General features: G+C 49.0%; 53 protein-coding genes (2 of these 53 cut by a window edge). 42 read left to right on the forward strand and 11 right to left on the reverse strand.

Translation table 11 applies throughout. The annotated features are described in order from the left end of the window. From AC0YN3_RS25585 to AC0YN3_RS25605, 5 genes are all read right to left on the reverse strand, one after another. A protein-coding gene (locus AC0YN3_RS25585) for a sensor histidine kinase (RefSeq protein ID WP_475777749.1) crosses the window boundary here: on the reverse strand, positions 1-881 show its start. 883 nt of this gene lie to the left of the window's left edge; 881 of the gene's 1764 nt are visible here — the first part of the coding sequence; the start codon lies at positions 879-881; its stop codon lies beyond the left edge, outside the window. A gap of 237 nt (positions 882-1118) precedes the next feature. Further along, positions 1119-2624, reverse strand: a complete 1506-nt coding sequence (locus AC0YN3_RS25590) for an ABC transporter substrate-binding protein (protein WP_475777750.1) — start codon at positions 2622-2624, stop codon at positions 1119-1121. Positions 2625-2711: 87 nt separating this feature from the next. Next, positions 2712-3641 carry a carbohydrate ABC transporter permease gene (locus tag AC0YN3_RS25595; protein ID WP_475777751.1) on the reverse strand — a complete coding sequence of 310 codons (930 nt, stop codon included), beginning with the start codon at positions 3639-3641 and terminating at the stop codon, positions 2712-2714. A 12-nt stretch (positions 3642-3653) separates the two neighbouring features. Beyond that, complete coding sequence (locus tag AC0YN3_RS25600; RefSeq protein ID WP_475777752.1) at positions 3654-4610, reverse strand: ABC transporter permease; 957 nt, start codon at positions 4608-4610, stop codon at positions 3654-3656. Positions 4611-5455: 845 nt separating this feature from the next. Continuing rightward, a complete protein-coding gene (locus AC0YN3_RS25605; protein ID WP_475777753.1) occupies positions 5456-6037 on the reverse strand; it encodes a CGNR zinc finger domain-containing protein in 582 nt (193 codons plus the stop codon). A 409-nt stretch (positions 6038-6446) separates the two neighbouring features. Between AC0YN3_RS25605 and AC0YN3_RS25610 the strand changes: the two genes are divergently transcribed. The 20 genes from AC0YN3_RS25610 (at position 6447) to AC0YN3_RS25705 (ending at position 24452) form a co-directional block, all read left to right on the forward strand. Further along, positions 6447-7640 carry an epoxide hydrolase family protein gene (locus tag AC0YN3_RS25610; RefSeq protein ID WP_475777754.1) on the forward strand — a complete coding sequence of 398 codons (1194 nt, stop codon included), beginning with the start codon at positions 6447-6449 and terminating at the stop codon, positions 7638-7640. A gap of 359 nt (positions 7641-7999) precedes the next feature. Further along, complete coding sequence (locus AC0YN3_RS25615; RefSeq protein ID WP_475777755.1) at positions 8000-9217, forward strand: sensor histidine kinase; 1218 nt, start codon at positions 8000-8002, stop codon at positions 9215-9217. Further along, positions 9214-9876: a response regulator gene (locus AC0YN3_RS25620; protein WP_475777756.1), complete on the forward strand. Its 663-nt coding sequence runs from the start codon at positions 9214-9216 to the stop codon at positions 9874-9876. Before AC0YN3_RS25615 ends, AC0YN3_RS25620 begins: the two co-directional genes overlap by 4 nt. Positions 9877-10144: 268 nt before the next feature. Then, positions 10145-10561 carry a hypothetical protein gene (locus AC0YN3_RS25625; RefSeq protein ID WP_475777757.1) on the forward strand — a complete coding sequence of 139 codons (417 nt, stop codon included), beginning with the start codon at positions 10145-10147 and terminating at the stop codon, positions 10559-10561. Between the two features lie 238 nt (positions 10562-10799). After that, positions 10800-10970 (forward strand): aquaporin, encoded by a 171-nt coding sequence (locus AC0YN3_RS25630; RefSeq protein WP_475777758.1) that lies wholly within the window; start codon positions 10800-10802, stop codon positions 10968-10970. Between the two features lie 55 nt (positions 10971-11025). Further along, the gene (locus AC0YN3_RS25635; protein ID WP_475777759.1) at positions 11026-11370 is read left to right on the forward strand and encodes a hypothetical protein; all 345 of its coding nucleotides are present in this window, start codon (positions 11026-11028) and stop codon (positions 11368-11370) included. 123 nt (positions 11371-11493) lie between these two features. Then, a complete protein-coding gene (msrA, locus tag AC0YN3_RS25640; protein WP_475777855.1) occupies positions 11494-12552 on the forward strand; it encodes a peptide-methionine (S)-S-oxide reductase MsrA in 1059 nt (352 codons plus the stop codon). A 21-nt stretch (positions 12553-12573) separates the two neighbouring features. Continuing rightward, a complete protein-coding gene (msrB, locus tag AC0YN3_RS25645; protein WP_475777760.1) occupies positions 12574-13035 on the forward strand; it encodes a peptide-methionine (R)-S-oxide reductase MsrB in 462 nt (153 codons plus the stop codon). Further along, positions 13001-13669, forward strand: a complete 669-nt coding sequence (locus tag AC0YN3_RS25650) for a TVP38/TMEM64 family protein (RefSeq protein ID WP_475777761.1) — start codon at positions 13001-13003, stop codon at positions 13667-13669. The genes msrB and AC0YN3_RS25650 overlap by 35 nt, the downstream gene beginning before the upstream one ends. An 18-nt stretch (positions 13670-13687) precedes the next feature. Beyond that, a complete protein-coding gene (locus tag AC0YN3_RS25655; protein WP_475777762.1) occupies positions 13688-15121 on the forward strand; it encodes a dihydrolipoyl dehydrogenase family protein in 1434 nt (477 codons plus the stop codon). A 16-nt stretch (positions 15122-15137) separates the two neighbouring features. Beyond that, the gene (locus tag AC0YN3_RS25660; protein WP_475777763.1) at positions 15138-16415 is read left to right on the forward strand and encodes an ABC transporter substrate-binding protein; all 1278 of its coding nucleotides are present in this window, start codon (positions 15138-15140) and stop codon (positions 16413-16415) included. Then, positions 16396-17319 (forward strand): ABC transporter permease, encoded by a 924-nt coding sequence (locus tag AC0YN3_RS25665; protein ID WP_475777764.1) that lies wholly within the window; start codon positions 16396-16398, stop codon positions 17317-17319. The genes AC0YN3_RS25660 and AC0YN3_RS25665 overlap by 20 nt, the downstream gene beginning before the upstream one ends. After that, positions 17262-18089: an ABC transporter permease gene (locus tag AC0YN3_RS25670; RefSeq protein ID WP_475777765.1), complete on the forward strand. Its 828-nt coding sequence runs from the start codon at positions 17262-17264 to the stop codon at positions 18087-18089. Before AC0YN3_RS25665 ends, AC0YN3_RS25670 begins: the two co-directional genes overlap by 58 nt. Next, the gene (locus tag AC0YN3_RS25675; RefSeq protein WP_475777766.1) at positions 18070-19131 is read left to right on the forward strand and encodes an ABC transporter ATP-binding protein; all 1062 of its coding nucleotides are present in this window, start codon (positions 18070-18072) and stop codon (positions 19129-19131) included. The genes AC0YN3_RS25670 and AC0YN3_RS25675 overlap by 20 nt, the downstream gene beginning before the upstream one ends. 3 nt (positions 19132-19134) lie before the next feature. Then, positions 19135-19731: a CDP-alcohol phosphatidyltransferase family protein gene (locus AC0YN3_RS25680; RefSeq protein ID WP_475777767.1), complete on the forward strand. Its 597-nt coding sequence runs from the start codon at positions 19135-19137 to the stop codon at positions 19729-19731. A 41-nt stretch (positions 19732-19772) separates the two neighbouring features. Then, the gene (locus AC0YN3_RS25685; protein WP_475777768.1) at positions 19773-19985 is read left to right on the forward strand and encodes a DUF6366 family protein; all 213 of its coding nucleotides are present in this window, start codon (positions 19773-19775) and stop codon (positions 19983-19985) included. 163 nt (positions 19986-20148) lie between these two features. Continuing rightward, positions 20149-21639, forward strand: a complete 1491-nt coding sequence (locus AC0YN3_RS25690) for a spore germination protein (RefSeq protein ID WP_475777769.1) — start codon at positions 20149-20151, stop codon at positions 21637-21639. Between the two features lie 17 nt (positions 21640-21656). Then, complete coding sequence (locus AC0YN3_RS25695; RefSeq protein ID WP_475777770.1) at positions 21657-22763, forward strand: GerAB/ArcD/ProY family transporter; 1107 nt, start codon at positions 21657-21659, stop codon at positions 22761-22763. Continuing rightward, positions 22760-23908 (forward strand): Ger(x)C family spore germination protein, encoded by a 1149-nt coding sequence (locus AC0YN3_RS25700; protein WP_475777771.1) that lies wholly within the window; start codon positions 22760-22762, stop codon positions 23906-23908. The genes AC0YN3_RS25695 and AC0YN3_RS25700 overlap by 4 nt, the downstream gene beginning before the upstream one ends. A gap of 256 nt (positions 23909-24164) precedes the next feature. Beyond that, a complete protein-coding gene (locus AC0YN3_RS25705; RefSeq protein WP_475777772.1) occupies positions 24165-24452 on the forward strand; it encodes a hypothetical protein in 288 nt (95 codons plus the stop codon). Between the two features lie 113 nt (positions 24453-24565). Here AC0YN3_RS25705 and AC0YN3_RS25710 read toward each other — a convergent pair whose 3' ends face one another. Next, positions 24566-25852 carry a galactokinase gene (locus AC0YN3_RS25710; protein WP_475777773.1) on the reverse strand — a complete coding sequence of 429 codons (1287 nt, stop codon included), beginning with the start codon at positions 25850-25852 and terminating at the stop codon, positions 24566-24568. A 143-nt stretch (positions 25853-25995) separates the two neighbouring features. Between AC0YN3_RS25710 and AC0YN3_RS25715 the strand changes: the two genes are divergently transcribed. Beyond that, complete coding sequence (locus tag AC0YN3_RS25715) at positions 25996-26424, forward strand: SRPBCC family protein (protein WP_475777774.1); 429 nt, start codon at positions 25996-25998, stop codon at positions 26422-26424. 101 nt (positions 26425-26525) lie between these two features. Here AC0YN3_RS25715 and AC0YN3_RS25720 read toward each other — a convergent pair whose 3' ends face one another. After that, positions 26526-26765, reverse strand: coding sequence for a hypothetical protein (locus tag AC0YN3_RS25720; protein WP_475777775.1), 240 nt, complete (start codon positions 26763-26765; stop codon positions 26526-26528). Between the two features lie 476 nt (positions 26766-27241). Here AC0YN3_RS25720 and AC0YN3_RS25725 point away from each other — a divergent pair, with 476 nt between their 5' ends. From AC0YN3_RS25725 to AC0YN3_RS25745, 5 genes are all read left to right on the forward strand, one after another. Then, positions 27242-28102, forward strand: coding sequence for a protein phosphatase 2C domain-containing protein (locus AC0YN3_RS25725; protein WP_475777776.1), 861 nt, complete (start codon positions 27242-27244; stop codon positions 28100-28102). Positions 28103-28237: 135 nt separating this feature from the next. Next, positions 28238-28975: a phytanoyl-CoA dioxygenase family protein gene (locus tag AC0YN3_RS25730; protein WP_475777777.1), complete on the forward strand. Its 738-nt coding sequence runs from the start codon at positions 28238-28240 to the stop codon at positions 28973-28975. A gap of 98 nt (positions 28976-29073) precedes the next feature. Beyond that, a complete protein-coding gene (locus AC0YN3_RS25735; protein ID WP_475777778.1) occupies positions 29074-29922 on the forward strand; it encodes a helix-turn-helix transcriptional regulator in 849 nt (282 codons plus the stop codon). Between the two features lie 275 nt (positions 29923-30197). Next, a complete protein-coding gene (locus tag AC0YN3_RS25740; RefSeq protein ID WP_475777779.1) occupies positions 30198-30548 on the forward strand; it encodes an MmcQ/YjbR family DNA-binding protein in 351 nt (116 codons plus the stop codon). Between the two features lie 35 nt (positions 30549-30583). Then, the gene (locus tag AC0YN3_RS25745; protein ID WP_475777780.1) at positions 30584-30823 is read left to right on the forward strand and encodes a hypothetical protein; all 240 of its coding nucleotides are present in this window, start codon (positions 30584-30586) and stop codon (positions 30821-30823) included. Between the two features lie 240 nt (positions 30824-31063). On the opposite strand, the gene AC0YN3_RS25750 is transcribed toward AC0YN3_RS25745, so the two are convergent. The 3 genes from AC0YN3_RS25750 to AC0YN3_RS25760 form a co-directional block, all read right to left on the reverse strand. Further along, positions 31064-31468 (reverse strand): CBS domain-containing protein, encoded by a 405-nt coding sequence (locus AC0YN3_RS25750; RefSeq protein ID WP_475777781.1) that lies wholly within the window; start codon positions 31466-31468, stop codon positions 31064-31066. Positions 31469-31915: 447 nt separating this feature from the next. After that, entirely contained in the window at positions 31916-33238 is a 1323-nt protein-coding gene (locus tag AC0YN3_RS25755) for a glutamate-1-semialdehyde 2,1-aminomutase (protein ID WP_475777782.1), read from the reverse strand. Positions 33239-33325: 87 nt separating this feature from the next. Next, the gene (locus tag AC0YN3_RS25760; protein ID WP_475777783.1) at positions 33326-34390 is read right to left on the reverse strand and encodes an LCP family protein; all 1065 of its coding nucleotides are present in this window, start codon (positions 34388-34390) and stop codon (positions 33326-33328) included. A gap of 374 nt (positions 34391-34764) precedes the next feature. Between AC0YN3_RS25760 and AC0YN3_RS25765 the strand changes: the two genes are divergently transcribed. From AC0YN3_RS25765 to AC0YN3_RS25830, 14 genes are all read left to right on the forward strand, one after another. Beyond that, complete coding sequence (locus AC0YN3_RS25765; protein ID WP_475777784.1) at positions 34765-35784, forward strand: ABC transporter ATP-binding protein; 1020 nt, start codon at positions 34765-34767, stop codon at positions 35782-35784. 2 nt (positions 35785-35786) lie between these two features. Further along, complete coding sequence (locus AC0YN3_RS25770; protein ID WP_475777785.1) at positions 35787-36581, forward strand: ABC transporter permease; 795 nt, start codon at positions 35787-35789, stop codon at positions 36579-36581. A gap of 5 nt (positions 36582-36586) precedes the next feature. Further along, positions 36587-37378: an ABC transporter permease gene (locus AC0YN3_RS25775; protein ID WP_475777786.1), complete on the forward strand. Its 792-nt coding sequence runs from the start codon at positions 36587-36589 to the stop codon at positions 37376-37378. A gap of 60 nt (positions 37379-37438) precedes the next feature. Further along, positions 37439-37924, forward strand: coding sequence for a thioredoxin-dependent thiol peroxidase (bcp, locus tag AC0YN3_RS25780; protein WP_475777787.1), 486 nt, complete (start codon positions 37439-37441; stop codon positions 37922-37924). A gap of 439 nt (positions 37925-38363) precedes the next feature. Next, positions 38364-39365: a methionine ABC transporter ATP-binding protein gene (locus AC0YN3_RS25785; protein WP_475777856.1), complete on the forward strand. Its 1002-nt coding sequence runs from the start codon at positions 38364-38366 to the stop codon at positions 39363-39365. After that, on the forward strand, positions 39362-40024 hold the full coding sequence (locus tag AC0YN3_RS25790; RefSeq protein ID WP_475777788.1) for a methionine ABC transporter permease: 663 nt from the start codon (positions 39362-39364) through the stop codon (positions 40022-40024). The genes AC0YN3_RS25785 and AC0YN3_RS25790 overlap by 4 nt, the downstream gene beginning before the upstream one ends. A gap of 53 nt (positions 40025-40077) precedes the next feature. Then, complete coding sequence (locus AC0YN3_RS25795) at positions 40078-40914, forward strand: MetQ/NlpA family ABC transporter substrate-binding protein (RefSeq protein WP_475777789.1); 837 nt, start codon at positions 40078-40080, stop codon at positions 40912-40914. Between the two features lie 263 nt (positions 40915-41177). Then, on the forward strand, positions 41178-42470 hold the full coding sequence (locus tag AC0YN3_RS25800) for a polysaccharide deacetylase family protein (RefSeq protein WP_475777790.1): 1293 nt from the start codon (positions 41178-41180) through the stop codon (positions 42468-42470). An 89-nt stretch (positions 42471-42559) separates the two neighbouring features. Continuing rightward, positions 42560-43579 (forward strand): AAA family ATPase, encoded by a 1020-nt coding sequence (locus tag AC0YN3_RS25805; RefSeq protein WP_475777791.1) that lies wholly within the window; start codon positions 42560-42562, stop codon positions 43577-43579. Beyond that, complete coding sequence (locus AC0YN3_RS25810; protein ID WP_475777792.1) at positions 43576-45027, forward strand: DUF58 domain-containing protein; 1452 nt, start codon at positions 43576-43578, stop codon at positions 45025-45027. Before AC0YN3_RS25805 ends, AC0YN3_RS25810 begins: the two co-directional genes overlap by 4 nt. Continuing rightward, the gene (locus AC0YN3_RS25815; RefSeq protein WP_475777793.1) at positions 45014-47764 is read left to right on the forward strand and encodes a transglutaminase-like domain-containing protein; all 2751 of its coding nucleotides are present in this window, start codon (positions 45014-45016) and stop codon (positions 47762-47764) included. Before AC0YN3_RS25810 ends, AC0YN3_RS25815 begins: the two co-directional genes overlap by 14 nt. 468 nt (positions 47765-48232) lie before the next feature. Further along, the gene (gene guaA, locus AC0YN3_RS25820) at positions 48233-49771 is read left to right on the forward strand and encodes a glutamine-hydrolyzing GMP synthase (RefSeq protein ID WP_475777794.1); all 1539 of its coding nucleotides are present in this window, start codon (positions 48233-48235) and stop codon (positions 49769-49771) included. A gap of 290 nt (positions 49772-50061) precedes the next feature. Continuing rightward, complete coding sequence (locus AC0YN3_RS25825) at positions 50062-54954, forward strand: S-layer homology domain-containing protein (RefSeq protein WP_475777795.1); 4893 nt, start codon at positions 50062-50064, stop codon at positions 54952-54954. A gap of 269 nt (positions 54955-55223) precedes the next feature. Continuing rightward, positions 55224-55745, forward strand: a complete 522-nt coding sequence (locus tag AC0YN3_RS25830) for a GrpB family protein (RefSeq protein ID WP_475777796.1) — start codon at positions 55224-55226, stop codon at positions 55743-55745. Between the two features lie 148 nt (positions 55746-55893). Here the strand turns inward: AC0YN3_RS25830 and AC0YN3_RS25835 are convergent, their stop codons facing one another. Then, positions 55894-56547, reverse strand: a complete 654-nt coding sequence (locus tag AC0YN3_RS25835; RefSeq protein WP_475777797.1) for a TetR/AcrR family transcriptional regulator — start codon at positions 56545-56547, stop codon at positions 55894-55896. Positions 56548-56651: 104 nt separating this feature from the next. On the opposite strand from AC0YN3_RS25835, the gene AC0YN3_RS25840 reads away from it, so the two are divergent. Together AC0YN3_RS25840 and AC0YN3_RS25845 are read left to right on the forward strand one after the other, a co-directional pair. After that, entirely contained in the window at positions 56652-57503 is an 852-nt protein-coding gene (locus AC0YN3_RS25840) for a helix-turn-helix transcriptional regulator (RefSeq protein ID WP_475777798.1), read from the forward strand. 91 nt (positions 57504-57594) lie between these two features. Then, positions 57595-57671, forward strand: partial view of an N-acetylglucosamine kinase gene (locus AC0YN3_RS25845; RefSeq protein WP_475777799.1) — the beginning only. Its footprint extends 898 nt past the window's final position; the window shows 77 of its 975 coding nt (coding positions 1-77); it begins with the start codon at positions 57595-57597; its stop codon lies off the right edge, out of view.

The raw sequence follows: 57671 nt of genomic DNA on the forward strand, positions 1-57671 counted from the left end.
AATACGATCAGGAAAATAGTGATCAGCATCTTGGCATGCTGCCGGATGAGCATGGACAAATCAACGATGCTGACGAATTTGAAATTGAACTTTGTGGACGGGAAGGCGATAAAAAAGCTATGTTCAAAAAGTCCCCTGGAAATATAACCATGACTGCGTCCATTCGCTACCGCTAGACGGGATAATTCGTTCATGTCTGGGTCCTGTCCGTTACCGATCAGGTAGATCTCGCCGGAAGCGCTAACGGCAGCAGCCTCTCCCAATCGATAATTTTGTATGGATTTAAAAATTCGTTCACTGCTGACCAAGAAGCGAAGTTCCCCTAATTCCTTAGAGCCGAGCGCCAGATCCGATAGTTTCTTGCGATATACGAAGCCATTCAGAATGGTATCGTTGAAAGCTTCATCCGTATTCGGCAGGCCGAACTTGAAGCTTGCAATGCCGTTATCGTTAAAGTGCACGACATTGCCATACTGGCTGGTATGCAGGCTAACCTGCGTGATTCCGCCTTGCGCCCAGCTGTAAAGGTAGGTTTTAATATCCTCCGGGAAGGATACGAGCGGCTGCGAGAATTGGCTGTATTGCAGACTATTGGTTAAGTAGCCTTCGGCACTGCTGCTTAAAAAACTGCGAGCATCATCCATCAGACCATGATTGGAGTAAATACGCTGCATGTAAGCCTCGATTCGATCAGCATCATACTGAAGCTCATTCTCTACGCCCGCGAAAGCATTAGCAGCTTCTAAACGGGCATCGCCAACCCATTGATTCAGCAGCATGGCACAGGTCAGAATGCCAAGGGCGAGTCCAATGGCCACGACGAAGATGACATAGGCGATAAACTTGTAGCGATAAATTTTGATTTGTAAAAAAGAGCTCATTCGACACCTCAATTGCTGCAGCATGCTCTAAAGTAAGCGTTTACCTTACAACTGTAACATGATTAAGCAAAGCTTCATAGATAGCAAGAAAAAGCATCCCCTACCGAGGTATCTCAATAAGGGATGTTTATTAAACATATAGGAAAATCTTTCGTTTCGCCATGCTATCTCTAATATTTCTTGGGATGAATCGGGCAGGCGCCGCCAAAGGACGGCGATAGCCCGATTCACCTTGGCTTACTTGAAATAGCTATTAATTTGCTCTTGCGCGGCTGCCATAATCGTGTCCATGCCAGCGGACTTTAATTCAGCCGTTAGCTTCGGAATCACTTTCTCGGGATCGGAAGCGCCAGTAATGAGTTCATATTTGTATTTATCCCATACGGATTGGCAATTCGCTACTTCCGTCTGAAGATTGCTGATGTCCAGCGCGAATCCTAGCAGAGTGGAGGAAGTCGCGGCATCGTTCAGCTTCTTAACTTGATCCCATTGATCCTCTGGAGCACCTTTGGTAACGGCTAGGTTAAAGAACGTAGCTTGGGAATAAGCAGCCAGCGGCCAAGTATCGGAAGTACGCTCGATTACCTTTTCGCCATCGACGTTTTTATAGTCTACGTCCAGCTCACCAAAGGCCAGCATATTGCGCAGCTTTGGATCTGTGTTAACTAATTCAAGGTACTTCAATGCTTCATTCTTGTATTTCGAATTCGCGGAGATAGCGTTCAAGGAGCCTTGGATCGTGCTCGTTGTATAAATAGGTCCGAAGTGCTGAACCATGTCATACTTTTGAACGGCATCATTGATTTGCCAGCTTACTTCCGCGCCTGGGAATGCCTGCGCCGCAAAGAATGGCCTGCCTTTGTCGTTCTCCGTTTTAGTCGGAGCATCGGGATTGATGATGCCATCCTGATACCATTGGTGCAGGAGCTTCAGATCGGCCATAATATCAGCCTGCTCAAGAACAGAGACAACCGTGCGTGACGCATCGTCTGTTTTGACGCCAATCGGCGAGAAGCCTAGCGTTAAATCGTCATAATTGTTAAAGAAACCGTTCAAGCCTTCGCCTTGCGTCATTGGCAACGGGTAGAAGCTCTTGCCTTCGCCGGACTTTATGCTGTGCAGAGGCGCATCAAGGTCCTGCAGTGTTTTGATGTTGTTGATATCGATATTGTATTTTTGCACGTATTTATCATCGTACACCCAATATTGCGTTAACGCAGAATCCTTATAGGTAGGAACGGAATAATATTTGCCACCAATTTTCGTGCCATCCCATACCTTTTCCGGAATCAATTTGTATAAGTCAGGGGTTTCGCTTTGAACTAGGTCCGTGATATCGGCAAAAGCGCCCATTGCCACCTGTTTGCTGTATTTGCCGCTGTTCGTGAACATAATGTCGAAGGGCTCGCCCGTATTTACAATCGTGTTTATTTTGGTATCCCATTCACCCCAGCTGGCTACTTTAATGTCGATCTTCACGCCAATTTTCTCGGCTGTGTATGCATTCATGGCGTCGATAGCTTTGCTGAAGTTGTTCGGCACTTGGCCGCCGATGGTCCACCAGACGAGCGTCGGAATATCCTTGCTAGGCGTTTCCGTGTCCTTTGGTGCATCTGTAGCTTCGTTCGTTGCATTAGCAGCATTTGTTGCAGCCGGTGAATTCGAGCCGGAGCAGGCTGCTAAGGCAGCCACCAGCAGCGTGAGCGTACAGAGCATAGAGATGAGCTTCCAAGATTTCTTCATTTCATTTCCCCCTTATTGAAGTTGTATCACCGTACGATCCGTAAGGTGATCTATCATAAACCAAGCGAGCTCGGCTTATTTCGTTGGTTATCCTTTGACAGCGCCGATCGTTAGTCCGGAAATAAAATATTTCTGGAAGAACGGATAGGCGAAGGCCACAGGCAGGACGATGATAATGGCAACAGCCATACGTGCAGATTCCTTCGGCATCGTTGCGACTAGCACGGCATAGCTAACGCCCATGCTTGCAGCATTTTTGGCAAGTGCATCGACGTTGCTCATCAAGCTGTTTAGCAAAGCCTGCAGCGAGTAAAGGTTCTGGTTGTCGATGTACAGCATCGATTGGAACCAGTCATTCCAATAAGAAAAGCAGAGGAACAGCCCGATTGTGGCTATGACCGGCAAGGATATAGGCAGGATGATGGAAAAAAAGATTCTCAGCTGGCTTGCGCCATCTATTTCAGCAGATTCAATCAGCCCATCGGGAATCGTGCTTTTGAAGAAGGTTTTACAAATGATTACGTTGAACGACGAGACGGCGAGCGGTAAAATAAGTGCCCAGACGCTGTCCTTCAGTCCTAATAAATTTGTGTTAATGAAGTAGCTGGATACGAGGCCGCCATTGAATATCATCGGGATGAACACGACCCAGGTCAGGAAACCATTGAGCTTGTAGGTTGGGCGAGAAAGCACGTAGCCCATGGAGGTGGTAAGCAACACGCCGAGCACAGTACCAACCACAGTTACAAGAGCCGATACGCCGAGCGCCCGCAGAATCATCGTACCCTGCTTGATTACATAGGCGTAGGCTTCTCCTGAAATGGCTACCGGGAGCAGATGATAGCCTGTCTCCCGTATGGAATCCTCGCTGGAGAATGATATGGATAGAACAACGATTACAGGTATGACGCAGAGCAGCGCCAATACGATAAATATCAGGTTGAAAAAGATGTTTACGACTTTGCTTGTACGGTTAAATTTCTCAAGGCCTGTTTCATAAGTCGTTTTCGTTGACATGGTCATACCTCCTTACATCATCGCGCTATCGGGATCGATTTTGCGAACAATCCAATTGGCGAGTAGAATAGTTGCACAACCCAGCACAGATTGTACGAATGCGGCAGCGGCTGCCATCCCCAATGTAGCGGATTTCAGTTGCTTATATACCATGACATCGATCGTGGTAGACACGTTGAACAACGAATTGGAATCTCGCGTGACCTGATAGAACAAGCCGAAATCGGTATAGAAGATACGTCCAACCGCCAAAATGAACAGCATGACAATAACGAGCTTGAGCATGGGCAATGTGATGTATCTCGTCTGCTGCCAAATGGAAGCGCCATCAATAACAGCTGCCTCATAGTAAGTGCTGTCAAGGCTTGTGATGGTTGCCAAATAGATGACCATGCCATAGCCTAAGCCCTTCCATACATTTAACAGGATGAGAAAGTAAGGCCAGTATGCCGGCTCCATGTACCAGTTAACAGGATCGCCGCCCATATTGACGAGCATATCATTGAGAATTCCTTTATCGAAGCTCAGGAACGCCCAGCCTACCGCAGAGACGACAACCCAGGATAGGAAATAGGGGAGGAACATCATCGTCTGATAGACTTTACTCGCTTTGCGGCTGTGGAGCAGCCTGATCATAATAGCGAGCAGGACGGGCAGCACGATACCGAGGACGATAAAAATAATGTTGTATCCAATGGTGTTTCGAATAATGATCCAAGCGTCATTCGACTTGAATAAAAACTCAAAGTTTTTGAAGCCTACCCAAGGACTATTAAATACGTTGCTCAAAAAACCGCCGCTAATCCTGAAGTTTTTGAAGGCAATAATGATCCCGAACATAGGCAAAAAACAAAACAGGATGTACCATATCGTCGTAGGCAATGCCAAAAGAGTGAGTTCCGTATCCTGCTTATGCCAACGAATTCGTAAGCGCTTTCTTTTTTCTTGGAGTTCAATTGTCGATTTCATGCCTTTTGCTCCTTTCGGTGCTGTCTTGGTTGTATTGCTCTTGTTGAGTTCATTGTATAGCAGGAAGATTCGATGCTTCTAGATAACAAACTTGATACTATAGTCAACAAACGTTAGATTCGAAAGATCATTTACAGAATTGTTGTACGATTCCATTCTATTGACGCGAACACAAGGTACTCACTAGTATTTAATGGGATAAGGCATTAATATCGTGAAATAATAAAATTTCTCGATTATGGCATTTTATGTAACAAATTAAGCGTTTGAAACGTTTGGAAATAGTGTAAGGTGTGGACCGCAGATATCCCGGTGCAAGAGTTGCGGAAGTACGAATAAGTCAAAGCAAAAGCCGAGGTGACTGAGATATTACATTCAAAAAAGTATCTACTTGCGTGGTTGATAAACTTACTGCTCATACTTATGTATTTTGTCTATTATCATTTGCTTCATGCTTCAAATGTTCCGATCCAGGATAGTTTGCTTATGTTTTTTCAGTATTATGTTGTGTTCGTTCTCATATTTGGCAGTCTTATTTATTTTGTTTGCAGCAGGCTAATCAAATCAAGAGCCATAAATATCATGCTATTTTCGATTGCACATGTAGTGTTCGTAATTTTACTTATTAATGAGCTTGTTCATCTGGATACTGGTAGTTTTTTCGAAAGAGCCCCTTAAAGGAGAAGGATACGGCGTACATAATTAGAAAAAACTCGCCGGAAACGGCGAGTTTTTATGTTGATAAGTATAGCTCCTACACCATTCGGAATTAATGGGCAGGTAGAGTTAACTCCGCCATTTGCATCATAAATGGGGACAAAGCTGAAAAGATTGTTTTATGGGGATCAGGTTTCGGACGCGCCCTGTATCGGTGCTCCTCCGGTTTTGGCGGCCTTTTGGCGTGCGCGGAACCGCCGGACCTTCATTAGGTTGCCGCACACTTTATCGTCGCAGAACCGTTTGGACCGATTCCGGGTTTCGTCGTAGTAAACCACCAGGCAATTCGGATTGCCGCAAATGCGCAAACGGGAGGGCTCGCCCTCTGTGAGTATGCGGCCGAAGGAAGCAGCCACCTCCGCTCGGATACGGGACCAGCCTGCTTGTAAAGGAATGGATTCCAGGCGATAACCTGAATCCGATCCCGCAATGCGCGGAATAATCGGTCCGCCCGACAGCGCCCTATTCAACCCCTCGAGATCGACGGGATCCGCGGACTCGCTCGCTGTTGATTTCTGGACGATATGGAGCATGTGTCCCCTCAACCGTTTCAACTCATCCAAGTCTTCGCCGGAAGGAACGCCCGGATAGGGAAGTTTGTGATCGGCCAGCCATCGCTCGAGCCATCCCGGCTTGTCCAGACGGTCTTCGGAATGGCCGCTGCCTCTCCAATCGTGATAGTCACTTTTCAGAAAATCGTCCCATAACATCGCGCCGCAACTCCCTTTTACATGTGGATTGTCCCTATTGTAACATCCAAATCATTCCTTAGCTAGTGTCTTGAAGACCATAGCGGTTGATCGTAACTTCAAATTTGCAACGAATAAAACGAATATAAATCGTTGCAAAAAGTGCAAGAGGAATTCGTAGAGCCGCCGTTTACGGGGGCTATTTGGCATGCGCGGAAACTTAGGACCTTTTAAATTATAATAGTAACTATTAAAACTAATATTAGATAGTTACTTGTATTCCCGGTCGGGTCGTGATATAGTACAACTCGTAACTTACAAAACATAAATAGATGGTTACTGTTGCGGAGCGGATTCCGTATCAACTGGGTGGGAGCTTTCACAAGCACAAATTCAAAAATGGTTTGCTAATTAAAAAGGAGATTGAAAAATGACACAACAACAAGACAAGAACGCTATTCGTCCGTTTCACGTGAATGTTCCGGAAGAGGAAATAACCGAATTGCGCAGACGTATCAACGCGACAAGATGGCCTGAGAAGGAAACGGTCACAGATCAATCGCAAGGCACGCAGCTAGCGACAATTCAGGAACTCGCGCGCTATTGGGCGAACGATTACGATTGGCGCAATATTGAGGCGAAGATCAATGCCGTGCCAAATTTCATTACCGAGATCGATGGTCTGGACATTCACTTCATCCACGTTCGTTCGAAGCATGAAGATGCTATGCCGATTATCGTTGCGCACGGATGGCCGGGTTCGATCATTGAGCAGATGAAGCTTATTGAACCATTGATCAATCCTACGGCATTTGGCGGAAGTGAATCGGATGCTTTCCACGTGGTCATTCCTTCGATGCCTGGTTACGGGTACTCGGGCAAGCCGACTACGACTGGCTGGGATCCTACGCGTATCGCGCGTGCTTATGGGGAGCTGATGACTCGCCTTGGATACACGAAGTATGTGGCGCAGGGCGGCGACTGGGGTGCGATTGTCGTTGACTTTATGGGCGTTCAGGAGCCTGAAGGCTTGATCGGCCTGCACACTAGCATGGCTGGCGTGATCCCGCCAGACGTTGATGCGGCACTTTGGTCCGGCAATCCTCTACCATCGGGTCTTTCAGACGAAGAGAAGAAAGCATGCGAGCAAGTTTGGGAGAATAAATTCGCCTACGCCGCTATGATGGGAACGCGCCCGCAGACGCTGACCGGACTGGTGGATTCGCCTATCGGTTTGGCAGCCTTTATGCTCGACCACGACTGGAAGAGCCTTGATATGATCTCGAGATCTTTTGCCGGTGTCAAAGAAGGCTTAACGCGCGATGACGTTCTCGACAATATCTCGCTGTTCTGGTTTACGAATTGCGGCGTTTCCGCGTCCCGTATCTACTGGGAGAACGCTCAAGCCGGACATTCCTTCTTCGCCGTCAAAGGCGTCAAACTCCCGGTTGCCGTCAGCGTCTTTCCGGATGATCTCTATGAAGCTCCGAAGAGCTGGGCTGAAAAAGCTTATCCGAATCTTATCCACTACAACATACTTCCTAAGGGCGGACATTTCGCAGCTTGGGAGCAGCCGGAGCACTTTATTTCAGAACTTCGCACGTCATTCAAGCTGCTTCGTTAATGGGAAACAGCATACCGGTTTACTTGCGCTAAATTCACTTCTTATTGTCAATCTGCGGTCCATTGTGGGCCGCGGATTTCTTTAGTTAGAAGGAGCTGCCATGAGTCAGCTCCTTTTTGGGTTGTTTGGGTGCGAATCAAGTGAAAATACCATCCATTTCAATCGAAAACGGCGGGAAAGATATTTTAAAATGCATTAATAGGACATTGCGTTATGGTTAAGACTATATCGAAGTGGAGAAATGCTGATTGATGCTCTTTGAAGCCGAAGCATGACCGTCCGTTTGTAGCGGTCAAGATTCGGGTTTTCAACTTTATCCGGAACAAACATGCAGTTGTATGATAAGGGAGCTATAGGTAATGCTGAAATTAACGGGTATCGTATGGAAAAATCCATTCTCGCTAAGATGGCTTTTCGGGTTGAAGTTTGTATATGATTTAGTCCTAACCGGGCTGTTTTATTATGAAAACTCGGTTGCGATCTTTTGGAGACTAAGCTTTGTTGTATTTTCTTTGATGGTGTTTCTCTTCTTTAACCTATTCTATTCCACCATGAAAAAACATTGGCTAGTGCAGCTTCTGATCATCGATTTTCTGATAACCGCTGCGTATGGATATATTTTTTTCCATGGCAAATTCCCCAATCATTTATTTAACGGAATTACGGCTTTAGCCATTTTCATGTTTGTAAAAAATACCCGAGTGCTTATCATCACTGGTTTGTCGTTGCTATTGCTTTATTTGGTTACAATGGGCAGCATTGATTGGTATTTGTATCATCGGTTTGATGTAAATAGCTATTTTATTTCCATTTCATTCATCGTGTTTGCATGTATCGTAAGCTCCTTGATTCATTTTTATCAAACGGCAAGCAGGGATACCATGCATCTGTATGCGGAATTGAAGCAATCTCACGAGCGGCTGCAGGATTATGCGCGCCAAACGGAGGAATGGGCAGCCGCAAGGGAAAGAGTGAGAATTGCAAGGGATATTCATGATGCGGTTGGACATAAACTAACGGCATTGTTAGTTCAAATGCAAGTGGCCCGCAAGCTAAGCAGGCTGGATGCTTTACGCAGTGAGCAAACGTATTTGGAATGCGAGGATTTAATTAGATCTGCTTTGCAAGAGGTGCGCTTATCCGTAAGGGCTATACAAGATGAGTCCATTACGTCTACTTCTTTAAATGATACCCTCACCTGCTTAGCGGATGAGTTTACCAAAAACGCAAATGTCCACACAGTTTTTAAATTCGAAGGCATCCCCATTGCCCTCCCCGGTGGTCTTCAATTAACGACATATCGAATCGTACAGGAATCCCTTACCAATGCTCAGAAGCATGGCCATGCGACCAATGTTGTCATTCTGTTGGCGTATGCCGAAACCGGGTTCTCTTTAAGCATACATAATGATGGTGAACTGCCTGCCGAACTTCAGCCGGGATTTGGTTTGATGAGCTTGCAAGAAAGGGTGAAGGAGTGGGATGGAATCGTCCATATTAGTGCGGATCAACAGACGGGCTTTGCAGTTGAAGTTAAGTTTCCTTATTCTAAAACGGAAATGGAGCGACAAAATTGAAAATCCTGATTGTCGATGATCAGCGGCTTATGAGGGACGGTCTTGCGACCATCATCGGTTTGGAGCCGGGTATGGAAGTGGTCGCAACCGCTGAGGACGGGAGAGATGCGTTTGCCAAAGTAGTTGATTGGCAGCCGGATGTCGTGTTGATGGATATTCAAATGCCGGGAATGGATGGCGTGGAAGGATCGGAATTGATCCTCAATCATTTTCCGGATACGAAGGTATTGATTCTGACCACCTTCAATGACGCGGAACTCATTCTCAAAGTATTGGATAAAGGCGTTCATGGGTATTTATTGAAGGATATGCCCTCGGAAGCGATCGTCTCTGCGATTCAATCGGTGTACAGTGGCGGGACGGTGCTCCAACACGATATCACGGCGATGCTTCTCAAAGAATTGAAAAAAATGTCTGATCTAAACCCGGATCAGGAGCATCCATTAAGTAAAATCGAGCCGGATGAGCTGAGACTACTGACTGAGCGAGAGAAGGACGTGCTCGCATTATTGGGTCAAGGGCTCAATAATAAAGAAATGGCTAACTTGCTGCATCTGACGGAGGGTACTGTGAAAAATCACGTTTCCAATCTAATAGCGAAGCTGGGGCTGCGCGACAGGACGCAAGCAGCGGTATTTTCCGTACGTCATCTTTTATAATCCATAATCATGACTTATGGCATGGATGCTTGAAATTTGTCATGTACTGGGATCAATTGTTTATCTTTTATAAGATATAGTTCATGACTTTTCACAGATTTCTCGGCGTTGTGTTTTTGATATAATCTATCCGGAATAGACGACAGTCGTGCATGGGGTTCATTGATTATGTTGATTTTAGAAAGAGTTGAGCATATGACCAAGAAAACAAGCGAAGATGCTGAAGTCTAAAACGAATCACTAAGAACGGGGAAAGGGAAGAGAATGGATGAAAAAAGGCTGGTTTGAACTAGACAAGTACAAGCATGATGATTGCTCTTGCAGCGATTGCTCCAAAACGTGGGAAATACATGTTTATTCGTATGAAGACGAAGACGATTCAACGCCGGATGTTACCTTGATCTTGAATTCAGCCAAAGAAACCGGCAGCGGTTATTATTTAATGGAGTTTTCGATATCATTTGTAGGCCGCTTCTTCATGTTCGATGAGGCAACGGAGCTGGTGAAAAAGTTAGATGAGATCAGCAGTAAAAACGATTCAGCTAGCCTGACGGAGCATTTGGTGGTCTGCCGCGAGTTTTTTGATGAGGGGAAATTCATGCAAATGACAGATACCCATTCCAATTACGGACAAACGAAATTATCTGCCGTTGGTGAAGTATTCCTTTTTGAGAGCATCGTATAAAATGGCACTTATAGAGATTTTATGCAAGCGATAAGGGAGTTGCCTCGGCAGCTCCCTTATTTGCATGTGGAAAATTATTGAATGTAACCTATATAAGTTTATTAGATAGTTACTTGTAATCGATGTTGGTTCATGATATAGTACAAATCGTAACTTTTAAAAGTTGAATAGGTAGTTACAGATATGGAGATGGAAATCATATGACGGGTTTAGCAAAGCGGTTAAAGCATTTGCTGGCATGGCAATTGGCGGAGTGTTTGGATTAATGGCCATGCTTGGCGGCCCTATTAGAGGAGGCTTAATGAGCCCAGCCCGTTCCTTTGGTCCGGCGATTGAATCGGGAGCAACGGAAAACCATTGGATTTACCTTATAGCATCCATTCTTAGCAGTAGCATCTATCGCATGTAAACAAATTCACGAATAAGGGGGATGTTCGGATAAAAAAATGAGGGGGTTAACGGGATTGGGTAACGGTGTTGAGAAACATACGTTGGCGTTAAAGTTTAATGTGGAACTTGGATGCGAGGTTATAAGCTCGGTTCAAATATTGGATCCACAAATGGATATATTTTTCCTGAGCGACCGCGAGAAGCCTGTATCTGACGGGGTTTTGCGGGAGCAGGGCGTGAAAGGAGTCTTTATTGTCTGGAACGCCTCGTACGTTATCATTTGTCATCGGCAGCCGGATGGTTCCATGCTTTTCGACGTCCACTTGGCAAATCTATTTAACGTAGAGCCTGCTAGAGAAAAACTTCTTGAACTGCATGCCTATTACTGCAATTGTTGTATGTTGAAAAACGGAAAATAAAAGAGGGGATTCCCCATCCCCAATAGATACCGCGGAGGAGTAAGGAAATTGATTTTTAAAAAAAGCAAATTATATGTGTTTCCGATTGCCCTGTTCGTTTTCATTGTGTATTCCTTTTACAGTATGTCTCACAAAAAAGAAATCGTGAAGGAGCACGAAGGTTTAACAACAGGTATTGAAGATTCGAACACGCCTTACGAAACGGCTATTTTTGCCGGTGGCTGTTTCTGGCATATGGAAGAGGCTTTCGAAAAGCTTGACGGTGTATTGCGTGTTGAAAGCGGCTATACGGGTGGACATAAGGAAAATCCAACCTATGCGGAAGTGGGTTCCAAAACTACCGGACATCTCGAATCGGTAGAGGTTCGTTATAACTCGGATTTGATTACGTATGACAACCTTCTTCAAGTTTTTTGGCGAAACGTTGATCCCACGGACCCAGACGGTCAATTCATTGATCGAGGAAATGATCTCCTATCCGTTATTTTTTACAGTAGTCCTAAACAGAAACAATTGGCTGAAGCATCCAGAGATGCGTTAACGCAATCCAAAAGATTTGTTAAACCGATCGTAACGAAAATATCATCGGCATCAACGTTTTATAAAGCCGAGGTGGAGCATCAGGATTATTACAAAAAAAATCGAATCCGTTACAAATTAAACGAGTTCAGCTCGGGTCGCTCCGCATATTTGAATAAAGTTTGGGGCAAGGACCGTGAAGTGGAGATTACTCCAAAAACAGTTGTGCATAAAGATTTTAATAAGGAAGAAAAGCTGAAAATGCTGACTAAACGCCAATACAACGTAACTCAGAACGGCATTGATGAGCCGCCGTTTCAAAACGAATATTGGGATAACAAAGAAGAAGGCATTTACGTCGATATTGTTTCCGGCGAGCCTTTGTTTAGCTCAAAGGACAAATACGATGCCGGTACGGGCTGGCCAAGTTTTACAAAACCGATGGTACCGAACAATGTTGTTTTAAAACAAAAATCCGGATTCTTTTCATCGGCTGCCGAAGCTAGAAGCCGTTATGCAGATTCCTTTCTCGGCGATGTGTTCAAGGATGGACCCAATCCAACGGGACTGCGGTACTGCATGAACTCTGCTGCCATGGCATTTATTCCGAAAGCTGAACTTGGAAAAAGAGGATACGGCGAGTATGCCGCACAATTTAAATAAAGTTTGGGGAGTGATCGCGAGATGGACATGAGCTCAAAGCAAGGATTTAACGGAGAGTTTAACAAAGAAGAAAAGTTGAAGACGCTAACCAAGCTCCAGTATAACGTAACGCAGCATGGCGCGGACGAGCAGCCGTTTGGCAACGAATTCTGGGATAACAAAGCTGAAGGTATTTATGTCGATATCGTTTCTGGCGAGCCGTTATTTAGCTCGAAGGATAAATACGATGCGTGTACAGGTTGGCCTAGCTTTACAAAGCCACTGGAGTCAGAAAACATAGTGCTTAAACGAAAAGGTTTGCTTTTCGGGACCGAAGTCAGAAGCCGGAATGCGGATTCCTTCCTGGGTGACGTGTTCAAAGACGGGCCTGGGCCAACGGGGCAGCGATTCTGCATGAACTCTGCCGCCATGGCATTCATTCCGAAAGCGGATCTGGAAAAGAGAGGATATGGCGTTTATGCCGCGCTGTTTAGCGATGAATAGGATAAAAGCAGTTCCAAACAAACCATTGCTGCTCATCGCAGCCGTCATCGGTTTATTAGGATTCAATCATCTTGTTTTGCATCTTCGTCCTGAAGGAATAAGGACTTGGATATTAACATTCGAAGAGGCTGCACCAATTCTGTTCATCTTCATTTACACGGTGCGTCCTTTGATTTTGTTTCCGGCGTCCGTTCTTTCATTGGCAGGCGGACTGGCTTTCGGACCATTGTGGGGAACAGCGTATACGATCGCAGGCGCGACGATAGGCGCGGTGTTGTCATTTTGGTTAGCACGGTTATTGGGCAATAAATGGGTTTCAACAAAGTCGAAGGAGAAATGGGGTAAGCTTGAGAATCTAATGCAGCAGAAGGGTTTTGTTTATATGTTGCTTCTGCGCTTGATTCCCATCTTCCCGTTTGATCTTATCAGTTACGGAGCCGGCGTGGCCAAGGTGAATTTTTCGGCATTTTTATTCGGTACGCTATTAGGAATTATTCCAGGAACGTTTGCTTACAGTTTTCTTGGCTCGAGTTTTTTGCATGAGAAAAAGTCATACATCGTCATTGCTGCGATTGTTTTCGTGCTTGTGACATTGATCCCGTTTGTTCTCAAGAAACAAGTTGTTAAATCATAAAGGAGAGGAGCGCATACTTTGAAAAGCTATGATCTCATTGTCATCGGAGGCGGCTCCGGCGGGCTGACCGTAGCGGCCGGTGCAGCAGGCTTTGGGGTAAAGGTGGCATTAATAGAAAAAGAAGCTCAACTGGGAGGGGACTGCCTGCATACAGGGTGCGTCCCTTCCAAAGCGTTGATTGCCGCGGCGAAAGAGGTCTATACGGCCAAGAAAGCAGCAGAAGCCTATGGATTGAGCTTGCAGGGCGAAGCTAATTACGATGAAGCTTACCGAAAGGTCCAAGCGGCTAAAGCAACCATTCAACAGCATGACAGCTTAGTACGGTTTCGCAGGATGGGCGTGGAGGTGTTTCAGGGGCACGGCCATTTTCGAGACAAGCATCATATCGAAACCGATGGCGGCGAAGTGCTTTACGGCAAACGCATTGTCATTGCCACAGGCTCAAGAGCAGCCATTCCGCCTATTGATGGTTTGCAAGACGTAGATTTTCTGACCAATGAAAGTATATTTAACATGAAATCGTTGCCCGAAAGCCTTGTTGTCATTGGGGCGGGGATGGTCGGTTTGGAATTGTCCCAAGCTTTCGCAAGGCTAGGTGCCAAAGTGACCGTACTCGTGAGAGGAACGCAAATATTAAACAAAGAAGACGCGGATATCGTTCCCTACGCTCTCACTGCGCTGGAAAAAGAAATGACAATTATGTTGAAAACGAGCGTGAGTAAAATTGAAGCAAGGCCGGATGGGAGGAAGTTCATCCTTATAGAGCGTGACGGGGAAAAGTATCAACTGGAGACAGATGCCATACTGGTCGCAGCCGGCCGCAAGCCGAACACCGATCGTCTTGGACTATTACATATCGGCATTCAAATGGACCAAGATCATATCGCGGTAAAAAACACACTGCAGACAAGCATTGCGCACATTTACGCAATTGGAGACGTGATCAGACCGTTTCCGTTTACCCATGCCGCAGGGATGGAAGGGAAAATCGTCTTAGGAAACGCGGTGTTCGGCCTAAGGCGGAAAGTAAGCTACGCTAACGTTCCATGGGTAACTTACACGGATCCGGAAATTTTTCATTTGGGGATGACGGAGGGCGAAGCCCGCGAAAGCGTAGGGGATGGCATTCGGATTTACAAAGTGACCTTGGATCAGGTGGACCGGTTTATAACGGATCGGAATACAGAAGGAATCGTCAAGGTGATTACGGATAGGAAAGGAAAAATATTAGGCGCTCATGCCGCCGGGAATGGGGCGGGGGATTGGATGCAGCAAGCCGTTTTTGCGAAACGCTACGGACATAAGCTTCCCGACATTTCGCAAGTGGTGCATCCGTATCCAGCCCGCTCGGAAGCTTTGTTGAAAACGGCTGACCAATATTGGCGCGCTAAGTTGTTTCAAAGCGTTATCGCGAGGCGGTTAATAAAGGCATATGTAAAATGGTTTCGATAACACAGGGGGAGCTCGCTTGAAATACAAAATATATATGTATGTCATTTTCATATTATACGTTGCTTGCTTCGTTACAGCCGCTTGCTCAAGCGAAGATTCCGCCAATGAAGGAAAGGCTGGCGGAGATACGCTTGTTTCAAGCAGTTGGGATCAGGTATTAGCCGAGGCCAAGGGGCAAACCTTGAATTGGTATATGTGGGGCGGGAACGATGGGATCAATGCGTTTGTAGACCGGAAATATGGGACTGTATTGACGGAGAAATACGGAATTACGCTGCGCCGTGTGCCGATCAATGACACGGCGGAAGCGGTTAATAAAGTGCTTAACGAAAAGCAGGTTGGCAAAAACAAAGATGGCAGCGTGGATCTGATTTGGCTAAACGGAGAAAACTTCGCCACCTTGAAGCAAGCAGAAGCTTTGTTTGGACCCTTCGCCGCAAAGCTTCCGAATGCCAAATACGTCAATTATGATAATCTGGCTGTCGGAAGCGACTTCGGTCTGAAAACGGAAGGATACGAATCGGTCTGGGGCAGCGCGCAATTTCAATTCGTATATGATTCCAACCGGATTAAACCAAGCGAACTGCCTCGCAGCTATAAACAATTACAGTCATGGGTAGAGAAACATCCCGGACGATTCACTTACAATGCACCGCCTGACTTTACGGGTACGCGCTTCGTGAAGCAATTGTTCTACGAATTGAGCGGAGGCTATCAGAACGGGTCAAAACCATTCGATCAACAAACCTTTGATGCTGAGGCATCAAAGGTATGGGACTACTTAAACAAGTTAAAGCCGTCTTTATGGCGAGAAGGGAAAACGTATCCCAAAACGATCGCTGAACTAATGACCCTTTTCAACAACAAGGAAGTGGATTTTGCCTTTACACAGGATGTCGGCGGTATCGCGACGGATATCGGAAAAGGAAAATTGCCCAATACGGCACGTCCATACGTCTTCAACGCAGGCACAATCGGCGACTATCATTATGTCGCGATTCCGTACAACGCCACACACAAAGCCGCAGCCATGGTGGCAGCTAATCTGATTCTTGATCCCCAACTGCAGTTAGAAAAAGCGGATCCGGCAAGCGGATGGGGAGACGGCATTGGGATCGACCCTTCGAAATTAGACGGAGAATTCAAAAAGCATTATGAGGAGCTTAGCGTCAAAAGCGGCGAAACAGCCGTACCTGCAGACGAACTGCTGAAGCACAAGCTCCCCGATCTGCAAGCTGTTTATACACCGGCTTTGGAAGAAGGCTGGAAGAACCATGTTTTATTCCAAAAGTAAACCAATCAGGCTGCTAATCGTAGGAGGCATGCTTTTTCCAGCCCTCCTATTTGTAGGGGGAACGTTCTTTGCCGGGTTGCTCATTAGTGGCATCCAAAGCCTGGATTACTTTCCGATTATCGAAAAAACGACGTTTTCGCTGCATGTATACAGTGAACTGTTTCATTCCGCTGTTTTTTATCGTTCACTCTTTTATTCGTTGGGAATCTCCCTAGTGACGACAACTATCGCCGCTTTGCTTGCCGTTTTACTGGCACTCTGGATTCGGCGGTACGCAGGGCAAGGAGGATGGCTTCATTTCTTGCTGCAGTTCAATTTGCCGATCCCTCATGTAGTAGGCGCAATAGCCATATGGTTACTCTTTGGGCAAAGCGGGTTAATCTCCCGGTTGGCTTACTGGGTCGGGTTGATTGATCAGCCTACACAGTTTCCGGTGCTGGTTGCCGATCAGAATGGCATTGGAATCGTGCTGGAATATGTATGGAAGGAAGTTCCGTTTATTGCGGTGTCCGTGCTTAGCGTTCTGAAATCCTGGGTCGTACCCTATGAAAAACAGCTGCAGCTCCTCGGAGCAAATGCATGGCAAAGGTGGAGGTTTGTTACTTTTCCTTTTATGCTGCCGGCTTTGCTGGCCTCTTCGATTATCGTGTTTGCTTATACGTTCGGATCGTTTGAGGTTCCTTACGTGTTGGGTTCCGTGAGCAAGCCGACACTTCCGATCCTGGCCTATCAAGCCTATCTCAATCCGGACCTTATGTATCGTTCGGAAGCGATGACAATGAATATGGTGATCACTATAATTAGCATGATTCTTATCTTTTTATATATGAAATGGGGGGGAAGGGTATGCGGAGAAGCGGCGTTAATTACGGTAAAGGTTACGCTTTGTTGCAAGTCTTCTTGATCTTGCTGTTTTTTCTCCCGTGTATTCCTCTTCTTGCTTGGTCATTTGCACAGCAATGGAGATTTCCCGATCTGATTCCAACTGCTTCGCTGCGTGCTTGGGATTACGTGTTTTCAACGCATTCGCAAGTGAGGGACGCATTGTTAAATAGCTTTGGATTGGCTACTGCTACTAGTACGCTATCGCAAGCAGTAGCTTATCCGGCAGCCCGAGCATTGGGGCTTTATGTGAAAAGATGGAACAAAACGATTCGGTTAGTGCTTACCGCTCCCCTATTGATTCCCGGCATTTCCATTGCGATTGGCGTGCATGTCTTGTTCCTTCGCATGGGCTTGTCCGATCAATGGTTCGGGGTGCTGCTGTCACACTTAATTCCGGCTATTCCATATTCCATTTATTTGTTGTACGGGTTTTATGCCGGATACGACATCGGATATGAAAAGCAGGTTCGTTTGCTTGGGGCGGGCAGATTCCGCACGTTCTGTCTAGTCGAACTGCCGCTTCTGCGTTCGGTCTTGTCGCTCAGTATATTATTTAGTTTTTTGATGTCGTGGAGTCAATATTTGTTTACCGTATTCATAGGCGGCCATTTGATTACGCTTCCGATGCTGCTTTTCAGTACGTTATCTAGCGGCGACTATTCGCTCATGGGTGCGTTCTGCATAATCTTTGTCCTGCCGGCGCTCATCATTGTCGTTTTCAGCTCCATTGGAACGAAGAAGGATCTCTACGAAGGAAAGGAGGCGATTCGTGTTGACCCGATTGCCTGAGCCGTTTTTACATGTGAGCGATTTGACATACCAATACGATCATACGAAGTCCTTTTCGCTGGCCAAGCAGTCTTTTACTCTAGAGAAAGGTAAACTGCTTGTCGTTCTCGGACCATCAGGCAGCGGAAAATCAACGTTACTCCAGCTTATTGCAGGTCTTTTAAGTCCGAACGGGGGAAGCATCCGAATGGGGGGGAAGCCGATTCACCATCTTCCTCCCGAGAAAAGGAAACTGTCGATGATTTTTCAGAAGCCATATTTGCTTCCCTTTCTCACGGTCGGAGCCAATGTGGAGATCGGGCTTAAGTTAAAAGGGGTGCTTGCCCATGAACGGAGAGTCAAAGCGGATAAAATTTTGCATCAGGTCGGTTTGACTGGGTTTTACCACCGTCCGCTATCTTCGCTTTCCGGCGGGCAAGAACAGCGAGTGGCGTTGGCAAGATCGCTTGTCATTGAACCGGAGCTTATGCTGCTGGACGAGCCTTTCAGCCAACTGGATCCATTGCTGCGTAGGCAAATGGGACACTGGCTCGGCGACATGAAGCGAGACTGGAATATTCCGATGATTATGGTCACACATGACAGAGAAGAAGCCTTGACGCTTGGCGACCAGATTTTAATCCTCCGGGACGGTACGGCACAGCAGTCGGGGACGCTTGGAAATATCTATTACGAGCCCGCCAACCGATGGATGGCGGATTTCATGGGAATGGACAATGTTGTAGACGGCATTAAGAAGGGAACTAGAGTGAAAACCATTCTAGGTGAGTTGGAGGTTCACCCGCATTGCGTCAACGTGCCAGATGGTCCGGTTTGTATCGTTCTTCGATCGGAATGGCTCCAGCTAGACGCTGCATCAACGGTAAAAGCCACGATAACAGGAAGCACTTTTCGCGGAGAATTTACGGAAGTGATGGTACAAGCAAATAAGGAATCCATCATAATCAAGCAAATTGGTTTTTCAAATTATGAACGGGGATTAGTAACGGGAATTCGCCTGGCAACCACAAATGTCTGGTGTCTTCCGAGGGAGGTGACGTAACGAGTGCTGGATTCTTATGCGCGTCACACTGTCCAGCCGGCAATTGAAAAAGGAGCAAACATACTGCGTTCTGCCGGTTTATCCGCGAATGCGGTCACTTGGGCCGCGATGTGGTTAGGCGTAGGAAGCGGGGTTCTATTTTATTTGAATTTCCCCGAAGTGGCGGTTGTGGTTCTTTGGATATCCGGTTATTTTGATGCTGTGGACGGTACTCTTGCCAGAATGACCAAGCCGTCGAAATGGGGAAATATTCTGGATATCACGTTTGACCGGGTAGTCGAAGGAACTTCAATCCTTGCGATTTTGCTCGTCCATCCGGAGGATTATTTTCCGATTGCGCTCACTTTGACAGCCATCCTTATCAATATTACGTTGTTTCTGGTCACAGGCAATGTCATTGCAAACTCAGGAGCAAAAGGATTCCATTATAATCCGGGAATTTTGGAGCGAACGGAAGCGTTTATGTTTTTTTCATTGATGATGCTGCTTCCGAACGTGGTCCGGGAGCTGGCGTGGCTATTTGTGATCCTTCTCCTTTTTACGGCAATAAAGCATCTTCGCGATGTGTACGTATGGCTTCGAGAGCATGCTGTTGGTTAAAAAAATGAGAAATCAAACCGCTTCATTCAGGAGGTGGTTAAATGGATTCTCGGAATGAAACGCCTGAAGAACGAAGAGAGCGTTTAAGGCAGGAAGAACTAAGAAACAACCCATTTGGTGTGTTTAGTGATGGCGTTAATTATGCTGAATGTGGAGTTCTATCCGCTTTATTTAGTGGTTTGGGATGGAAAGGGATTAGCATTATCGTTTCGATAACGGTTATTGGGTGTATCATTTACGTCTTAATAAATTAAATGGATGAATTAAGAAATGCAGCCTCAAAGTTGGGGCTGCATTTTTAGTTTCGCTCAAAAGATTGTGCAAGGCTTTTTACATAAATTAGAAGCGGAATGAACATAACTATAATCAATGTTGCCGTCGTTTATCGCAGAATAAATAAAGGAGGCCGTGTCGTCGATGCCTTTTCATAGAGATCATAAGAGGTGTTTAACGGATTATATAAAAGATACATTTTGCGACGATGCTGATTTCGTTTCAAGAACGATACCGGTTTTGAACGGGAAAGCGGATTTAAATGTTTTTTACATACAAAATCTAATTGAAAGTGAAATGATTAATAAATATGTCATTGAAAGACTACAGGACGTAAATGCGGAGGAAAGTGACCTAACATCAACCGAGTTGATGGACGTTGTTAAATCAAAAGTCATCTCGGTAGCAAAACGCTATAGCTCGGACGAAAAAGATCACATTGTACAAGCAATCCTTACAGGTCATGTTGCTTTAACGAGTAGCGATACGGATTGTGCGTTAGTTGTACCATTGCTAAAGCGCGAAGTAGGCGAAAAATCAGAAACAGAGCCTACCATACAGAGTGGCAATGAAGCGTTTACAACCGATATCAACAAAAATTTCAACCTGCTAAGAATGAGATTGCCTTCCCCTAATTTAATGTTTAAGCAGATGGAGTTAGGAAGGACATCCCATACGAAAGTAAGAATCGTGTGGCTAAAAAACGTAGCTAAACCCGAAATTATCGATGAAATTTGCAGTAGATTAGAGCGGATCGACATCGATGTCGTCCATTCGCTATCAGTATTAACGGAACTAACCGAAGATAATCCTTTATCGATTTGGCCCCAATATAAGTTGACCGAACGAGTGGATGTAACCGTCTCTAATATGGCTGAGGGACGCGTAGCTATACTATGCGATAGCTTCTCCTTTGTAATCGTCGTACCATTATTGGTTTTGCAAGAATTTCAGACACCCGACGATTATACGCAAAAATGGATATTCAGTTCGATTATGAGAGTAACGCGAATTTTCGCTTTTTTCCTATCTTCGACATTGTCTTCTCTGTATGTATCGTTTGTCGCCTATAATCATTCCATTATGCCTCCGTCATTAGCCATCCGGATATCTTCGGGAAGAAGCGAGGTCCCTTTCCCGTCCGTCATTGAGGTGCTGCTCATGACCTTCATGATTGATGTGCTTAAAGAAGCAGGAATAAGGCTGCCCAAAGGCTTGGGGCAAAGCATCGGTTTCCTAGGTGCCGTCGTTATCGGCCAGTCGGCCGTAGAAGCGGGTTATGTCAGCCCCGTTGTGATCATCATTGTTGCGATTTCGGCAATTTCGAGCTTTGCGCTTCCGTCGATAAACCTCACAAATATGTCGAGAGTGACCAATTACGTCTTAATCCTTTTAGCAACGGTTTTAGGGCTTTTTGGCGTTATTATCGGCATTCTATTTTTGCAGTGGAGATTGGTTACCCTGCGTTCTTTCGGCGTTCCCATTTCCTATCCTTTGGATGGCGGAAAAATTAGTCTGTTGAAGGACATGCTGATCAGGGCTCCTGTATGGAAATTGAGAACCCGTCCCAAATTATTGTCCCGAAACGAAACGTCGATGGGGGATCGTGCCAAAAAGCCAGATCCTAAAAAATAAAGGGGGAAATATGGGAAATGTTGCAAAAGCAAAAGATTTCGAGTCTACAGGCTATATTTCTCACCTTTGCAAGCGCGTATGGCGGCGTTTTTTTTTATCATTCCTATATTACCAGCTTGGCAGGGAGAAGCGCGTGGATCGCGGAATTTTTAAGCGGGTTTATCGATATTGGCTTTGCCCTATGGGTGTTGAGCGTTGCAAAGAAATACCCGGGAAAAAACATATTCCAAATCGTTGAGATGTTTGGCGGAAAATGGCTCAGCACGATTTTCGTTATCTTTTTTGTAGGATTAAACATCGTCCTTTCATCTTTGCTGTTAATGATGTGCGGAGGATTGGTGAAGACCCTTGTTTTGCACAATACCCCGATGTGGGTACCGATGTTTCTGATGATTTTCCTATCATTTTTAATCGCAGGCAGCGGCATTGAAAATTTAGCCAGATTAAGCGTAACGTTGGAGATTGTTTTGTTCGGACTTATGTTTATCCCTGTTCTCCTAATCGGCGTAATCACCCAATTCGATGCTTCAAACATCTTCCCTATGTGGGACAGCGCCGTTCCATCCTTTCTAAAGGCCGTATTATTGGCAGGAGGGGGGCATTCTGAAGTGATTTTATTCCTGTTCATTATGGTTGAGTCTTTGTATAGGCCCGGAAAGCAATATTCCTCTCTCACTGCAGGATTACTGGTGTCTGTTGTATTCATGCCGGGGATGGCATCTTTGTTATTCTCGGCTGCCATTTCACCGGAAGAGGCTTCCAGAATAGCTTTTGCAGGCGTAAATATAGCTTTTTCGATAACAATCGGGAAATTCATTCAAGGGTTAGAAATTTTCATATTTATTCCTTATGTAATCATTACTATATTGAAGCTATCCGGAAACTTCTACAGCAGCTGGGTAGCTTCAGAAACCATGAACAAAAGGAGTTCCAAGGTTCTTATCATCATCATTGCGATTGCTACATTCATCATTAGTTTGAATCTACGCTCATTTAACCAAGCATTCTACTATTACATGCTGGTCATTCAATATTGTACCTATCCATTCTACATCGTTGTCCTGTGCACGGTTTCCATTCTGATCGCTGCAAAAGGGAAAAAGGCGGTATCGAGAATAACATGAACGATTCCAAATGGATACGACTCATTCTAAGTATGGTCATTTTGGCTGCATGCACCGGATGCTGGGATTACATGGAGTATGAAAATATGGCTTTAGTTCGTGCAATCGGTATCGATATAGACAAAAAGGGTAAGGTTCTTTTGACTTACGAGATCATTAATACCCGGAATCAAGAAAAGGGAGGAAACTCCAATGAGGTCATTCAAGGAACAGGGAAAACGTTGCCGGAAGCCTTCGATAACATCCAAACCATCGTGCCGGGAGAACTGTTTCTAGGCTATGTTACCACAGTCATTATCAGCGAAGACGCGGCAAAACAACAGCTGAAAAATATTATGGATATCTTTTTTATTACCCCAAGCATAAGAGAGTCCGTATTTTTGGTCATAACAAAGGAAAACCCGGAGCATATTTTGAATATGCCGGTCGAGAAAACGGGGCTGTTAGTAGGGGAAGCGTTAGTGGATTTTTTCAAGTCTACAACTCGTGTAGGCGTTTCATTTCCGGTAAGGTTAAGAGAGTTCAACAAGATGCTGATGTCTGAAGGGGTGGAGCCAGTTGCCCCATTGGTCAAGCTTAATGGAGACGGAAAGATCAGCGTGTCGGATATCGTCGTTTTTAAAGGCTTCAAGTTGTCAGGCGTACTTGATGGGATGGAAAGCAAAGGATTGGGACGAATTGCAAATCAAAATATACAAGAATTATCGCCAGTGTCCATAACGGCACCTGACTCGGGAGCTTCCGTATCGGCCGTATTCAGACTGCAAGATAATAAAACGGATATAAAAATTAAAGCGGGCCAAACGGTACCAGAAGTATTCATTTCGACGAAAGCGTCGGCTACGATGGTCCAATTCAACGGCAATATCGGAGCCATCACACAGGAGATTCTTCGCGAGTGTGAAAAGGGCCTGGAAGGCAATGTGAAAAAAGAACTTGAAGCCGCCATAACAAAAGCACAAAAAGAGTTTAAATCTGATTTTTTGGGAATAGGATCTTATTTTTATCAGCAGCATCGGAAAGAATGGAAAGTGAACTTCAAGCCGAAATGGGATGAAGTTTTCCCGAAGGTGCCTATACATGTTAACGTAAAAATAAAAATACTTAATTCAGGAACCAAATTAATTCCGCTAATCGAACAATAATGGATTGGGAATGTGGAGCTATACCAATATAACGGAGATTCCCGCATGTATTTTCATCAAATTGTACCTGCATCTCTTGCCGAATAGTAAAATGGAAAGATCGGATGATCATGTCGTTCGCTCCATACGCGCGCTGTGTCTACATTCATGTCCCAAGGAATGAATTCTTTAGGAATGTTACCTATACCCAAAAACGGTTTACTACTATAAGAGAAACGACCTAAACTTTAAAAACTTGATGTACTAAGGAGGAAATATGAAGCTGCTGGCCTATTTTACCCGCGCGTTATTAGTGATTGCAACGCTCGGTGCGCTACTGTTGCTCGCTCTTTCTTTTCTATTTAACGATACCGGTGAGCCAGCTATTAAGCTGCTTGCCATTTGGGGAGGATATCCGCTTATCGGACTCATTCTTATTATTGTGAACGAAATGTTGCTACGAAAGGCGCTTGCGATACGTTCGTTTCGTAAGGCTTACGGTATTTTTTGGGCATGCGTCGGGGGAGTGGGGGTGTGCATTTGGGCGATAATCGCCTTTTTCTAGTGGAATCACGACAACATTCGGCCATTGCATACTCCCCTTACGACAGACAGGTGAACGATAAATAGCCTGTTAGTATAAGGGGAGCATGCATTCAACGATTAAGCCAACCGAACCTACATGGTTGAATTCAAGCAGACCGCTCCGATTTCGCGCACTCGGATCGTAAACAGCTCCGTGCCGGTCGTACGTCCGATTAATTCCCGGTATTCCGTTACAGCCGCATGTGGCAGAACGGCGAGAATGACGCCGGCGAAGCCGCCGCCGTGTACCCTGCAGGCACCGTCGCCCAACCGGTCGATGAAACGTTCGGTAATGGCGAGAGTAAGCGCAATCCCCTGTTCACGGGGCACAGATTCTTGGTAAATGTTCTGCAGCCATTTCCACGAGGAATTGCCTGAAGCGGTAATATACTTCAGCACGTTCTGCCACTCTCCCTCTTTAATTGCCTCTACCTGCCGCCCAACGCGTTTATTTTCATCCAGGAAATGCAGCGCTCGCAGCACCGCTCGGTCTCCGACCGTTTCGCGGAGCTCCCCAAGCCGGCCGTAGAGCATCTCTGCCGTCAAATCGCGACATACCTCTACGCCGAAGGCTTGCGCCACCGCGCGCATCTCGTTCGGAATTGAAGCATAATCCTCCGTGAGGTCAGCATGGTTGCCGCCGGTGCTAACGATGACAAGGCTGTAACCCGCTGCTTCAAATGTTCCTGGAATACGCTCGATCCGCGGCTCTGCCGGCTCCTTAAAGTCGATTGCAATCATACCGCCGTGCGAGCAAGCCATCTGGTCAAGCATCCCTGACGGCTTGTTCCAATATAGATTTTCGGCATGCTTGCCGATGCGCGACATCATGACCGCGTCCATCTTTCCGCCGTTAAACAAAGTACTTAGAATCTGACAGATCAGAACTTCGAAAGATGCGGAGGAGCTAAGTCCTGATGCCGGAAGCACGTTACTGCTGACGTAGGCGTTGAATCCACCGATACGGTATCCGTGATGCTGAAACCCGTGTGCAATACCGCGGATCAAAGCAGCCGTCCCGCTTTCGCCTGCCTGCGGTTCCAGATTATCTAGATTGATGACCGACATGCCTGGATACCCTTCGGAAATGACAGAAATAACGCCGCTGTCAACGGCTGCAGCCGCCGCAATTGTATCTAACTGAATACTAGCCGCCAGCACCTTTCCGTTGTTATGGTCCGTATGATTGCCGCCTATCTCTGTGCGACCAGGCGCACTGAAGTATTGAATAGACGCTGTCTTCCCATATTGCCCGCTGTATCCTTCCATACAACTCCTGTACCTGTCGATCTGTCGCTCTCGTTCTTCGCTACCGTACATCTGCTCCAGCAGCTGTTGTGCCTGAGCCGAATTAAAAAACTGCTCGAATTGATCACTCATCTTGAATGTTCCTCCTAGTTCTAACGGTTTGAATACTCGTTATCATGTCCATTGTACAGAATGGCAGCGTTTACGGGTAGGATATGATAGGATATTTTATGAATGACATCAATTAAATCCTAATAAAAAGGGGAATGAGCGATATGGCAAATATTGAGCACTTACAGAATGTGAATGTTCCAGCTTCAATGGTATATGAAGTATTGACCACTGCAAAAGGCCTCTCAGCAATATGGACAAATGAATTAATCGTGAATGATCAGATCGGTTTTATAAATGAGTTCAGATTTGGCGGCAAAGGCTTAACGAAGATGCGGATTGATGAGCTTGTTACTGATAAAAAGATTTTGTGGCATTGCGTTGATTCCGATCCTGAATGGATAGGTACGACTATTTCTTTTGATCTGGAGGAGAAAAATGGGAAAACTTCAATCATTCTTCGTCAGATGAATTGGAAGGAAGTGAGCACGTTTTATCGCGTTTGTAATTATAACTGGGCTATTTTTTTGTATAGCCTTAAGCAGTATTGCGAAGAAGGCAAAGGTCTTCCGTATCATAAACGGAAGTTTTAGCACCATTGCAGTTGCGTACGAAGGGGGCATTCAGGAAATGCGCCATAATGATCTGCCTCGTTGACGTGCATGAACACGGATTTGCCAGCCTAGCTTGAGGATTATCCTACGCCATCACTTTCTAACAAGGAATAAAAATTATCGCGATCCTCGTCATCGAATGTGCCAAGCGTCCGCACCCTAACAATTTCATGTCCGCCATGCATGTCTATTTCTTCACCGTACCTATTGTATAGCGCGATCATATCCCCATCCTGATTCAATTCCATATACCCGTAACATGCTGCTTCAGGCACTTTGCTGTAAAGGAGCAAAAATCTGATTTTGTCCACGCGGTTCATAAAGCTTCTCCCTTTCTGTCTTTCGTAATGAACTTGTTGCTTGCTATCCATTGTTGCAAATCGGTTTTCTCCCTATCGGCCTGTTGAATATTTTACGTTAAACCATCTGAATAGGGAAAAGCGGTATCGCTCTCCATACACTTATATTCATTCATATTTGGAAAGCAAAAGGGGGCTCCCCGGCTATGTCGCACAATAGCACATTATCTCTTGACGGCATGAGGTTTGGGGAGTATGATAACGTGCCAGTAAAATCTACATGGTTAACTCGTGGAAAATCAACCTCAAAAATAGTGAAGGGGCAGATTAACCGGATGAAACTAGGCAATATAATGGGTTTCGTCCATGTATGATCAATCTACTTCAGGAGAATAGGCTGCGTTCGTTGATCCGTTTGGTAACGTGCATGAAATCGTTGAACCGCTCGATTGATAGTGGCATACATTGCGTATTCTTTGGAGAACGGAGTGGGAAATTTGATCATTAATTATGAGATGGCAACCTATAAAGGTGTTGGGTTACTAAATGAGGATGCCGTTATTGCTCTTCCCGAAACGAATTTGTATGGCGTTCTAGATGGAGTATCCTCATTGGTACCCTATATAAATTCAAAAAAGGAAACGGGCGGTTTTATTGCGGCGAATTTGATAAAGGACTACTTCGAATCGATTGCTGGACTTGGAAGCCTAAAGGATCGCATGGCTGAAGTTAATGATCTTCTTAGGGAACAAATGGTGCAAGCAAATATTGATTTGGAAAAAAAAGAAGAACTATGGGGATCGGCAGTGTCAATTGTACAGGTACAGGATGATGCCGTGGAGTTCATACAGACGGGCGATTGCATGATTCTAGCTGTGTATGATAATGAAGAGGTTCGCCCTTTAACCTGGAGACAAGTTTCGCACTTAGAAGCACCGGCTATCGCTAAATGGCAGGAAGGAATAACGAAAGGGTTGAGAAGCCAGAAAGAGCTTCATGAAACCGTATTTGAAATAATAAGAAAGAACCGATATCAGTCTAATACCGATGGCGGTTACGGCGTCCTAAACGGAGAAAAGAATGCGGTCCGTTTCTTCGAGTATGGCAAAATTAATCTGACATGCCTAAAACATATTATTTTATTGACGGATGGGATGTTTTTGCCAATGAATATCGTGCCCGAACAGAGCTCATATTGGAGCTTTGTTGCTCACAGAATATTGGATAGGGGTATCGAATGTTATACGCAAGAGTTAATAGAGCTTGAAGAAAGCGACTCCGAGTGTATGGAGCATATCCGCTTCAAGAAATCGGATGACAAAACCGCAATTGTAATGAGCTTTCAAAGTGCGGAGTAAATTTGTTATTCTAGCGAGGAACGATAGATAGTGCCGAAGATATGCATACTTTTGCGGATAGAATGAGAAGTAAATATATGTCTCCCCCATTATGATGAGAACAAGGAAAGACTACATTAATTGGGGGGAATAATAATGGCGTATACGACACTATCCGAGAAAGAGATTCAATTTTATAATCAAAATGGGTATGCTCTCCATAAGAAACAGCTATTCAGTCAAGCGAAAATGAAAGAGCTGTCCGACATATTCGATGAGCAATGGGAGACGGTTGGCAGAAAGCTCAATAGCGAGCTGGATACTCCGCATTTCCGTGACGATAGGCTGCTAAAATTTCTGTTAAGCGATGAGGTGCTCGATTTGGTTGAGCCGCTAATCGGGCCAAACATTGGCTTATGGTCGAGTCATTTCATATGCAAGGAGCCGCTGATCGGCAAGCAAACGCCATGGCATGAGGATTCCTCTTATTGGAACGGCCGTCTTAGTAGTTTTGAGAAAATCGTAACGGTATGGTTGGCAATCGACCGCAGCACGAAGGAAAACGGCTGCATGCGCGTTATTCCCGGTACGCATACAGGCGGATTTTCCGAATATGAAGAGGTTGACGGAAACCAAAACATTTTCAGTACCGAAATTAAAAAAGTAGATAATGAAAAAGCCGTTTATTTCGAATTAGAGCCAGGCGAATGCTCGGTGCACGATTCCCGCATCATTCATGGGGCAGCCGCCAATACGAGCGAGTTTCGTCGGTGCGGATATACGATGCGTTATTTCTCAACGGAAGCCAAGGTATATGAGGAGAAAAACAAAAATCATAAAATTTGGCTGGCAAGAGGCAAGGATCTGGCAGGCAATCCATTCATAAATGTATAATGATGCGGGAAATCAATCAATGGATGATATGCTGTATTTTTGATTAAGCTGCGCAGTAGTTCAATGTTAAGCCTTAATAAGCATGAAGGGGGACGAAGGTGGATAACAAAAAAACGCCAGAGAGACTGCTTAGCAAAAACTTTTTATCTTTGTCTTCCCCCTTCCGTATCTATAAGCATGTGATCGAGCACAACATTGATTCGCATTGGCATGAGTTTTTTGAGATGGGCTTTATCGTATCCGGCAGAGGTACCCATATTCTTAACGGCGAGTCATTTCCTTTGGAAAGAGGAATGGCTTTTCTTCTTACAACCGCCGATTTCCATGAAATTATACCGGATGAAGGCGAAGCGATACGTTTGTACGATTTTATATTTGAGGATTCATTTATTCGTCCTGCTTTAGCAGAAATGCTCTTTGAAGAAGCATCTCATTATGCATTTACTTTCGAAAGCGCACAAGCTGGCATGATCGAAGCTGAGTTTGATCGCATTTGGGACGAATCGCTGCTCTGGCAGCTAGGCAGCGACATGATTGTTCAAGGCAGCTTTGAGCGGATACTAATAGAGCTGTTTAGGTTAACGAGTCGAAAAAATACGACAGCGGAAAACGTTGCTGTTCACGCCATCCATCCTTCTATAAGGAAATCGGTTATCTACATTCAGCATCATTTTCGTGAGCAGATTACTCTCCACAAAGTGGCAGCCCATGTCGGGCTCTCGGCAAATTATTTCAGCGAGTGCTTTCGGAAGCAAACCGGAACTTCATTCCAAGAACATCTTCAAGAGAAAAGGCTACAATTCGCAAAAGCGCTGCTATGCAGCACATCTTTGCCAATAACGGAAATCTGTTACGCCGCAGGCTTTAATACGATGCCGAATTTCGAGAGATTTTTTAAGCGATTGTTTGGACTAACGCCGCGCGATTATCGGAAAAGCAATAAATGAAAACCTTCTATTCACTTTTCAAAGTGTATGAAAGGTTTTTTTGTACCTTACCGGGTCATTCCGGAACTTATCCGTGACTTGTTAATAGCTAAGCCGGATATATTGGAAAATGCCATCGGGATGGAGCCATGTGCGGTCAACTACATTTCTAAGCGAGTTGACGTGAAAATATCTTGCAGGATTATTAATCTAATTAAAGAATACTTTTACTAGATAGAATGTCAAACAAGCCATAAAGAATTTGGAGTCATAGGCGAAGGCGAGGTACTGGTTGGATGAATCATATCATTGCATACTGTTTGAACAAAAAGGGAGCGACGAAGGATTATCCCTTTGGACCTGATCCATTGGTGATCAAAATTGCAGGGAAGATGTTCGCGCTTATTTTTGAGCACAAAGGGGATCATTCTTACATAAACCTAAAATGCGACCCTATCATAGCGGCAAATTTGAGAGAGCAGCATAATAACGTTAGACCAGGCTACCATATGAACAAAAAGCACTGGAATACGATTACAATGGATGGCACCTTACCAGAGTCGGATCTTTTTGCAATGATTGATCACTCTTATGATATGGTGGTCAAAAATCTTCCCAAGAGCCTCCGAGAAGCCGTAACGGAATAGAACCTGTACGTACACAATATTAAGGAGGAGCAAGGATGAACTTGACGCTACAGCAGCAATCCGTATTATCGGTATTAACCGCAGAATGGCAGACGCCGGTGCAGCTTACTGAGCAGCTTCCACAAGCGCCTTACAATCCATTAGATGTTAACCGGTTGCTCAAAGACCTTTTGCGCGAAGGTTTGGCGCAGGCCAATCCAGTCGTTCTCGGTCTGTATCGGTTAACAGCACTTGGAACAACCATTAAGAAGGCGGAATGGAGTGAAAACGAGTAGAGTGGATCTCAAGCAATCGAAAGACTAGCCCCCAAAAAACGGGAGTAATGGTATGAGACCTGTCTTAACAAGCATGGGAAACGAGGAACGAGAACGTAATAAACAGCAAGTACATAGAAAAAGGCTGCCGGCAAATGATAGGCTCCCCTCCTAGCAACAGGTTTTGTTATTTCACCTGTCTACTATTTGGGGAGCCTATCAATACGGCAGCCTTTGTGATTTCCAAGACGTATCTATCAACTAGTCAGCAATATTTCGGGTATAGTATTCGATGATGTCTTTGCGCCGAATAATACCGAGGAAGACACGATCGGCGTCTACGACCGGAACGAAGTTCTGATCGGCCGCCAGTGCCAGCATATCGTCCAAATCGGCATTAATTTCCACGCATTCGACCTTCATTCGTTTCTTAATGGAGATGACAGGAATGTCATGCATATTATCGAAGGTGAGGCCAGGCGTGGCTTTCAGTTTCCATAACAAATCTCCCTCGGATAGCGTTCCGTAATATAAGCCATTGTTATCTAAAATTGGAATAGCTGTATAGTGGCTCGCCTCCAATTTATCTAGCGCTTCTTTCATAGTAGAGGATGTTATGAGGTAAGCGACCTCATCCTTGGGATATAGAAACGATTGGATGTCCATTGAATCACGCTCCTTGGGTATATTAAAACATGTTTTGTCGCGGGACGCATGTGGAAGTGACTGGGCATGCGTAACCGGACAGCACAGAAATGGCAAAATGTAAGAAGAGGAGAGCTCTTGGAATGAAAATGAGCAGACATAATGCGGAACATTATATCTGGGATGACCAGAGGTTGTCCTAGGTAAACAAGAAGGAGTAGAAATAGCCCCTCTCGTCCCTCATCAAATGTTCAATAAGTTAGGCGAAGAGATTGAATTTCTTATGATTTCTCAACCTAACAGCAAAGGCGATAGAGTTTTGGTTGATTAAGGCTCTATGCTAAAAGATATCGTCAGCCTAACTAAACAGCGGCAGTTAATGACATTAACAGAAAGCCAATGGCTGCCGCTGCATCTATGGAGAAGCTTTAACGATTATAAAAAAATGTGGACGAATGAGCCGGATTGTTAGTTATTCGAAGCTAGTTGCGCAAATGCGTGCTGAATTGCGGCAATCGTCTCATCAATATCGGCTTCCGTATGCGCGGTTGTGAAGAACCAAGCCTCGTATTTGGATGGTGCGAGATTGATGCCTTGGTCCAGCATGAGCTTGAAGAACCGTCCGAACAATTCGCCGTCCGTATCCTGTGCTTCATCGTAATTCGTAATCGGATGATTGCAGAAATGGGCGGAGAAGGACCCGCGGATCTGATTAATGGTAAGCGGAATGCCATACTGCTTCGCTGCGGCATGAAGACCTGTTGCAAGCTTCGTAGCGAGCGCGTTCATTCGGTCGTAGATACCAGGCTCCTGCAGCAGCTCGAGGCAAGCGATGCCAGCCGAGATGGAAGCGGGATTCCCTGCCATCGTGCCAGCTTGATAAGCAGGACCGAGCGGTGCGACCTGCTCCATAATTTCCCTGCGTCCGCCGTAAGCGCCGATCGGCAAGCCTCCGCCAATGATTTTGCCAAGCGCAGTCAAGTCCGGCTCGATGGCTTGGTGATCCGGGAAGGCGACATACGTTTGCGCTGCGCCGTAATGGAAACGGAAAGCGCTGATGACCTCATCATAGATGACAAGCGCTCCAGCCTCCCTCGTCAGCTTGCAAAGGCCTTCTAGGAAGCCGTCATGCGGCATGACCATGCCGAAGTTGCCGACTATCGGTTCTACCATGACAGCGGCTGTCTCATCGCCCCAGCGCTCAAGAGCTTCCTTCAGCGCGGGCAGGTCGTTAAACGGCACCGTGATCACTTCGCTAGCAATACTGGAAGGGACGCCGGCACTGTCGGGAATGCCAAGAGTAGACGGGCCGGAGCCGGCAGCGACGAGCACGAGATCGGAATGGCCATGGTAACAGCCGGCAAATTTAATGATTTTGGATTTTTTCGTATATGCGCGTGCCACGCGGATGGTTGTCATGACTGCTTCCGTGCCTGAATTAACGAATCGGACCTTGTCGAGTGAAGGAATGGCTTCCTTCAGCATGCGCGCGAGCTTGATTTCGAGCTCGGTAGGGGTACCGTACAGAATACCGTTCTGTGCCGCGCGCACGATTGCTTCCGTAATGTGGGGGTGGGCATGTCCGGTAATAATCGGGCCGTAAGCCGCTAAGTAATCAATGTAGCGGTTGTCATCGACATCCCAGAAATAAGCGCCTTCGCCGCGCTTCATAAATACGGGGGCTCCGCCGCCTACCGCTTTGTACGATCGGGATGGGCTATTTACGCCGCCGACGATATGCTGCAGCGCTTCTTCATAGAGCTTCTCGGAATTCGGTCGTTTCGTGGTCATGGCAATCAGCCTCCAATTTAAGTAATAAATATACGATGAGGAAACAAAATACACGCAACCTGCTGTCGCCGTTGCGTGTACGTATGGTTATTGCGATTGATTCGTTTCTGCCGCTCCATCTGTAGGCGATGCAGAGTCGGTAGGAGTAGGGACGGTATCGTCTTGCTCCAGCGTCATTTGCACGTAAGAGCGAAGCTCTTCTTCGTCACTGATTCCAATGACGGATGCGCCGCCAACGCGGTCTTCTGCAATCAGCTCCATTGGCGGGATCTGCGTTGTGCTGGCAACATGGCTTTTGACGCCTAGCTGACCGAGCTTCAGCATATCCATTACGCTAATGTTCATGCTGACGTAAGGCTGTACGCTCTCCAGAATTTTTTTCATGCGAACGATGTTCCAGGTCGACTGAAGCTCCTTCGATACGGCTTGAAGGAAGTTTCTTTGACGTTCGGTGCGCGTGAAGTCGCTCATGGCATCGTGACGGAAACGAACGTATTGCAGCGCCTTGTCGCCGTCAAGCAGCTGGTAGCCTTTTTTGAGATCGATATCGTACCGGTTGCCATCCGCGTTGTCGGTGTAATGCATATCCTTCTCAACGTCGAAGTAGATGCCGCCGATCGTATCTATCAATTGCTTAAACCCTTCGAAGTCGGTATAAACATAATATTGAATTTCCAGTCCAAGAAGATCGCCGACCGTCTTCATGGCTAGCGGGTATTTGCCAAGTGCCAGCGCGGTATTAATGCGGCCTTTACCGTGACCTTCTATATCCACGTACGTATCGCGAAGCACGGAGAAGAGATGCGCTTTCTTGGTAACGGGATCAAACGAAGCGACTAATATGGAATCTGAACGGGCCACTTGACCTTCTTCAACCCCGCGTGCGTCACCGCCTAGCAGCAAGATGTTGACGCGCTCCTTGCCTTCCCATTCCGGAACCGGTACCGGCGTAGCCTCTGCTTCCTCTGAAGGTGCTTTTGTTTCTTTTGGTTCGCTAAATTCATTCCATGCGCCAACTATGCCTACGGTCCAGTAAATAAGAAACGCTGCTGCGGCAGCTAGTATGACGGAAAGGCTGATGTAAAACCATTTCCATTTCTTTTTTTTGCTCTTATTTTTTTCTTTAGGCACTTCGTTTGTCTCGTTAGACATTTCGCTAGACGTGCTCCTTTCAGATGGGGCGGGATCAGTGTAAGCCAAAGTGGGTAAATTTCAATGTAAGCATGCGCTAAGACGGCATAGCGAATGGTCCGCTTCCAAGTGATAAGGTCAGCGGAGCTTGTTACGCCGGAAATATTAAGAACGGATAAGCGATAAGCTCATCATTGCTTAAATTTTATCAGCGAACGAATGCTAAAGTGTAATGGGCAGCTTCAGCCGTTTACGCTAGGCGTGAACTAATGTATGATTACATATCATAAAATTATAAAGCTGAACGACATGCATAAGCAAGTTTTATCGTTTTAGGTAAATAAAGATCGGTATTTCCTAGGAAATGTCGAAGCGAGAGGAGCAATAAGATCCATATGCTAGCCATTGATGTAAAGGATTTACGCAAGCAATTTAGCGTTCAGAAAAATCGGGAAGGCTTATCCGGCGCGCTCAAGGACTTGTTCAAACGCGAGTACAATGAGGTCACGGCGGTTAAAGATATTTCTTTTCAAATACCTCAAGGCGAAATTTGCGGTTATATCGGAGAGAATGGCGCAGGCAAGTCGACTACGATCAAAATGCTTACGGGCATTCTGGTACCGACATCCGGCGAGCTTAAGGTAAACGGTTATGTGCCGTTCAAGGACCGCGAGAAGTTCGTTAACGGCATCGGAGTCGTATTCGGCCAGCGTTCCCAGCTATGGTGGGACATTGGCGTAATTGAGTCCTTCCAGCTGCTGCGCAAGGTGTACCGGGTATCGGAAGCGGATTTCCGCAAGCGGCTGAACGAGCTGGTGGAACGGCTGCAGCTTGGCGACTTGCTCAACCGGCCTGTACGGAAGCTAAGCCTCGGCCAGCGGATGCGCTGCGAGCTTGTTGCATCGCTGCTTCATAACCCGTCCATACTGTTTCTCGACGAACCGACCATTGGCCTGGATATTGTCGTAAAGACGGAAATCCGCGATTTCTTGATGCAGATGAACAGGGAGCAGGGCACGACGATTTTGCTGACCACTCATGATTTGCAGGACATTGAAGCGCTGTGCTCACGGGTGATCATGCTGGACGATGGACGCATCATTTATGATGGGGGATTGGACGATCTGAAAAACCGTTGGAGCAAAGGCCGTGAAATTCAGTTCCAATTCGCAGGCCATACGAAGCTAGCCAAGCTGCGGCAGCTAACGGAGTCGCTTGATGTGACATGGTCGATGGAGAATGAGCTTACGGCCAAAATGTGGCTTCCCCACGCCGTTAACGTGTCCGATGCCCTTGCTTGTGTCGTTGGCGGTGTAGAAATACGCGACATAAAAATCATCGAAACGAATACGGACGATATCGTGCGAAGCATCTACTCCTCCGGCTCAGCGTCAACCGCCAAGGAGACGGTTTAGTCATGATGAGCGCGTATATTGATTTTATTCGGATTCGGTTCATTATGATGCTGGCTTACCGCGTTAATTATTATAGCGGCATCATTATTTATGCCATTAACATAGGGGCCTATTACTTTCTATGGCAGGCGATCTATGGGGACAAGGAGTCTCTTGCCGGTTTTACCGTTACGCAGATGACGACCTATGTCGCTGTGTCATGGATGGCACGGGCCTTTTACTTCAACAATTTGGACCGCGAGATCGCCAATGAAATCAGGGACGGCAGCGTTGCGGTTCAGCTTATTAGACCTTATTCCTATTTGTTCGTAAAAATGATGCAGGGCTTCGGCGAAGGGTTGTTCCGCATGCTGCTGTTCATGATTCCGGGGATGATTATCGTATGCTTAATCTTCCCAGTCACGCTGCCGACAGATCCCATGACATGGCTCATCTACTTGGTCATGCTTTTCTTCAGCTTTCTAATTAACTCGCAGATCAATATATTAACGGGCCTGTTTGCCTTTTTTGTGGAAAACAATGAGGGCATGATGCGGATGAAGCGGGTTATGGTCGACTTGTTCTCCGGCGTTGTCGTGCCGATTGCCTTCTTCCCTGGCTGGCTGTCAGCCGTCATGCAGTGGCTTCCGTTCCAAGCGATCACTTATTTGCCCAGCTCCGTCTTCACGGGACGAACGCCTAGCAGCGAGGTGCTGCACGTGTTTGGCATTCAAGTGCTCTGGTTCGTAGGCTTGCTGATTCCAATTTGGCTGACATGGCGGGCTGCCCGCAGACGGCTGTTCGTGCAAGGGGGGTAACAGAGATGAGATATGCTTCGTTGTTTTGGGAATATATTAAAAATTACGCTAAAACGCGGCTGACCTACCGGGCCGACTTCTGGATTGAGGTACTATCCGATTTATTGTTCCAAGGGATGAATCTCATCTTTATTCTGATTGTGTTCCAGCACACGCCGTCGCTCGGCGGCTGGTCGGAGGCGGAGGTCGTATTCGTATACGGATTCTTTATGATCCCGTATGGCGTGTTCAGCACGTTCTTCAGCATTTGGAATTTCAGCGAGCGTTATATCGTAAAAGGCGAGATGGACCGCGTGCTCACAAGGCCGGCGCATAGCCTGTATCAGGTGCTGCTCGAAAACGTTGATCCGCCGTCCTTGATCGGCTCCTTCGTCGGCGCCGTCATTATGGTGCTCTGCTGGTTTCAGCTTGATCTTCCATTCCAGATGCTTGACTTGCTTGTCATGCTGCTGCTCATCTTGGGAGCGGTGCTTATCTATGCAGGGCTATATACGGCGCTTAGCGCGATTTCGTTCTATTCGGATGCGCCGACGGGAATCGTTCCGCTTATGTACAACATTCAGAACTATGGGCGTTACCCGGTAAATATTTATAACAAAATGATCCGGTTCGTATTAACCTGGCTGCTGCCGTTCGCCTTCGTTGGCGTTATTCCAGCGTCCTATTTCCTTGAGAAAAAAGCAGATGACTTGTCTCAGCTTGCTTTGTTGACGCCTGTTATGGGCATTATCGTTTTCTCGCTTGGTCTTTTTCTATGGAATCACGGCGTGAAACGCTATCGTGGAGCGGGATCTTAGTTGCGGCCTTGCCCGCCGGGTTAGTTTAGACGGAAATGAATGCTTTATGGAGGGTTAGCAATGACAGAGCTTCAAATGGGAGAGCCGGCGCCGAATTTCGAATTGCCTGCGTCGAGCGGAGAGAATGTTTCATTAAGCGATTACCGCGGAAAAAACGTCGTCCTTTATTTCTACCCGAAGGACATGACTACCGCGTGCATTCAGGAATCCTGCGACTTCCGCGATGCAAACGCAGAGATGCTGCAGCGCAACACGGTCATTTTGGGAATCAGCATCGATACGGTCAAATCGCATCAAAACTTTATTGCGAAGAAGGAGCTGCCCTTCCTGCTGCTGGCCGACACCGAGCACGCAGTATGCGAGCTTTATGGCGTATGGCAGTTGAAAAAGCTGTACGGCAGGGAGTATATGGGGCTCGTGCGATCAACCTTCCTCATTGATGCAAACGGCAGGCTGGTCCGCGAATGGCGTAAAATAAGGGTCAAAGGGCATGCCCTGCAGGTGCTTGAAGCGGTCGAAGCGCTTTATGAAGCGGCCAGCGGTTAAACGGCGGCAATCCAAGCATAATAGTGAAAAGCGTACTCGGCCGATGGCTGGGTACGCTTTTTGCTTTCTGCTTATTTAACGTATAGGAAAGGATATGGGGTTGCTCATCCTTTCTCTATACGTTTCGCCGAAACGATGGCGTCTTGTTGTAAGGACGCCGTCAAGCGTTTCTTCTTAAAATATAGGAAAGTATATCCTTAGGCTATACATTCTCTATATTTCTGCGCGAAACGTAAGCTTAGCCGCCAGAGGACGGCTTCAGCCGTTTACGCTTGGCAATCGAGTATTAAATTGGGCTTTGGTAACAATAAAGAGATCCTTTGCATGGCCAATGCCGCATGTTGGCTGGGAATAGGGGAACTGGAATATTTTATTCGTTGACGGGATGCTGTCACATTTATACAATATGTTTTTGCTTGACGGATAGGGGGTTATGAGACTGATACAGCTTAACGGCATAAAAAAATCGTACCGTGCAGGGGGTACCCAGGTTGAGGCTGTCAAGGACGTAAGTTTGACGGTGCAGAAAGGTGAAATATTCGGGATTATCGGCCATTCCGGTGCCGGCAAAAGCACGCTGCTGCGCTGCGTCAACCTATTGGAGAAGCCGACGGCAGGTACGGTTCACGTAGGAAACGTAGAGCTTACGCGGTTAACGGAGAGGCAGCTCCAGCAGGAGCGCAGGCGCATCGGGATGATTTTTCAGCATTTTAACCTGTTGTCCATGTCAACCGTAAGAGAAAACATCGCTTTTCCGCTCGCTTTGGCCAAACAATCAAAGGCGGAGCTGAATAAACGGGTCGATGAGCTGCTTAAGCTCGTGCAATTAGAGGGGCATGCTGACAAATATCCTTCGCAGCTGTCAGGCGGGCAGAAGCAGCGCGTTGGCATTGCAAGAGCGCTTGCAAATAACCCCGATGTGCTGCTATGCGACGAGGCGACTTCGGCGCTTGATCCCCAAACGACGAATTCTATTTTGTCGCTGCTGCTCGATATCAATGCCAAGCTCGGAATTACGATCCTGCTGATCACGCATGAAATGAATGTGATTCGTGCGATCTGCGATCGCGTAGCCGTTATCGACCAAGGTGAGATCGTAGAGATCGGTGACGTGCTGCAGGTTTTCTTAAAGCCCGAGCATCCGGTCACTCGCGAATTTGTCGATCAAATAGCTGAAAACAGCGCTGCCGGACAGCTGCTGCAGCACCGAAAGGGCCGTTTGCTGCGAATGACCTACATCGGCAGCTTGACGTATGAACCGATTCTATACAATGCAGTGAAGACGACGTCCGTGCAATTCGCGATTCTGCAAGGGACGGTATCCCGCATGAAGCAGACGCCTTACGGCCAGCTTATCGTAGAGCTGATAGGTGACGATGCGGATATCGAACAGGTCATCGCTGTTCTGCGCAAGGATGGACTGGAGGTAGACGCCATATGATGAGCTTCGAGAATGTCCGCTTGCCGGAAATTTGGGACGCGACGAAGGATACGCTCTATATGCTGTTCGCCTCGCTCGCATTTACGATTATTTTCGGACTGCTGTTTGGCATTATTTTGTTCTTAACGTCACGCAGGCAGTTGCTTTCCCAGCCAATCGTTTACGGCGCGCTTTCTTTCATCGTAAACGTATTGCGCTCTGTTCCATTCGTGATTCTTATGATTATGATTATGCCCCTAACCAAGCTGATTACGGGAACTACGCTGGGCGTTGAGGGCTCTATACCGCCGCTTGTCGTAGCAGCAACGCCTTTTTTCGCGAGGCTGGTGGAAACATCGCTGCGCGAGGTGGACCGGGGGGTAATCGAAGCAGCCCAAGCTATGGGGGCATCCAAATGGGATATTGTGCGCCGTGTGCTGCTGCGCGAGTCGAGTCCGAGCTTGCTCGCGGCGGTAACGATTACAGCCGTTACGCTCGTATCCTATACGGCAATGTCGGGCGTCATTGGCGGCGGAGGGCTAGGAGACTTGGCGCTCCGCTACGGCTACCAGCGCTTTCAAACCGATGTGATGCTCGTCACCGTCGTGCTGCTTATCGTGCTCGTGCAGGTGCTGCAGACGATTGGAGACGCACTCGTCAGACGCTACAGCAGGAAATAAAGAGGATTACATTCGCGCAACCTAGATGAACCAACAACATGGGAGGAATCAACATGAAGAAGACAAGCTATATGATATTGACGCTGATGCTAATGTTCGCGCTAACGGCTTGCGGAGCGGACAAAACAGAGGAGAACAACGCAAACGGTTCGGGAACGGGAGCATCTGAGACGGTTAAGCTAAAGGTAGGGGCATCTCCCGTACCGCATGCGGCGCTGTTGGAGCTGGTGAAGCCGATGCTCAAGGAGCAGGGCATTGAGCTTGAAATCATTGAGTTCAACGACTACGTGCAGCCAAACACGCAGTTATATGAGAAACAGATCGATGCTAACTTTTTTCAGCATACGCCTTACTTAGAACAGTTCAACAAAGACAAAGGGTACGACCTTGTCAACGTTGCAGGTGTGCATATCGAGCCTTTTGGCGCTTACTCCAAAAAAGTTCAAAAGACCGAGGAGCTTAAGGATGGGGCACAGGTTGTTATCCCGAACGACCCGTCCAATGGCGGGCGCGCGCTTGCGTTAATGGCGGATAACGGCTTGATCAAGCTGAAGGATGGCGTAGGCGTAAACGGTACGGTCGCTGATATTACGGATAATCCGAAGAAGCTTGAAATTAGAGAAGTGGAAGCCGCAACGTTGCCGCGCGTGCTTGACGAGGTTGATCTCGCGCTCATCAACACGAACTACGCGCTGGAAGCGGATCTTGTCCCGACAGAGGATGCCTTGTTTATCGAAGGCAAGGATTCGCCTTACGTCAACATTCTCGTCTCCCGGCCGGACAATAAGGATTCGGACGCGATCCAGAAGCTGGCTGCTGCGCTGCGTTCGCCGGAAGTGAAGAAATATATCGAGGACACGTATAAAGGCGCGATAGTCGCGGCTTTTTAATCGAATGCGAATAGGAAATCGTCTCTGCCCTTCGGGTGGAGGCGGTTTTTTTTTTGAACTGTAACCAAATATTCAATGTACGGCCTCGTGCTTCATTCTAAAAAAACCAGTCACGGCGAGCATTTGCCATGACTGGTTTTTTGCTGCCGGCAGATCCCCAATGAATGTGAGAAGAAGCAGTCATTTACGGCGGCAATGGCTCATATACTCTATCAAATGGAATGAGAGATTCCGGTCATAGGTAGAGAAGGGTGGCAGAGGGCATGCGTCGTGTGTTGCGGATTTCAATTTGTGCTTGGATGGTTTGGTTTGTCTTGCTTGGCTTTGAAGGGGGAGCCGCATTCAAGGACAATGCGGCAAGCGAGTCTGAGCCATTGCCTGCGATCGCGGCGGGAAACGTCTCCTATCATGAACCAAAGCCGCTCCTGGCAGCCCATGCGGCATATGCCGCGAAGAAGCAGCTTATCCAAGAGAAGCCTGCGGCTCCAGCCGCCGCTGCCAAGGCAGAAGAGAATCAGAAAATCGTATATTTGACTTTCGATGACGGTCCTAGCAAAAATACAGGGCTTGTGCTGGATATTTTGAAGCGTGAAGGGATTTCGGCTACTTTTTTTGTGCTTGGCGAGCATGTGCTGAAGCAGCCCTTGCTAGCTAAAAGAATCATAGAAGAAGGCCATTCGATCGGCAATCATACGTTTAATCATAAATACGAGCAGTTATACGGCAGCTTCTCCGCGTTTGCCGGGCAGGTGATGAAAACCGATGATGCGATCTACCAAACCACCGGCGTCAGAACGCCGCTGCTTCGCGCACCGGGCGGGACGTTCACGAACTTTGATCAAGGCTACTTCGATGGGCTGGCGGCAGCCGGCTACCGGGTTCATGATTGGAACGTGGACAGCGGGGATTCGAAGAAGCAGAACGTTCCTGCTTCGGATATTTTGACGACGATTAAAGGCTCGAAGCTGGCAAGCAAGCTAAATGTGCTGCTTCACGACAGCGCCGGGCATGCAGAGTCGGTTAAGGCTTTGCCAGCCATTATTCACTATTACAAGAGCAAGGGTTACGCGTTCGCCTCTATCACGGACAAAGTCGAGCCCATTCAATTCAAGGTAGCAAGCAAGCTCAAATGGAATAGGAAGCCGGTCACGCATACGGAGGTGGCGAAGCTCGTAACGTATGCGGAGCAGCTTGACAGAAAGGGCAACAAGGCACAAGCGAAGCCCGAGGTGCAGAAGCTTACTATACACCGCGGAGAGGGGAGTCTCGTGCTCGAAGCGGGCGAATACCGCCTGATTGGAGGAACGATAGAGGTGTCGCTGCGAAAGCTGGCGGAATGGCTCGGGGGCAGCTTGGAGCTGGATCCGGAGCAAGGGCAGCTGGTTGTTGCATACGAGGGCAATCCGGTGCTTAAGCTAAAAAGCAAGGAAACAAAAGCCTCTGACATTGGAGCGAATCTGATTGTCCCTGTTAGGGCAACGCTCCAGACATTCGGGATCGGAATCGCGAAGTATGTATATAACGACAACCAGCGTGAAATATGGGTGACGGATTAACAGAATCGCCCTCTAGCAGGTCTAAAGATAGAGAAAGCTGGAGAAACTGAAAAATAGATAGATTTATTTTTCAGGAGGCGAATTATACGATGATTTCTCCCCAATTTTCTGAAGATGCGAAAGAGGACCGATATAGCCATTGGCCGGAAGCGCCGCAGGTGCTGCTGCATCGATTGCTAGTTAAGGTAGAGAGCGTGCTGCTCGGCAAACAGCAGGTCATTCGGAACACGTTGACGGCGCTGCTGGCAGGCGGACACGTTCTGCTGGAGGACGTGCCGGGCGTAGGCAAAACGCTGCTGGCGCAAGCTTTTGCCAGAGCGGTAGGCGGCGATTTCAAAAGAATACAATTCACCTCAGACATGTTGCCTGCAGACATCGTGGGCGGTGTCGTGCTGGACGCCCGCTCGAGCGAGCTTGTCTACCGTCCGGGTCCCATAATGGGCAATGTGGTGCTTGCCGACGAGATCAACCGCACATCGCCTCGCACGCAGTCTGCTCTGCTTGAGGCCATGGAGGAGCGGCGCGTAACGGTTGAAGGCAAGACCCGTAAGCTTCCGGTGCCCTTTATGCTGATCGCGACCCAGAATCCGCTCAGCTTCGAGGGCACGAATACGCTGCCGGAGGCGCAGTTGGACCGTTTCATGATGCGGCTAACGATCGGCTATCCCGGCTATTCGGAGGAGAAGCGGATGCTGGAGCAGTATGCGGATGGCAACCGGATTGAGCCGGATCGCCTGCGGCCGGTCATTGCGACGGAGGAATGGCTCCAAATGCAAGCAGAAGCAAGGCAGACGCATATGCATCCGGCGCTGCTTGAATATATGGTGCAAGTCGCGGATGCGACAAGACGGGCGCCCGAGGTGGTGCTGGGGTTAAGCCCGCGCGCACTCCGTGACTGGCTGCGGGCATCCCAAGCCAATGCCTACATGGAAGGCCGGGGTTATGCGGTGCCCGATGATCTGCTTGCCACTGCCGAAGCGGTACTCCCGCACCGGCTGTCGCTGCGCTTCAGCGCGGCTTCCATGGGTGAGGACGCGGCGGCGGTTATTAAACGAACGATTCGCGATTGCCCGATGCCCGCAGCGGCTGGAAGCGGGAAGCGCCGATGAATGCACCGCATCAAGATGACGTATTGCAGATCGTGGATCAGCAGATAGGCGATATCGATGGCATAACGCCGCATGCAGAAAAACAGAAGGGGAAGCTTGAAGGCGATAAGCAAGTGCCAAAAGCGCATCAGCCCGCAGCATACCGTACCAGATGGTTCGCATGGGCCATCATAGCTGCGGCATGGGCGGGGAGCTTGGCAGCGGTTGTTCTGAGAGGCGGCGCCGTAGAATGGTTTATGGCGGCGGTGCTGAGCATGATTATTGTCGTGAGCGGCTTGGCTCCGCTTCTGGCTGCCGCGCGCTTGAGCGCAATTCGGGATTTGTCGCAGGAATCGATCCGTGAAGGCGGGCAGCTGGCTATTCGCTTCACGTTAAAGCGGGCGATTCCCGTACCGTTTGTATGGATCGCCATCCATGAAGAAACCTTGAACGAGAGTTCGGCTTTGAATCGGAAAATCGGCATACATGCGGTGTTCACTCCCGTGTGGAGCAAGGAGACAACCTACCTGTATACGCTTCATCAGCTGCGGCGCGGCCGGCATCCCTATCAGCATGCCGTAGTTACGGTAGGCGATTGGCTCGGCTTAACGGCAATCAGCAGGCAGCTCGATTGCAGATCGGAATTCATCGTTCTGCCAGGCCTTGCGCATGCAGCTAGCCCGAATAGTCCAGACCGCCCGGAGGGCGGGGGCTTATATGCCGTACCGTCTTCCCTGAAGGGAGGGTCGCAGGATTTACGCGGCGAAGCGGGTAGAGAAGAAATCGAGGCAGCGGTTCGCGCAGCCGGACTAGGGCCGGACTTCCGTCCATTCCGGCAAGGAGACTCGCTGCGCCATGTGGACTGGCGGAGCGCTGCCAAAGGACGCGGCTTGCAGACCAAGGTGCATTCGCTTGAGCAGCCCGTTCAAACCTGCATTGCGGTAGATACGATGGCAACGGCTTACGATGCGGACGATCGGCTGTTTGACGCATGCGTAGGCTGGGCAGCGCTAGCTCTCGCGAATGCAGCTGCGCTCGGCAACGGTGTAATGCTCTTGCTTGGAGAAGGTAGCCAGGCCATGCGATTGCCTTATCAGGGCGGGACGCAGCAGGGCGTATCCGGCATGCTGCATGCGATGGCTCTTCTTCGGGCGGAAGGCAAGGGCTCGCTGGCGCGAAGCTTGAATCGCGGCTCCCATTTGCTTACTCGCGGCAGTACGATTCTTGTTTTCACCGCGGATTGGCGCGGCGGACGCAGCTGGGGCGAGCTCGCGGGCTACGCGGCAGAACAAGGCTGCAGGCTTGAGCTGTTTATCGTGACGAGGAATAACGTCCCCACCTTTGCGATGCGCGAGCAGCACAAATGGCTGGAGAGCGGCGGCGTCAAATTGACGTGGCTGCCTGTCCCTGCGAGCATGTCCGCGCAGCCGTACGCAGCGGAAGGGGGCGATGCGCATGAGTATGCATAAAAGCGGCGTTGCCGAAAGAACGGCTAAGCCGATAAGCGAGGACCGCAAGCTAATGCGGCGTGACGTGCCGGAGGAATCCTTTGGATTCCGGCTGGTTACGAGCCTGCTGCTGTACGGCTTATTCGCGGAGTGGCTGCTGCCATGGGTTAACGCCGGAGAATGGTCGGCTATTTACAATCCGGGTCCGCTGCTGCTCGTGATCGGATTCGCGATGTTGTCCGGCTTGTTCCGCCTGCCGGCCGCGATTACGCTCTCGATGAATGCAGTGCTGTGCTTATTGAGCCTAATGTGGCTTTATAAAAGCGCGGATCAAAGCGAGCTGCAATGGCTGCTTGGCTTTCCTGCGATGCTGAAGGAGCATCTGCTGCTGATGGGACAAAGCGGCTTATGGGCGATGTCGAGCGAGCTGCGGACACTGCTGCTGTTTATTGGCTGGGCGATGCTGGCCCCCGCGCTGCAGGCGTTGTTATGGATGCGCCAGACAGCGCTGGGTTTAGCCGCCGTGACGTTAATCTATTTAATTACGCTCCATGTCTGGCTGGGCTTTGAGGTCATGGGGGGATTAATGCGAGCGGTGGCCGAAGGGCTGTTGCTTGGCGCAGTCGTCGCCGTGCCGCGCGTGCAGCGCATGATTGACACAGGCACAAGCAAGCTGAAGGAGCTGGATATGCGCTGGCTGTCCGGGTCCGCGTTCGTCGTCTTGATGGTCGTAGGCTTCGGCTTGCTGTTTGCCGGAGGACGCGAGTCGGACATGCCTGCTCCGAGCTGGACGGCTTCACTTAACGAACGCTTGGAAGAAACCGTCCGGTCTTTGGGAACCCAGCAGGGGGCGGTAACAACGCTTAGCCAATCGGGCTTCGGCCAATTAGGCGGAGCCTTTACCGGCTACGGCTTCGATGACAGCCAGCTTGGCGCGCCGGTGAAGAAGGACGAGCGGGTTATTTTTATAGGCAGCTCGCCTGCAGAAGCGTATTGGCGCGGCGAGACCAAGCAAGTATATGACGGACGCGGCTGGGTGGATAGCGCCGGAACTCCCGTGCTGCAGCCTATAAAGGAAACGGGTAAAACCGCATCCTCCGAAGCCGCGATACAAGAAGGCGGCATGCTGCAAGGACCCGTCATCCGGCAATCGGTCGTGTGGACGGAGCCGGCGGCAGGCATGCCGCTGTTCGCCTCGGGATTGCAAGGACATGTAACCGAGCTTATCGCAGCCGATCCGCGCCGCAAGCTGGGCAGCTACGTCCACAATGCCGACAGCAGCTCCATGTTTGCGCAATCGGACAAGACCAAGGTAGAACGCTTTACGGTGGAAAGCATGCTGCCCGTTACGGACGGCACGCAATTGCGCACGCTTAGCCGTGAACCAAGCATGGCTTCAGATGGAAGCAGGGAGTCAGCGGAAGGAAATGCGTCTCTAGAGGAAGCGGAGCTAACGACGGAGCTGGAGCCATACCTGCAGCTGCCATCGTCGCTTCCCAGCCGCGTTACGGCTTTAGCTGCCGAGATAGCTGGAGGCGGCGTAACGAGCCGCTACGACCAAGTGAAAGCGATTGAGGATTTTTTGAAAGCAAGCTACACCTATACGCTTGACGGCAGCTCGCAGCCTCCCGAGGGCAGCGATTTCGTCGACAACTTTTTGTTCGACCAGCGTCAAGGCTATTGCGTGCATTTCTCGACCGCGATGGTCGTGCTGCTTCGTTCGCAAGGGATTCCGGCGAGATGGGTAAAAGGGTTCACGTCCGGAACGGCAGTGTCCGATCGGTCCGCAGGAATAGATGGCAGCAAGGAGCTTGCAGGGGATGATGCGCTGGATACTTTAGGAGCCCGCGCGCAAGCTGATGGAAGCGGCAATGCAATAGGCGCCGAGCTGACCGATTACGAAGTGAAGGGCTCGGATGCGCATGCATGGGTCGAAGTGTATTTCCCAGGCGCAGGCTGGGTGCCCTTTGATCCTACCCCCGGATTCAGCGGCGTATTGAGCGTTGCCTCCGCGGCTCCGACTGGCGGTGCGCTTGCTGCTCCGGCAATGGGCGCTACGGGAGCGGCAATCGCGAGCGATGCTGCCGGAAACAGCGAGGCGAGCCTAGCTAGCTTCGCCGCATGGGCTGAGGCAGCGGCCGCGATCGGGGCAGATGCCCTATCGCAGGCAGCGCACCGAGCAGCGGCGGCATCGCCAGCCGCTGCTGCAGCCGCAGGCGCGGCCGCGCTGGCGCTCGCGGCCGCGGCCATTGCTGCGGCACAGCGCCAGCGGCTTCGCCTTTCGCTGGCGCTGCGCCGCTACGGCGCGGCTTACGCCGGCATCGCGAAGCTCGCCGGCGGAGCCGCGCCCTACCCGTCACATGAACCTGTGACGGGCAGGGCTGCCGCTGCGGCGGAGCTTGCGCCGCGGAAGGGCAGGGCGTCGCCGCATGATGCCGATGGGCTCGTGCGCGCCAGCTTTATTAGCGTCGCCGATCACTTGGCGCCGCTGCTGTATCGCCGTTTCGGCGAGCGCGCGCCTGGCCTGACGGCGCGCGAATACGCGCTGGCGGCTGCGCCCGCGCTCCCTGCTGAGCAGCAGGATGCGCTCCGCCAGCTGACCCGCTGGATGGAGGAAGCGCATTTTGCCGCGCCGGGGCCATGGATTAGCGCACCGACGCCAGCCGCGCTGCGCACGGTGCTTCGCGTGCTGGACAAGCGGCCGATTCACAAATCGAAACGCGCGGAGAACATGAAATCGCCTACCAAAATAGTGTGAACCCATGCGTGGGATGAATCGCTAGCGCGTGGTACGCAGCAAGAATCATATTTGTGGAAGAACCTTTCATGCTTCGCGTATGAAATATCCAATGACCACAAAAGAAGCGCCCGATGAAAGGAATAGGAATAGGAATAGGCTGCTGCTCTTACCGACAAGGTCCCGAATGGGGCCTATGTCTGTTTGACAGGGGGCACCTGGATAAATCGCTTTTTGAAGTTGCGATTTCAATTGGATCGCACGCGGTACTTCCATTCAGTTGCGGCGGAATACCAAAAGGCTCATGTGTTAAAAAATAATGGCTGCATGCCGCTGTTCGTTCATGAGCAGCGGCGCCGCGTATTTTGTCAGATTCTAGGCTGTAACTGCGAGGAATCGACTTCTTCTACGAATTGTCACGTTGTTTCGCCTTGACTCGCTTAAACCGCCTTATATATAATTACTACATAATTTGAGGGAGGCTCGGTAATGACTAAGCAAAATGAAATCATTGTTGTTCTCGATTTTGGAGGCCAATACAATCAGCTGATTGCGCGCCGTATTCGCGATTTAGGCGTATACAGCGAGCTGCTGCCTTACAACACGTCGGTAGAACGGATCCGTGAATTACAGCCGAAGGGCATTGTATTCTCGGGAGGACCGGCTAGCGTTTATGAAGAAAATTCACCTATGGTGGACCCGGCGATTTATGATTTGAACATTCCGATTTTTGGCATCTGCTACGGCATGCAGCTTATGTCCCATCAGCTTGAGGGTAAAGTTGAGCGCGCGGGCAAACGCGAGTATGGCAAAGCTGAGGTTGAATTTATTGAAGGTTCCCAAATCGGATTTGGCCTTGATAAGGTTCAAACGGTTTGGATGAGCCACGGCGACCACGTCGTAGAATTGCCTGCAGGATTTGAAGTAGATGCAAGCACGGAGCATGCTCCGGTTGCGGCTATGAGCAATAAAGAACGTCAATTTTATGCAGTTCAATTCCACCCTGAGGTTCGCCACTCGGAGTTCGGCAATGAAATGATCCGTAATTTCCTATATAACATTTGTGATTGCGATGGCACATGGACGATGGAGTCCTTCATTGAGGACGCAATCCGCGATATTCGCAACGAGGTTGGCGACAAAAAGGTGCTATGCGCGCTTTCCGGCGGCGTAGATTCCTCCGTTGTAGCGATCCTTCTCCACAAAGCGATCGGCGATCAGCTGACTTGTATGTTTATTGACCATGGCATGCTGCGCAAAGGCGAAGCGGAAGGCGTTATGGAAACCTTCGTCGGCAAATTCGACATGAAGGTGCTTAAGATCGATGCGCAGGAGCGTTTCCTCGGCAAGCTTAGAGGCGTAGAGGATCCAGAGCAAAAACGTAAAATCATCGGCAACGAATTTATTTACGTATTCCAAGAAGAGTCGGACAAGCTCGACGACTTTGAATTTTTGGCGCAAGGCACGCTTTATACGGATATCGTCGAGAGCGGCACGGCTACGGCGCAAACGATCAAATCGCACCACAATGTCGGCGGCTTGCCGGATGACATTAAGTTCAAGCTGATCGAGCCGCTTAAAGCGTTGTTCAAAGACGAGGTTCGCAAAGTCGGCGAAGAGTGCGGCTTGCCTGAAGCAATCGTATGGCGCCAGCCATTCCCGGGTCCAGGTCTTGCGATCCGCGTTCTAGGCGAAGTGACAGAGGATAAGCTTCATATCGTGCGTGAATCCGATGCTATTCTGCGTGACGAGATCGCCAAAGCAGGCCTTGACCGTGAAATTTGGCAATACTTCACTGCGCTTCCGAACATGAAGAGCGTAGGCGTAATGGGTGATGCCCGTACGTACTCGTACACGGTCGGTATCCGCGCGGTTACTTCGATCGACGGAATGACGGCAGACTGGGCGCGTATTCCTTGGGATGTGCTCGAAAAAATATCCGTTCGTATCGTTAACGAAGTAGACAACGTTAACCGTATCGTCTATGACGTAACGTCGAAACCGCCAGCTACAATCGAGTGGGAATAGGCTGGAATTAATTAATGTCGTCACTCGCTCGGAAGCCTTGATACATAAGGGTTTACGGCGTTGAGGGTATTGATATTCCGCTACCCAGCCACTATAGAATGAAAAATTACTCTCTTTTATTTGCGTTGTTTCGCAATTAGAAGAGAGTATTTTTTTGACCACAATCAAGGAACCGATTCTGGACTTTACGTGCGCATTCTCTCTTTCTTTCATAATTCTTTCAGAGGGATGTTGTACATTTAGTTATATAAATATTAAATTTATAAAACATACCAGAGAGGGAGATAGAATTGAAAAAATCATTGAAAAAATCATTGCTCGCACTGTTAGTATTTCTTTTAGTAGTTGGGCCGCTACTCGTGCCTCCGAAGGCGAATGCGGCAACGGGATTGACGTTCAAGAGCGTGTCTTCGGGAATTTTTGCGACGCTCGCGCTCGACGATGCTGGGCATATTTGGGCTTGGGGCAGAAACGAAGGCACGTTTGGCGACGGAACGACCGATAGTTCCGTCACGCCCAAGCGCATTGATGTTATGGAGGGTGCAACTCCCGTAACGTTCCGGGAAGTGAAAACACAACGGCTGACCTCGATGGCGCTCGATACCACCGGTCACTTGTGGATGACCGGGGAAGACAGTAATGGCGCCCAGGGTAACGGAGCCGGCCGATCCGATGCGACAGCCTGGACCAAGCTTCCCGTATTGGACGGGGCGGAGGACGTCACATTTACAGCGATCGCTGCGGGGTACTGGAATGGGTTTGCCATCGACAGTCACGGCTCGATCTGGGGCTGGGGGATCCATATGAGCGATACGCCGGTGAAGCAGATTATTACGGACGGAGTTAGCGCCGTCTCCTTCAAGGGGCTAACGGCCGGTAACCAGGCCGCAATCGCGCTCGACACATCCGACCGGATCTGGAATCTCTTAACTATCGTCCCGAATACGGTGAAGTTCGATCTGGTGGACGGCAGCTCGGTGCCGTATCAGTTCAAGGCGATCTCCACCGGTAACGGTGGAGATGGCGGCAACGTCCTCACGAATTACATTCTACATACCGCACTGGATTCGGATGGCCATATCTGGACATGGGGCAATAACAACTCCGGTCAATTGGGAGATGGGGGAGCCTCGGGAGCTGCGGGCACGGCCACGCCGACGCTTCGCGATCTAAAGGACGGTGCTGTGTCTGCAAAATTTAAGTCTTTGTCCGCCGGCGACCAGTATGTGCTGACTGTGGATACGACCGGCGATATCTGGAGCTGGGGATCTAATGCCAATGGGCAATTGGGCGACGGAACGACCAATAACGGATTGCCGAAGAAGCTGGCCGTAAAGGACAACAACGGCAATCCGGTCGACTTCGTGTCGGTCTACGCCGGTGTCAACAAGTCGTTCGCGATCGATACTAACGGTCGAATCTGGGCGTGGGGCTTCGACGCGGCTAGTGTGCCGACTCGACTAAAGTTTGTGCCTGGGGCAACGCTTAGCGTATCACCGGCGTCATCTTCGACGAAGCTGCAGTCGGTCACGTTGACGGCGACGGTAGCCGGCGGTTTGGAGACGCCGACCGGAACGGTCCAATTCATGGATGGTGCCACCCTTCTGGGAAGCGCTTCGCTTACTGGCGGAACAGCTACCTATACGGTAATTTCATTGGCTGTACGATTGCATACATTGTCAGTTAGTTATCAAGGAGATAGTCACTATGTGGCGGCAAGCTCTGCGAGTGTCTCCCACCAAGTGGACATGCCGGAAGCCCCCGGCCTGACGTTAACCCCTTTGACGACGAGCGACACTTTCGATCCGGTGACTGTTGCCGTGGCCGCTTCAATCAACGGCAGCGGCAATTCGCTCAGTCTCTTGAAGTGGCAGGCCGGGAGCAAGACCGTGTCCAACTTCGCGAGCGCGGGGACTGTTATCACAACACCCTTGAAGTTTGATGCGGCGAGCAATGGGATTTATACGGTCTATGCGAAAGATGCGGCAGGCAACGAGGTTGTTAAGACAATTGAGGTAACCAACATTCTGCAAGCTGGCGACCCGTCGTCGCTGAATGCTGCGATCTTGACGGCGGAGCAGGTGCTGACGTACCATCCGGCAGGGACGAGCGTCGGACAAGCTTCCGCGAGCGCGAGGAACACGCTGCAATCGGCGATCGACGCATCGCAATTGGTTGAGGATGATGCGGAGCATCGAACGCAGGCGCAATTGGACGCGGTAACGACGACGCTGAACAGAGCGATCGCGACGTTTATCGAAGCTGTGATCGTAGCGGGCGATGCAGCGACGCTGGATGCTGCGATCGCGACGGCGGAGCAGGCGCTGGAGAACCATCTCGAGGGGACGGACGTCGGGCAAGCGTCCGAGAGCGCGCGGGACTTGCTGCAAACGGCGATCGACGCGGCGCAGGATGTCTCGGATGACGCAACGAATCAAACGCAGGCGCAACTGAATACGGCGACGACAACGCTGAACGGAGCGATCGCGACGTTTAATGAAGCTGTGATCGTAGCGGGCGATCCAGCGGTGCTGGATGCTGCAATCACGACGGCGGAACAGACGTTGGCGGATCATCCGGAAGGAACGGGATTCGGACAAGCGTCCAAGAGCACGCGGGATGCGCTGCAATTGGCGATCGGCGAGGCGCAAGACGTCTTGGATGATGCAACAAATCATACGCAAGCGCAACTGGATACAGCGACGACAACGCTGAACGAAGCGCTCACGACGTTTAACGAAGCGGTGATCGTAGCGGGCGATCCAGCGGTGCTGGATGCTGCGATCGCGACGGCGGAACAGACGTTGACGGGCCATCCGGAAGGAACGAACGTGGGGCAAGCGCCCGAGACTGCGCGAAATGCGCTGCAATCAGCGATTGACGCAGCACAGGATGTATCGGAAGACGCATCTCACCGATCGCAGGCGCAACTGGACGCGGCGACGATTACCCTGAACGGCGCGATCGCGACGTTTAACGAAGCGGTGAGCGTAGCGGGCGATGCAGCGACGCTGGATACTGTGATCGCGACTGCGGAGCAGGCATTGAAGGATCATCCGGAGGGAGCGGAACTCGGACAGGCGTCCGAGAGCGTTCGAGGCGTGCTCCAAACGGCGATCAATGAGGCGCAGGCGATATTGGACGACGCGACGAATCAGACGCAGGCACAGCTGGATTTGGCAACGACGACGCTGAACGATGCAATCTCGGCATTCGGGCTGACCGTTGTCGGCGTCGTCTTGAATGTGCCAGGCGCAGGCTTGTACGGCGTGGGAGACACACTCTCGTTCACATTGACGTATCGCGACGAGGTGAACGTCGCTGGGATACCGCGGCTGGCGCTTGCGCTCGGAGCCAATTCCGTAGCGGATACCGCGTACGCTGCGTATACGGGGGGAACGGACGTAACGACGAATAGCTTAAGGTTCGAATACGTAGTGCCCGAAGGCTTGCTGGATGAAGATGGCATCGCACTCCAAGGCCGGCTTGATCTGCCTGCTGGAGCAGCCGTCACGCTCGTCGCGGGCGGCGCGGATGCGCTGGCGAGTTTCGGCGTACCCGAGACGAGTGGCATTCGGCTGATCGGGAAGGCGCCGGCGCTTGAGCTGAGCGCGGCTGGCACGCCGCGCACGTCGGCTGATGTGACGGTGACGGCGGCGGTATACGGCGAAGCGGCAGCGGGGAATTCGCTCGTGCAGCTGAACTGGCTGATGGGAGTGCATGACGTCGCCGATTTCGCGGGAGGAGCAGCCGGCACGTCGATTATCGTGCCGAAGGCGTTCACGGTGCAGACGAACGGAGACTATACCGTATATGCCCAGGATGCCGCTGGCAACGAGTCCGCAGCGGTCATTACGATCGCTTCCATTATTCCGGTCAGCACGCCGTCTAATTCCGGCACGACGGTCGAATTGTCGCCGGACGGCGGCGTATTGGTCCGTGTCGCCGATTCGGACATCAAGAAGGAGACACTGCCGGACGGAACCTTGACGGAGAAGTTCGAGCTGACAGACCTGTTGATGGACCAGATTTTGGAGCATTTGAAAAACGCAGGCAAGCCGACCGTGACGTTGGTGATCGACGACACGGAACGTGAGGTAAATGTATACTTCCCGGCCGATCGACTCGGTGAGCAGCTCGCCGCTTACCCGAACTTGCAGTACGAGGTACGACTGAACGACTCCAGCTTCATGCTGCAGGTTAACGTGTTGGATCTGGCTGATCTGGCAGCCCGGCTAGGCGTAGATTTGAAAGATATAAAGGTAAGCATTATGACGTCGCAAGTTGTCGGATCGGCCAAGACAGAACTGGAGAGGCAGGCCGGCACGAAAGGAATGAAGCTGGTCGGTCAAGCGGTCGATTATCGCATTATGGTGACGGCCGGCGGCCGCTCGGTCGAAGTGACGGATTTCGGCGGCACGTACATGGCTCGGGCTATCGTCATGAAATCGATTGAGCCGGGCAAGCGCTATACCGCTGTCGTATATGATCCAAGCGTTCCGTCGTTTTCCTTTGTACCGGCCGTATTGGGGACGAGAAGCGACGATAAGCAACAAATGTCCATGAGGACCCCGCATAACAGCATCTATGCCATCATGGAGACGACAAAGCGTTCGTTCGGCGACCTGAATGGCCACTGGGCGAAGGAAGATGTGGAGCTGCTTGCGTCGAAGCTGATCGTGCAGGGCGTATCGGATACGAAGTTCTTGCCTGGGGGCACCGTCAAACGGGCAGAATTCCTCACGCTGCTCGTGCGTGCGCTTGGCATAAGAACGGATGCAGATCCTTCGGCTTTAAGCTTCGTGGATGTGCCTTCGTCCGCTTGGTACTTGCCAGAGATAGCAGCTGGCGTGAAGGCCGGATTGGCGCAGGGGCTGGATGCGGACCACTTCGATCCGAACGGCACGGTGACGCGCGAGCAGATGGCAGTCATGCTGGACAATGCGTTAGCGCTGGCAGAGGGGCGGAATAGCGAGTCTGCCGCTTTGTCCGGGTCTGTCGACTTCGCTGATGCGAGCCGTATCTCGTCGTGGGCGCGCGCAGCCATTGAGCGAATCGCTGAAGAAGGTATCGTGCAGGGCACGGCGGACGGACGCTTCGAGCCGCAAGCAAATGCAACCCGGGCTGAAGCGGCCGCGATGCTTAAGCGGTTCTTATTGACGGTACAGTTTATCGATGGGTAATAGGCACGTTAACCAAATCATCTATGAGGTGACTTCGATACCGCAAGCTACGATCGAGTGGGAATAGGCCAAACATCATTAATGTTGTCAATCGCTCGGAAGCCTTGATACATAATGGTTTACGGCGTTGAGGGCATTGATATTCCGCTACCTAGCCACTATAGAATGAAAAAATACTCTCTTTTATTTTGCGTTGTCTAGCAAATAGAAGAGAGTATTTTTTTGACTTATAATGATGTTAGACGTAATTAAAAAAGGGAGGGTGAGCCTTGCGCAAAGCGGAAATCATGCCTTGGACGGAAAACTGGAATGAATTATATCAAACCGAAGCACATATCCTTGCATCGGTACTGGAAGAAGAAATGATCGAGATCCACCACATCGGAAGCACTTCAGTCAAGCAAATCGGGTTTGCTAAACCAATCATCGATATTTTGGTTGTCGTCAAGAACGTTCATAAACTTGATGCGTACAACGATCAGATGGAATCCTTCGGTTACACGCCAAGAGGCGAAAACGGCATGACTGGAAGGCGCTACTTTATAAAAGGCGGCCAGCAAAGAACGCATCATGTCCATTGCCATCAGATTGCAGATGAAAGAATAGACATTCATTTAGCTTTTAAGCAATATATGATTGCGCATCCAGATGATGCAAGGGCATACGGGGAGCTGAAATTAAAGCTTGCCGGGCAGTTCCCTCATGATGTTCATAGGTATCAGACAGGTAAGGAATCGTTTCTTGATGAAATGATCTTAAAAGCGACGGAATGGGCGAAGAAAAGAGGTTAACCATTCGTATGTTTATTATGATTAATGGCACATTTGGCGTTGGAAACACAACTACGGCCTCCAAGCTGCAAGAAAGAATTCCGAACAGCATGTTGTTTGATCCAGAAGAAGTCGGATATATGTAAGGCGGATGCTAACAGATGCGCCATTACTTGTTCCGATCATGGAGCTGTCTATCGAATCCGAGCAACAGCGCCTCAAAGGCGGCATGGAAGGTCGGAGAGAGACGCGCCATAATCGAATCCGTGCTTTCTTCTGATTGGGTATAGGTCCCCACGATCCCGCGCAGCATAAAGAAATAAATACGGGAACGGGCAAGCAGTTCGTCGCCCTCAGGCACATTTAAATAGGTACCCAACAGACGCGAGATGATATGGAACAAGTACTGCCGCATCCGGTTGATCGCATGTTCAATTTCGGATTCATCAACGCGAGCTTGTTTGGACTCGAATAAAATGCCGTACATGCTTCGATTGTCGAGGCAGAACCGGATAAATTGCTCATTAAGCCGGCGAAGCTTCTCGTCCGAGGACAGGAAGGCATCGCCTGACAACATGTCCAATCCCGTTTTGAGCAGCTCCAAGGGCCGCGTCGACAAAGCATAAAGCAGAGCCTCCTTATCTTGAAAATAAATATAAATCGTCGTATGCGAGCAGCCGGCTTCTTTGGCAATTTGCCTGATAGTGACCGTTTCGTAGCCTCGCTCGCCGAAAAGCTTCTCTGCAGCCGCAATAATCGACTGCTTCGTTTCTTCTGAACGTTGTTCCTTTTTAGTAGCCAGTTTATTTCCACCTCCAAGCATGTAACCGATGGTTATACGCTATTCCATGCGGCATGATGTTGTCAAACGAACGATTCTGTTATAATTTTTGTTACCTATTATACCGTTCGTTTAAGGAGATATCGATGAAGCTATTGCCTTCCATAAGCAAAGACGAGATTGCTCTTCCGCAGGCATTTCCGATTATCATATCCCAGTCTCAGGGCGTTTCCCCGACCTTCCAGCGGCTCCACTGGCACACAGCGCTTGAAATTAACTATATCGAGCAGGGCAGCGGTTATTATTTGATCAACGGCAGCCGTTATGATTTCCAGCAAGGCGATATCGTGCTTATTCACGCAAATGACTTGCATCGCGCATTCGAGGAAGAGGGGCTCGTCATGGGCATCGTGATGTTCGATCCGTCCCTGCTTGCTTTAGAACAGCGCTATGATGCGGAGCTGCTCATACCGTTCCGCGATATCGGCCACCGTTTTGATTATGTGCTTGAGAGAACGCATTATGCGCACGGGCTGCTCGGAACGATACTAAAGGAAATGAAGGCGGAGTTCGAACGCAAGGAGCCGCATTTCGAGGTTGTCGTGAGAGCAAAGCTTATTCAGCTGCTGGCGTTCGTCAACCGATATTTTGCGAGAAACAATAAAAATGAATCGCAGCATGCGCGAGGAACGGAAACGATCCGTGCCGTGCTGCGCGATATCGAGAGCGATATCGCTTATCCTTGGACGTTAGGGAAGCTGGCTGAAGCGGCTCATCTCAGCCCTTCCCGGTTCAGCGCACTATTCGTGCAGGTCGTCGGCACTTCGCCGCTTGACTATTTGATTCAGCTTCGGTTGTCGCAAGCGGTGAATGTGCTGGAATCAACCGATAAGAAGATTATAGAAGTAGCTGCGGAATGCGGTTTTCGCAATTTATCCAATTTCAACCGCTTGTTTAAGCAGCATGTTGGCAAGCTGCCATCTGAGTTTAGAATTTAAAAAACAGTAAGATAGTATCAGAACATCGTTCTTTATCATTAGAAGAGCGATGTTTTTTGTTTTACAATGAAGCTATGAACAAAAAAGGAGCGTGGCCGTCATTATTTTCCTTGGAATAGACGCAGGCGGAAGCAAAACCCATGCCTTGCTCGTTGATGATAGAGGCCG

The organism is Paenibacillus sp. J22R232, from assembly GCF_056269165.1.

Excerpts from the sequence above, each read along its gene's own strand:
- AC0YN3_RS25590 (WP_475777750.1), bottom strand. The coding sequence starts at position 2,624 with ATGAAGAAATCTTGGAAGCTCATCTCTATGCTCTGTACGCTCACGCTG.
- AC0YN3_RS25595 (WP_475777751.1), bottom strand. The coding sequence starts at position 3,641 with ATGTCAACGAAAACGACTTATGAAACAGGCCTTGAGAAATTTAACCGT.
- AC0YN3_RS25600 (WP_475777752.1), bottom strand. The coding sequence starts at position 4,610 with ATGAAATCGACAATTGAACTCCAAGAAAAAAGAAAGCGCTTACGAATT.
- AC0YN3_RS25605 (WP_475777753.1), bottom strand. The coding sequence starts at position 6,037 with ATGTTATGGGACGATTTTCTGAAAAGTGACTATCACGATTGGAGAGGC.
- AC0YN3_RS25610 (WP_475777754.1), top strand. The coding sequence starts at position 6,447 with ATGACACAACAACAAGACAAGAACGCTATTCGTCCGTTTCACGTGAAT.
- AC0YN3_RS25615 (WP_475777755.1), top strand. The coding sequence starts at position 8,000 with ATGCTGAAATTAACGGGTATCGTATGGAAAAATCCATTCTCGCTAAGA.
- AC0YN3_RS25625 (WP_475777757.1), top strand. The coding sequence starts at position 10,145 with ATGAAAAAAGGCTGGTTTGAACTAGACAAGTACAAGCATGATGATTGC.
- AC0YN3_RS25630 (WP_475777758.1), top strand. The coding sequence starts at position 10,800 with ATGGCAATTGGCGGAGTGTTTGGATTAATGGCCATGCTTGGCGGCCCT.
- msrA (WP_475777855.1), top strand. The coding sequence starts at position 11,494 with ATGTCTCACAAAAAAGAAATCGTGAAGGAGCACGAAGGTTTAACAACA.
- msrB (WP_475777760.1), top strand. The coding sequence starts at position 12,574 with ATGGACATGAGCTCAAAGCAAGGATTTAACGGAGAGTTTAACAAAGAA.
- AC0YN3_RS25650 (WP_475777761.1), top strand. The coding sequence starts at position 13,001 with ATGGCGTTTATGCCGCGCTGTTTAGCGATGAATAGGATAAAAGCAGTT.
- AC0YN3_RS25665 (WP_475777764.1), top strand. The coding sequence starts at position 16,396 with ATGTTTTATTCCAAAAGTAAACCAATCAGGCTGCTAATCGTAGGAGGC.
- AC0YN3_RS25670 (WP_475777765.1), top strand. The coding sequence starts at position 17,262 with ATGCGGAGAAGCGGCGTTAATTACGGTAAAGGTTACGCTTTGTTGCAA.
- AC0YN3_RS25685 (WP_475777768.1), top strand. The coding sequence starts at position 19,773 with ATGGATTCTCGGAATGAAACGCCTGAAGAACGAAGAGAGCGTTTAAGG.
- AC0YN3_RS25690 (WP_475777769.1), top strand. The coding sequence starts at position 20,149 with ATGCCTTTTCATAGAGATCATAAGAGGTGTTTAACGGATTATATAAAA.
- AC0YN3_RS25695 (WP_475777770.1), top strand. The coding sequence starts at position 21,657 with ATGTTGCAAAAGCAAAAGATTTCGAGTCTACAGGCTATATTTCTCACC.
- AC0YN3_RS25700 (WP_475777771.1), top strand. The coding sequence starts at position 22,760 with ATGAACGATTCCAAATGGATACGACTCATTCTAAGTATGGTCATTTTG.
- AC0YN3_RS25705 (WP_475777772.1), top strand. The coding sequence starts at position 24,165 with ATGAAGCTGCTGGCCTATTTTACCCGCGCGTTATTAGTGATTGCAACG.
- AC0YN3_RS25710 (WP_475777773.1), bottom strand. The coding sequence starts at position 25,852 with ATGAGTGATCAATTCGAGCAGTTTTTTAATTCGGCTCAGGCACAACAG.
- AC0YN3_RS25715 (WP_475777774.1), top strand. The coding sequence starts at position 25,996 with ATGGCAAATATTGAGCACTTACAGAATGTGAATGTTCCAGCTTCAATG.
- AC0YN3_RS25720 (WP_475777775.1), bottom strand. The coding sequence starts at position 26,765 with ATGAACCGCGTGGACAAAATCAGATTTTTGCTCCTTTACAGCAAAGTG.
- AC0YN3_RS25730 (WP_475777777.1), top strand. The coding sequence starts at position 28,238 with ATGGCGTATACGACACTATCCGAGAAAGAGATTCAATTTTATAATCAA.
- AC0YN3_RS25740 (WP_475777779.1), top strand. The coding sequence starts at position 30,198 with ATGAATCATATCATTGCATACTGTTTGAACAAAAAGGGAGCGACGAAG.
- AC0YN3_RS25745 (WP_475777780.1), top strand. The coding sequence starts at position 30,584 with ATGAACTTGACGCTACAGCAGCAATCCGTATTATCGGTATTAACCGCA.
- AC0YN3_RS25750 (WP_475777781.1), bottom strand. The coding sequence starts at position 31,468 with ATGGACATCCAATCGTTTCTATATCCCAAGGATGAGGTCGCTTACCTC.
- AC0YN3_RS25755 (WP_475777782.1), bottom strand. The coding sequence starts at position 33,238 with ATGACCACGAAACGACCGAATTCCGAGAAGCTCTATGAAGAAGCGCTG.
- AC0YN3_RS25760 (WP_475777783.1), bottom strand. The coding sequence starts at position 34,390 with ATGTCTAACGAGACAAACGAAGTGCCTAAAGAAAAAAATAAGAGCAAA.
- AC0YN3_RS25765 (WP_475777784.1), top strand. The coding sequence starts at position 34,765 with ATGCTAGCCATTGATGTAAAGGATTTACGCAAGCAATTTAGCGTTCAG.
- AC0YN3_RS25770 (WP_475777785.1), top strand. The coding sequence starts at position 35,787 with ATGATGAGCGCGTATATTGATTTTATTCGGATTCGGTTCATTATGATG.
- AC0YN3_RS25775 (WP_475777786.1), top strand. The coding sequence starts at position 36,587 with ATGAGATATGCTTCGTTGTTTTGGGAATATATTAAAAATTACGCTAAA.
- bcp (WP_475777787.1), top strand. The coding sequence starts at position 37,439 with ATGACAGAGCTTCAAATGGGAGAGCCGGCGCCGAATTTCGAATTGCCT.
- AC0YN3_RS25790 (WP_475777788.1), top strand. The coding sequence starts at position 39,362 with ATGATGAGCTTCGAGAATGTCCGCTTGCCGGAAATTTGGGACGCGACG.
- AC0YN3_RS25795 (WP_475777789.1), top strand. The coding sequence starts at position 40,078 with ATGAAGAAGACAAGCTATATGATATTGACGCTGATGCTAATGTTCGCG.
- AC0YN3_RS25800 (WP_475777790.1), top strand. The coding sequence starts at position 41,178 with ATGCGTCGTGTGTTGCGGATTTCAATTTGTGCTTGGATGGTTTGGTTT.
- AC0YN3_RS25805 (WP_475777791.1), top strand. The coding sequence starts at position 42,560 with ATGATTTCTCCCCAATTTTCTGAAGATGCGAAAGAGGACCGATATAGC.
- AC0YN3_RS25810 (WP_475777792.1), top strand. The coding sequence starts at position 43,576 with ATGAATGCACCGCATCAAGATGACGTATTGCAGATCGTGGATCAGCAG.
- AC0YN3_RS25815 (WP_475777793.1), top strand. The coding sequence starts at position 45,014 with ATGAGTATGCATAAAAGCGGCGTTGCCGAAAGAACGGCTAAGCCGATA.
- guaA (WP_475777794.1), top strand. The coding sequence starts at position 48,233 with ATGACTAAGCAAAATGAAATCATTGTTGTTCTCGATTTTGGAGGCCAA.
- AC0YN3_RS25835 (WP_475777797.1), bottom strand. The coding sequence starts at position 56,547 with ATGCTTGGAGGTGGAAATAAACTGGCTACTAAAAAGGAACAACGTTCA.
- AC0YN3_RS25840 (WP_475777798.1), top strand. The coding sequence starts at position 56,652 with ATGAAGCTATTGCCTTCCATAAGCAAAGACGAGATTGCTCTTCCGCAG.